The organism is Puniceibacterium sediminis (assembly GCF_900188035.1).
Taxonomy (GTDB): Bacteria; Pseudomonadota; Alphaproteobacteria; order Rhodobacterales; family Rhodobacteraceae; genus Puniceibacterium; species Puniceibacterium sediminis.
In genome coordinates, this window is the sequence record NZ_FZNN01000006.1 from 171,351 (window position 1) to 228,046 (window position 56,696).

Annotated in this window: 57 protein-coding genes (2 of these 57 cut by a window edge); 33 read left to right on the top strand and 24 right to left on the bottom strand. The window is 61.4% G+C overall.

The annotated features are described in order from the left end of the window. From gshB to rsmI, 3 genes are all read right to left on the bottom strand, one after another. Nucleotides 1–288, bottom strand: the start of a protein-coding gene (gene gshB / locus CHB75_RS08870) for a glutathione synthase (protein WP_089270176.1). 648 nt of this gene lie to the left of the window's left edge; only the first 288 of its 936 coding nucleotides appear in the window; its start codon is at nt 286–288; its stop codon lies beyond the left edge, outside the window. Between the two features lie 63 nt (nt 289–351). Then, complete coding sequence (locus CHB75_RS08875; RefSeq protein WP_245840831.1) at nt 352–747, bottom strand: YraN family protein; 396 nt, start codon at nt 745–747, stop codon at nt 352–354. A 26-nt stretch (nt 748–773) separates the two neighbouring features. Next, nucleotides 774–1,634 (bottom strand): 16S rRNA (cytidine(1402)-2'-O)-methyltransferase, encoded by an 861-nt coding sequence (rsmI, locus tag CHB75_RS08880; protein WP_089270177.1) that lies wholly within the window; start codon nt 1,632–1,634, stop codon nt 774–776. 85 nt (nt 1,635–1,719) lie between these two features. Between rsmI and CHB75_RS08885 the strand changes: the two genes are divergently transcribed. Next, nucleotides 1,720–2,910 (top strand): penicillin-binding protein activator, encoded by a 1,191-nt coding sequence (locus CHB75_RS08885; RefSeq protein ID WP_089270178.1) that lies wholly within the window; start codon nt 1,720–1,722, stop codon nt 2,908–2,910. Beyond that, nucleotides 2,870–5,677 carry a [protein-PII] uridylyltransferase gene (locus CHB75_RS08890; RefSeq protein WP_089270179.1) on the top strand — a complete coding sequence of 936 codons (2,808 nt, stop codon included), beginning with the start codon at nt 2,870–2,872 and terminating at the stop codon, nt 5,675–5,677. Before CHB75_RS08885 ends, CHB75_RS08890 begins: the two co-directional genes overlap by 41 nt. 208 nt (nt 5,678–5,885) lie before the next feature. On the opposite strand, the gene CHB75_RS08895 is transcribed toward CHB75_RS08890, so the two are convergent. Then, nucleotides 5,886–6,821 carry a collagen-binding domain-containing protein gene (locus CHB75_RS08895; RefSeq protein WP_089270246.1) on the bottom strand — a complete coding sequence of 312 codons (936 nt, stop codon included), beginning with the start codon at nt 6,819–6,821 and terminating at the stop codon, nt 5,886–5,888. Between the two features lie 321 nt (nt 6,822–7,142). Between CHB75_RS08895 and murJ the strand changes: the two genes are divergently transcribed. Further along, entirely contained in the window at nt 7,143–8,690 is a 1,548-nt protein-coding gene (gene murJ / locus CHB75_RS08900) for a murein biosynthesis integral membrane protein MurJ (protein WP_089270180.1), read from the top strand. 4 nt (nt 8,691–8,694) lie between these two features. Continuing rightward, nucleotides 8,695–10,179 carry a phospholipase D family protein gene (locus tag CHB75_RS08905; RefSeq protein ID WP_089270181.1) on the top strand — a complete coding sequence of 495 codons (1,485 nt, stop codon included), beginning with the start codon at nt 8,695–8,697 and terminating at the stop codon, nt 10,177–10,179. A gap of 4 nt (nt 10,180–10,183) precedes the next feature. On the opposite strand, the gene CHB75_RS08910 is transcribed toward CHB75_RS08905, so the two are convergent. Beyond that, nucleotides 10,184–10,870 carry a rhomboid family intramembrane serine protease gene (locus CHB75_RS08910; RefSeq protein ID WP_089270182.1) on the bottom strand — a complete coding sequence of 229 codons (687 nt, stop codon included), beginning with the start codon at nt 10,868–10,870 and terminating at the stop codon, nt 10,184–10,186. A gap of 102 nt (nt 10,871–10,972) precedes the next feature. Between CHB75_RS08910 and trpS the strand changes: the two genes are divergently transcribed. The 14 genes from trpS to CHB75_RS08980 all read left to right on the top strand — a co-directional run bounded on the left by trpS (nt 10,973) and on the right by CHB75_RS08980 (nt 23,572). After that, the gene (trpS, locus tag CHB75_RS08915) at nt 10,973–12,004 is read left to right on the top strand and encodes a tryptophan--tRNA ligase (RefSeq protein ID WP_089270183.1); all 1,032 of its coding nucleotides are present in this window, start codon (nt 10,973–10,975) and stop codon (nt 12,002–12,004) included. A 194-nt stretch (nt 12,005–12,198) separates the two neighbouring features. Continuing rightward, nucleotides 12,199–12,684, top strand: a complete 486-nt coding sequence (locus tag CHB75_RS08920; protein ID WP_089270184.1) for a VOC family protein — start codon at nt 12,199–12,201, stop codon at nt 12,682–12,684. Nucleotides 12,685–12,744: 60 nt separating this feature from the next. Continuing rightward, a complete protein-coding gene (locus CHB75_RS08925; protein WP_089270185.1) occupies nt 12,745–13,611 on the top strand; it encodes a branched-chain amino acid aminotransferase in 867 nt (288 codons plus the stop codon). A gap of 299 nt (nt 13,612–13,910) precedes the next feature. Beyond that, a complete protein-coding gene (locus CHB75_RS08930; protein ID WP_089270186.1) occupies nt 13,911–14,513 on the top strand; it encodes a hypothetical protein in 603 nt (200 codons plus the stop codon). 206 nt (nt 14,514–14,719) lie between these two features. Beyond that, nucleotides 14,720–15,175 (top strand): universal stress protein, encoded by a 456-nt coding sequence (locus tag CHB75_RS08935; RefSeq protein ID WP_089270187.1) that lies wholly within the window; start codon nt 14,720–14,722, stop codon nt 15,173–15,175. A 109-nt stretch (nt 15,176–15,284) separates the two neighbouring features. Next, nucleotides 15,285–15,851 (top strand): NifU family protein, encoded by a 567-nt coding sequence (locus CHB75_RS08940; protein WP_089270188.1) that lies wholly within the window; start codon nt 15,285–15,287, stop codon nt 15,849–15,851. 11 nt (nt 15,852–15,862) lie between these two features. Further along, nucleotides 15,863–16,321, top strand: coding sequence for a GNAT family N-acetyltransferase (locus CHB75_RS08945; protein WP_245840833.1), 459 nt, complete (start codon nt 15,863–15,865; stop codon nt 16,319–16,321). Nucleotides 16,322–16,457: 136 nt separating this feature from the next. Further along, entirely contained in the window at nt 16,458–17,462 is a 1,005-nt protein-coding gene (locus CHB75_RS08950; protein ID WP_089270189.1) for a BMP family lipoprotein, read from the top strand. 91 nt (nt 17,463–17,553) lie between these two features. After that, entirely contained in the window at nt 17,554–19,119 is a 1,566-nt protein-coding gene (locus CHB75_RS08955) for an ABC transporter ATP-binding protein (protein ID WP_089270190.1), read from the top strand. A gap of 29 nt (nt 19,120–19,148) precedes the next feature. Then, a complete protein-coding gene (locus tag CHB75_RS08960; protein ID WP_089270191.1) occupies nt 19,149–20,255 on the top strand; it encodes an ABC transporter permease in 1,107 nt (368 codons plus the stop codon). An 81-nt stretch (nt 20,256–20,336) separates the two neighbouring features. After that, complete coding sequence (locus CHB75_RS08965; RefSeq protein WP_089270192.1) at nt 20,337–21,302, top strand: ABC transporter permease; 966 nt, start codon at nt 20,337–20,339, stop codon at nt 21,300–21,302. A gap of 148 nt (nt 21,303–21,450) precedes the next feature. After that, nucleotides 21,451–22,362 carry a sulfite exporter TauE/SafE family protein gene (locus tag CHB75_RS08970; RefSeq protein WP_089270193.1) on the top strand — a complete coding sequence of 304 codons (912 nt, stop codon included), beginning with the start codon at nt 21,451–21,453 and terminating at the stop codon, nt 22,360–22,362. Next, on the top strand, nt 22,362–23,138 hold the full coding sequence (locus CHB75_RS08975) for a TIGR02186 family protein (protein WP_089270194.1): 777 nt from the start codon (nt 22,362–22,364) through the stop codon (nt 23,136–23,138). Before CHB75_RS08970 ends, CHB75_RS08975 begins: the two co-directional genes overlap by 1 nt. Further along, nucleotides 23,138–23,572 carry an acyl-CoA thioesterase gene (locus CHB75_RS08980; protein ID WP_089270195.1) on the top strand — a complete coding sequence of 145 codons (435 nt, stop codon included), beginning with the start codon at nt 23,138–23,140 and terminating at the stop codon, nt 23,570–23,572. The genes CHB75_RS08975 and CHB75_RS08980 overlap by 1 nt, the downstream gene beginning before the upstream one ends. Nucleotides 23,573–23,674: 102 nt before the next feature. Here CHB75_RS08980 and uvrC read toward each other — a convergent pair whose 3' ends face one another. The 6 genes from uvrC to CHB75_RS09005 form a co-directional block, all read right to left on the bottom strand. Continuing rightward, a complete protein-coding gene (uvrC, locus tag CHB75_RS08985; RefSeq protein WP_089270196.1) occupies nt 23,675–25,549 on the bottom strand; it encodes an excinuclease ABC subunit UvrC in 1,875 nt (624 codons plus the stop codon). Nucleotides 25,550–25,853: 304 nt separating this feature from the next. Continuing rightward, entirely contained in the window at nt 25,854–26,630 is a 777-nt protein-coding gene (locus CHB75_RS08990) for an SDR family oxidoreductase (protein WP_089270197.1), read from the bottom strand. A gap of 12 nt (nt 26,631–26,642) precedes the next feature. Next, nucleotides 26,643–27,590 carry a calcium/sodium antiporter gene (locus CHB75_RS08995; RefSeq protein ID WP_089270198.1) on the bottom strand — a complete coding sequence of 316 codons (948 nt, stop codon included), beginning with the start codon at nt 27,588–27,590 and terminating at the stop codon, nt 26,643–26,645. 1 nt (nt 27,591) lies between these two features. Beyond that, nucleotides 27,592–27,759 carry a hypothetical protein gene (locus CHB75_RS21645; RefSeq protein ID WP_176439095.1) on the bottom strand — a complete coding sequence of 56 codons (168 nt, stop codon included), beginning with the start codon at nt 27,757–27,759 and terminating at the stop codon, nt 27,592–27,594. Between the two features lies 1 nt (nt 27,760). Then, the gene (locus CHB75_RS09000; protein ID WP_089270199.1) at nt 27,761–28,558 is read right to left on the bottom strand and encodes a S49 family peptidase; all 798 of its coding nucleotides are present in this window, start codon (nt 28,556–28,558) and stop codon (nt 27,761–27,763) included. Nucleotides 28,559–28,737: 179 nt separating this feature from the next. After that, the gene (locus CHB75_RS09005; RefSeq protein ID WP_089270200.1) at nt 28,738–30,930 is read right to left on the bottom strand and encodes a primosomal protein N'; all 2,193 of its coding nucleotides are present in this window, start codon (nt 30,928–30,930) and stop codon (nt 28,738–28,740) included. 103 nt (nt 30,931–31,033) lie between these two features. On the opposite strand from CHB75_RS09005, the gene fsa reads away from it, so the two are divergent. From fsa to CHB75_RS09030, 5 genes are all read left to right on the top strand, one after another. Then, complete coding sequence (gene fsa, locus CHB75_RS09010) at nt 31,034–31,687, top strand: fructose-6-phosphate aldolase (RefSeq protein WP_089270201.1); 654 nt, start codon at nt 31,034–31,036, stop codon at nt 31,685–31,687. A gap of 271 nt (nt 31,688–31,958) precedes the next feature. Continuing rightward, nucleotides 31,959–32,669, top strand: a complete 711-nt coding sequence (locus CHB75_RS09015; protein ID WP_089270202.1) for a DUF484 family protein — start codon at nt 31,959–31,961, stop codon at nt 32,667–32,669. Further along, complete coding sequence (locus CHB75_RS09020) at nt 32,666–33,589, top strand: tyrosine recombinase XerC (protein WP_089270203.1); 924 nt, start codon at nt 32,666–32,668, stop codon at nt 33,587–33,589. Before CHB75_RS09015 ends, CHB75_RS09020 begins: the two co-directional genes overlap by 4 nt. Before the next feature lie 3 nt (nt 33,590–33,592). Continuing rightward, complete coding sequence (locus tag CHB75_RS09025; RefSeq protein WP_089270204.1) at nt 33,593–34,213, top strand: FMN-binding negative transcriptional regulator; 621 nt, start codon at nt 33,593–33,595, stop codon at nt 34,211–34,213. Between the two features lie 73 nt (nt 34,214–34,286). After that, nucleotides 34,287–34,892, top strand: coding sequence for a glutathione S-transferase (locus tag CHB75_RS09030; protein WP_089270248.1), 606 nt, complete (start codon nt 34,287–34,289; stop codon nt 34,890–34,892). 83 nt (nt 34,893–34,975) lie between these two features. On the opposite strand, the gene CHB75_RS09035 is transcribed toward CHB75_RS09030, so the two are convergent. Next, nucleotides 34,976–35,641, bottom strand: coding sequence for an outer membrane protein (locus CHB75_RS09035; protein WP_089270205.1), 666 nt, complete (start codon nt 35,639–35,641; stop codon nt 34,976–34,978). A 231-nt stretch (nt 35,642–35,872) separates the two neighbouring features. Between CHB75_RS09035 and petA the strand changes: the two genes are divergently transcribed. The 4 genes from petA to CHB75_RS09055 all read left to right on the top strand — a co-directional run bounded on the left by petA (nt 35,873) and on the right by CHB75_RS09055 (nt 40,050). After that, entirely contained in the window at nt 35,873–36,436 is a 564-nt protein-coding gene (gene petA, locus CHB75_RS09040) for a ubiquinol-cytochrome c reductase iron-sulfur subunit (protein ID WP_089270206.1), read from the top strand. Between the two features lie 11 nt (nt 36,437–36,447). Further along, entirely contained in the window at nt 36,448–37,782 is a 1,335-nt protein-coding gene (locus CHB75_RS09045; protein WP_089270207.1) for a cytochrome b, read from the top strand. A gap of 19 nt (nt 37,783–37,801) precedes the next feature. Further along, nucleotides 37,802–38,653, top strand: coding sequence for a cytochrome c1 (locus tag CHB75_RS09050; protein ID WP_089270208.1), 852 nt, complete (start codon nt 37,802–37,804; stop codon nt 38,651–38,653). 176 nt (nt 38,654–38,829) lie between these two features. Then, nucleotides 38,830–40,050: an MFS transporter gene (locus CHB75_RS09055; RefSeq protein ID WP_089270209.1), complete on the top strand. Its 1,221-nt coding sequence runs from the start codon at nt 38,830–38,832 to the stop codon at nt 40,048–40,050. 79 nt (nt 40,051–40,129) lie between these two features. Here the strand turns inward: CHB75_RS09055 and CHB75_RS09060 are convergent, their stop codons facing one another. The 3 genes from CHB75_RS09060 to CHB75_RS09070 are packed head-to-tail and all read right to left on the bottom strand — an operon-like array spanning nt 40,130 to nt 43,282. Continuing rightward, the gene (locus CHB75_RS09060; RefSeq protein WP_089270210.1) at nt 40,130–40,825 is read right to left on the bottom strand and encodes a thiamine ABC transporter ATP-binding protein; all 696 of its coding nucleotides are present in this window, start codon (nt 40,823–40,825) and stop codon (nt 40,130–40,132) included. Continuing rightward, nucleotides 40,812–42,326 (bottom strand): thiamine/thiamine pyrophosphate ABC transporter permease ThiP, encoded by a 1,515-nt coding sequence (locus CHB75_RS09065; protein ID WP_089270211.1) that lies wholly within the window; start codon nt 42,324–42,326, stop codon nt 40,812–40,814. The genes CHB75_RS09060 and CHB75_RS09065 overlap by 14 nt, the downstream gene beginning before the upstream one ends. Beyond that, the gene (locus CHB75_RS09070) at nt 42,302–43,282 is read right to left on the bottom strand and encodes a thiamine ABC transporter substrate-binding protein (protein ID WP_089270212.1); all 981 of its coding nucleotides are present in this window, start codon (nt 43,280–43,282) and stop codon (nt 42,302–42,304) included. The genes CHB75_RS09065 and CHB75_RS09070 overlap by 25 nt, the downstream gene beginning before the upstream one ends. Nucleotides 43,283–43,581: 299 nt before the next feature. Here CHB75_RS09070 and CHB75_RS09075 point away from each other — a divergent pair, with 299 nt between their 5' ends. Next, complete coding sequence (locus CHB75_RS09075; protein WP_089270213.1) at nt 43,582–44,031, top strand: GNAT family N-acetyltransferase; 450 nt, start codon at nt 43,582–43,584, stop codon at nt 44,029–44,031. A 67-nt stretch (nt 44,032–44,098) separates the two neighbouring features. Beyond that, a complete protein-coding gene (aroC, locus tag CHB75_RS09080; protein WP_089270214.1) occupies nt 44,099–45,199 on the top strand; it encodes a chorismate synthase in 1,101 nt (366 codons plus the stop codon). Nucleotides 45,200–45,277: 78 nt separating this feature from the next. Here the strand turns inward: aroC and CHB75_RS09085 are convergent, their stop codons facing one another. Together CHB75_RS09085 and CHB75_RS09090 are read right to left on the bottom strand one after the other, a co-directional pair. Further along, the gene (locus CHB75_RS09085) at nt 45,278–46,147 is read right to left on the bottom strand and encodes a DMT family transporter (RefSeq protein ID WP_089270215.1); all 870 of its coding nucleotides are present in this window, start codon (nt 46,145–46,147) and stop codon (nt 45,278–45,280) included. Nucleotides 46,148–46,208: 61 nt separating this feature from the next. Then, nucleotides 46,209–46,736, bottom strand: a complete 528-nt coding sequence (locus tag CHB75_RS09090) for a cytochrome B (RefSeq protein WP_176439096.1) — start codon at nt 46,734–46,736, stop codon at nt 46,209–46,211. A 128-nt stretch (nt 46,737–46,864) separates the two neighbouring features. Here CHB75_RS09090 and CHB75_RS09095 point away from each other — a divergent pair, with 128 nt between their 5' ends. After that, on the top strand, nt 46,865–47,152 hold the full coding sequence (locus tag CHB75_RS09095) for a pentapeptide repeat-containing protein (protein WP_089270216.1): 288 nt from the start codon (nt 46,865–46,867) through the stop codon (nt 47,150–47,152). Nucleotides 47,153–47,279: 127 nt separating this feature from the next. Here CHB75_RS09095 and CHB75_RS09100 read toward each other — a convergent pair whose 3' ends face one another. The 3 genes from CHB75_RS09100 to CHB75_RS09110 all read right to left on the bottom strand — a co-directional run bounded on the left by CHB75_RS09100 (nt 47,280) and on the right by CHB75_RS09110 (nt 49,910). After that, a complete protein-coding gene (locus tag CHB75_RS09100; RefSeq protein WP_281253189.1) occupies nt 47,280–48,395 on the bottom strand; it encodes a site-specific DNA-methyltransferase in 1,116 nt (371 codons plus the stop codon). 103 nt (nt 48,396–48,498) lie between these two features. Further along, on the bottom strand, nt 48,499–49,119 hold the full coding sequence (locus CHB75_RS09105) for a ribonuclease HII (protein ID WP_089270251.1): 621 nt from the start codon (nt 49,117–49,119) through the stop codon (nt 48,499–48,501). Between the two features lie 266 nt (nt 49,120–49,385). Then, nucleotides 49,386–49,910: a hypothetical protein gene (locus CHB75_RS09110; RefSeq protein WP_089270217.1), complete on the bottom strand. Its 525-nt coding sequence runs from the start codon at nt 49,908–49,910 to the stop codon at nt 49,386–49,388. 195 nt (nt 49,911–50,105) lie between these two features. On the opposite strand from CHB75_RS09110, the gene CHB75_RS09115 reads away from it, so the two are divergent. Continuing rightward, nucleotides 50,106–50,396 carry a hypothetical protein gene (locus tag CHB75_RS09115; protein ID WP_089270218.1) on the top strand — a complete coding sequence of 97 codons (291 nt, stop codon included), beginning with the start codon at nt 50,106–50,108 and terminating at the stop codon, nt 50,394–50,396. Further along, nucleotides 50,368–51,072, top strand: a complete 705-nt coding sequence (locus CHB75_RS09120) for a hypothetical protein (protein WP_089270219.1) — start codon at nt 50,368–50,370, stop codon at nt 51,070–51,072. The genes CHB75_RS09115 and CHB75_RS09120 overlap by 29 nt, the downstream gene beginning before the upstream one ends. Before the next feature lie 197 nt (nt 51,073–51,269). On the opposite strand, the gene CHB75_RS09125 is transcribed toward CHB75_RS09120, so the two are convergent. From CHB75_RS09125 to CHB75_RS09140, 4 genes are all read right to left on the bottom strand, one after another. Then, nucleotides 51,270–51,518, bottom strand: a complete 249-nt coding sequence (locus CHB75_RS09125; RefSeq protein ID WP_089270220.1) for a hypothetical protein — start codon at nt 51,516–51,518, stop codon at nt 51,270–51,272. A gap of 241 nt (nt 51,519–51,759) precedes the next feature. Continuing rightward, nucleotides 51,760–52,854 (bottom strand): AAA family ATPase, encoded by a 1,095-nt coding sequence (locus tag CHB75_RS09130; RefSeq protein ID WP_089270221.1) that lies wholly within the window; start codon nt 52,852–52,854, stop codon nt 51,760–51,762. A gap of 373 nt (nt 52,855–53,227) precedes the next feature. After that, nucleotides 53,228–54,268, bottom strand: a complete 1,041-nt coding sequence (locus CHB75_RS09135; RefSeq protein WP_141135095.1) for a tyrosine-type recombinase/integrase — start codon at nt 54,266–54,268, stop codon at nt 53,228–53,230. 216 nt (nt 54,269–54,484) lie between these two features. Continuing rightward, the gene (locus CHB75_RS09140; protein ID WP_141135096.1) at nt 54,485–55,846 is read right to left on the bottom strand and encodes a hypothetical protein; all 1,362 of its coding nucleotides are present in this window, start codon (nt 55,844–55,846) and stop codon (nt 54,485–54,487) included. A gap of 284 nt (nt 55,847–56,130) precedes the next feature. Here CHB75_RS09140 and CHB75_RS09145 point away from each other — a divergent pair, with 284 nt between their 5' ends. Next, on the top strand, nt 56,131–56,696 hold the 5' portion of the coding sequence (locus tag CHB75_RS09145; RefSeq protein WP_281253191.1) for a fused MFS/spermidine synthase. It continues 25 nt past the right edge of the window; the window shows 566 of its 591 coding nt (coding positions 1–566); its start codon is at nt 56,131–56,133; its stop codon lies off the right edge, out of view.

The window sequence follows — 56,696 nt, forward strand, 5'->3', positions numbered from 1 at the left end:
CGTGATGTAGTGCATGTCAAAGGGCGGATCCTGGCGCAGCCAGACCACGTCAAAGGTGGACAGATCCACCTTTTCCATTTCGCCCAGAATGGCATGATCGCCCACCACACGCTGAACCTTCAGCGACTGCCCGCGCGCGGTGATTTTCCCCTCTTCGTAGGCAAGCTGGTCGGGCGTATAGTAGAACAACTCATGCCCGCGTGCCTGTGCCTCTTCGGCAAGGCGGAACGTGCTGTCCGCATTGATGTTGATCGGACCGATCGGGTCCATCTGAAAAGCGATTTTCATCCCGCATCCCCTGCATTTGCGCCCCATTACATGGCGCAACCCGCAGGGCGGTGCAATGGTCCGCTAAAAATGCCCGAAGGCGTTTTCGATCAGCCGCACGGCACCCTGGCCATCCACCAGCGCTACGTCAAAGCGCACATCGGTCAGTTGTCCCTGCGGCTGGGTACCAAGATATTCTTCTGCCGAGGCATAGATCCGACGCATTTGCGCCTTTGACAGACGTTCTGCCGCCCGCGCGAATGTGCGGCTTTTCTTGACCTCTATAAAAATCAGACCGTCGCCATCCCGGGCGATCAGGTCGATCTCTCCTGTCTGGCCGCGCCAGCGTGTCTGAACGATGGGATAGCCGCGGCGTTCGTAATCCCGGGCAACGCACAGTTCTGCGGAAAGCCCTGCCTGATAACTGACAGCGCCGGTATCGCGCGCCTTTTGGATGTGTTCGTTAGGTACGGCTGGCAATCCCAAACCCAATCATTGCGTCCGAATCAGTCCTGCCGACCGATCTTCATCGCCTGCTGGTATATTGCACGACGGGGCAAGCTGAACATCTGAGACACGAAATCCGCCGCGTCCCGCACCGACATCGTCTGCAAGGCATTTTCCAGAGCTTCGGTAACATCCTGTTCACTAACATTCGGTGAATCGGCCCGTGCCACCAGTACCACGATTTCGCCTTTCACATTGGTGTCCGTCAGGGACTCGGACAGGGATGACAGCGTCCCGCGCAGGCATTCCTCGAATTTCTTTGTAAGTTCCCGGCAAACGACAGCCTCGCGATCGCCCAGCGTTTCGGCGGCGTCGCGCAGCATCGCCGCGACGCGTTTGGGCGATTCGTAAAAAACCAGCGTTGCGGGCACATCGGCCAATGCCTTGAGCTGTGATTTGCGCTGACCGCTCGCGTTGGGCAGGAATCCCGCGAACAGGAACCTGTCGGTCGGCAACCCCGCCAGCGTCAGTGCCGTCACCACCGCAGACACACCGGGCGCAGTGGTCGCAGGGACGCCCTCCTCGACACAGGCGCGCATCAAGTCAAAGCCGGGGTCCGATATCATCGGCGTTCCCGCCTCGGATGCATAGGCGACCGACAGGCCTGCAGTCATATCCGCCATAAGACGCGGGCGCACCCGGTCGCCGTTGTGGTCGTGATAGGCCACCAGCGGACGGTCCCCCAGCGGCACGCCGTGGATCTCCATCAGCCTGCGCAGGCTGCGGGTATCCTCGGCCGCCAGCACATCCGCGTTGCGCAGAATATCCAGCGCCCGCAGTGTGATGTCCCGCGCATTGCCGATTGGCACCGCCACAAGATACAAACCCGGCGCCAATCTGCCCGCTGCTAGATTCCCCATTGGACCCATCCCTCGCGTCGTTTATGGTTACAGGTAATATTCGGCGGGTCGAACCCGCGCCCAACCCCGAGGGAGTTCGTCCACCATGTTTGCCGTTTTGTCCACCGCCCGCAAGGCGATCAGTCGCGGGGTCGTCATCGCATCCTGCCTTTGGCTCGCTGCCTGCGACGCCACTTTGACGAATTCACTCGGCGGGTCGAGCAGTGCGGGTGGGCCGCAAATTGACACCAACGCCCCGGTGCAGATCGCACTTTTGGTCCCCAAATCCGACCCAGGCGCCGGCACGGTCGCCCGCAGCCTGGAAGATGCCGTACGGCTGGCTATTGCTGATTTGCACGGCGTTCGTATCGACCTGCGCGTCTATGACACCGCCGGTCAGGCCGGTATGGCCGCCTCTCAGGCTCAACTCGCTGTGGACGAAGGTGCCAAGATCATTCTGGGTCCGCTCTTTGGCGAAGCTGCAAATGCCGCTGCAGTCGCTGTGGCTGACGAAGGCATAAACGTCCTGAGTTTTTCCAACAACACATCCATCGCGGGCGGCAATCTGTTCGTTCTTGGCGCGACCTTCGAGAACACAGCCGATCGGCTGATGGGCTATACCAGCGCGCAAGGCAAAGGCAATGTGGCCGTGCTTTACACAGACAACGTCGCCGGGACGCTGGGCCGCGACGCCATCACTGCCGCCGCCGCACGCACTGGCGGATCGGTCGTGGGTTCCGTACCATATGCGCTTAACACAGAAAGCCTCAATTCCGCGTTGAACCGGGTCAAGGGCATGGTCGACAGCGGCGCCGCTAACGCCATGTTCATCACCGATGACTACACGGGTGGCTTGGCCGTCGTTCTGCAGCTGGGGCCAGAAAGCGGCATCAACCCGGCCACGACCCAGTATTTGGGCCTGACGCGCTGGGATGTACGTCCGGACGCGTTCCACCTGCCGGGCATCGAAGGAAGCTATTTCACAATGCCCGACATCACCAAGAACGCCAACTTCGAGGCGCGCTATGCCAACGCCTACGGCAAAGCTCCGCACCCGCTCGCCGGTCTTGGGTATGACGGCATTGCTGCCATCGGTGCACTGGTGCGCCAGGGCCGCAAAGATGCACTAACCGCGCCGGCCCTGACCCAAGCGTCTGGATTCCAAGGGACCGGCGGTGTATTCCGGCTGCTGTCGGACGGAACAAACCAGCGCGGCCTGGCAGTCGCGACCATACGCAACAGCCAGGTGGTGATACTTGACCCTGCCCCAAGAAGCTTCGGCGGCGCCGGTTTCTAGAACCGCGCCAACGCATCCTGTCCCGGACGATCTGATCGCACCGGCAGCCACAATCTTTGACCGTCCCACGGTGCGAACAGCACTGTGGGAGGCCATAGCCGATGCGCCCGACGAACGCGCCGTGCGCGCCACCACAGTCGAGATTTTGGGTCGCGCCCGTGACGCCGGGCGCGACGCCATCGCCTCGGCCCTAGCCTTGCATCCGTTCGAGGCGGCTGGCACCACCCGCGCCTATACCTGGATCACCGACTGCCTGATCACGCTGGTCTGGGAAGTGGCGACAGAACGGCTCCACCAAAACGCCAATCCGACCAAGGGCGAACAGATCGCAGTGATGGCCGTTGGCGGATACGGTCGCGGCGAAATGGCACCGTTTTCTGATGTCGACCTGCTTTTCCTCACCCCCTACAAGATCACCGGCTGGGCCGAGAGTGTCATTGAATCGATGCTCTACATGCTCTGGGATCTCAAGCTGAAGGTCGGTCATTCTTCGCGTACCGTGAAGGATTGTCTTCGCCTTGGAGCGGAGGATTTCACCATCCGCACCGCCATGCTTGAGCACCGTTTCCTGATCGGCCACGCGCCTCTGGCAAAGGAATTGGACACCCGGCTGTGGAAGGAGTTGTTCAACGGCACTGCCCGCGAGTTTGTCGAAGCCAAGCTTGCCGAGCGTGACGCCCGGCATGAAAAGCAGGGCGGCCAGCGCTATGTGGTCGAACCCAACGTGAAAGAGGGCAAGGGCGGGCTGCGTGATTTGCAGTCGCTGTTCTGGATCACGAAATACGTCTACCATACCGAGGATACCGGCAAACTGGTCGGGTTGGGCGTTTTCAGCCCTGAGGAATACGCTACATTCGTGAAGGCGGAAACTTTTCTCTGGGCCGTGCGCTGCCATCTGCACCTGCTGGCCGGTCGGCCCCTTGAGCTGCTGACCTTCGACATGCAGGTCCCCGTCGCAGAGGCCATGGGCTACACCGACAAGGGTGGGCGACGCGCTGTCGAAATCTTCATGCAGAATTACTTTCGCCATGCCACGGCTGTCGGCGATCTGACCCGGATACTGCTCACCTCGCTCGAAGCGGATCACACCAAGGACGCGCCATTGTTGATGCGGTTCTTCAAACGGCCGCCGCAGGTCAAGCGCGGCTTTGTGGTTATCAACAACCGCATTGCCATCAGCGACGACAAGGCGTTCCTGTTGGACAAGATGAACATCCTGAGGCTGTATGAGGAAGGCCTGCGTACCGGCCTGCTGATCCATCCCAACGCGATGCGCCTTGTCTCTGCGAACCTGCACCTGATTGACGACGACATGCGCAACAACAAAGAGGCGCAGCGCATCTTTCTCGACCTGCTGCTGAAGCACGGCAACCCGGACCGCGCATTGCGCCGGATGAACGAGCTTGGCGTGCTCTCTGCCTTCATCCCGGAGTTCGAACCCATAGTGGCAATGATGCAATACAATATGTACCATCATTACACAGTCGACGAACACATCATCCAGTGTATCTGGCACCTGTCAGAGATTGAGACCGGTGCCCTTATCGAAGAGCTGCCTGTCGCCACTTCTGTCCTGGAAGAAGGCATCAACCGCAAGGTGTTGTATATTGCGCTGCTGTTACATGACATCGGCAAAGGGCGGGACGAAGATCATTCAATTCTTGGCGCGCAGATCGCACGCAAGGTTGCGCCGCGTCTAGGTCTGAACGCAAAGGATTCTGCCACGGTCGAATGGCTGGTTCGGCATCACCTCCTGATGTCCGACATGGCGCAGAAACGCGATATCGCCGACCCGCGCACGGTGCGTGACTTTGCCAAGGCGGTACAGACCCGCGAACGGCTCGACCTGCTGCTGGTACTTACCGTCTGCGACATCCGCGGCGTTGGCCCCGGGACCTGGAACAACTGGAAAGCGGCCCTGTTGCGAGCACTTTACCGCCAAACGCGCAACGGGCTTGAAAACGGGATGGAGGCGCTCAACCGCGAACGCCGCGGGACAGAGGCAAAGCGGCTGCTTAGCGAGGCACTGTCTGACTGGGACGCCAAGGATCTGCGCGTCGAAAAGGCGCGGCATTATCCGACGTACTGGCAGGGGCTGCACGTCACCGCCCATGTCGTCTTTGCCAACCTTCTAAAGGATCTTGGCACCGATGAAATCCGTATCGACATTCATCCGGATGAAGACCGCGACGCGACGCGTGTCTGCTTTGCCCTTGTGGATCACCCCGGCATCTTCTCGCGCCTAGCCGGGGCGCTCGCACTTGTCGGGGCCAACGTTGTGGACGCCCGGACCTATACTTCCAAGGACGGCTTCGCCACGGCGGCTTTCTGGATCCAGGACGCGGACGGGTCCCCATACGAATCCTCGCGCATCCCCCGCCTACGCCAGATGATCGCCAAGATTGTGCGCGGCGAAATCGTGGCGCGCGAGGCGATCAAGGACAAGGACAAGATCAAGAAGCGCGAGCGCGCCTTTAAAGTGCCCACATCGATCACCTTCGACAATGAAGGATCCGAAATCTACACCCTGATCGAGGTTGATACACGCGATCGGCCCGGCCTGCTGTATGATCTCACCCGGACGTTGGCGGCACATAATGTCTATATCGCGTCGGCCGTTATCGCGACTTTTGGTGAGCAGGTGGTCGATACCTTTTATGTCAAGGATATGTTCGGGCTCAAATTCTACTCCAGTTCCAAACAGAAGGCGCTGGAACGAAAGCTGCGCGATGCCATCGAAGCCGGTGCCGAACGCGCGATCTCCTGAACACCCTCAGCCCCCTGGGGGATCGCGATAACGACCGTGGGAAGAAACCGGTGCCTGGGAAACAAACAGGTACCCCTGGAAGATTTGCCGCACAGGATTAGCCATCACAGCTAGATCCGACGATTCAGAATAAAGAAATAGAAAACGCCGAACAATTGATGCCCGGCGTTTCTATATTGGAACGGCAGAGACCGATCAGGGTCGCAAATCAGAATTTCCGGCGTAGTACAGCAAGCCCCCCAAGCGCAGCAAACAGCATCCAGATCGCCGCAGGCAAAGGAACCGATGACGCCAGGCCACCATCAGTCGACAGGGGAAGACTGCCCGCCCAGGCCTGCTGATGGACCTGACCGTTCTGGTTAAACTCGTTTGCCACCAGCGTCCCGAAAATATTGTTGCTGTTGGATACAGTCGCCAAGGGTGCCAGGACGCTACCCACAAAGCGGTTCCCCAGATGCAGCGTCTCCGCCTCGAAAAAATTCCAGATCACATTGGCACCGACGTTCTGATCCGTATTGAAGTTCTGGCTGAACGACAGGTTGGTGCCGGATACGTTGATGAAGATGGCGCTGGCGCCGTTCAAAACAATGTCCAGTTCGTTACCAATAAACGACGCGGCAGAGACGTCGAAAACAGTGACCGCGCCCGCAACGCCGGAAAATCGAGTGCCCTGATTTGTATTGATCGCAGTGGTCGTAGCATTGGACGCCATGTCGCGGATGCCGACGGAGGCGGCCGTCAGAGTAGCCTGGAACTCATCGCGCACTTGGGTCAGGTCGGCGACACCCGTGGTGACGCTGCTGGCGTTGTTGACGCGGCCGCTGATGATGCTGCCACCGATGTCTACGGTTGCGTGCCCACGCGTGTTGACGTCACCGCTGCGGACATCGCCAACCACCGTCACATCGGCAAAAGACGAAGCCGGCGGTGTGTAGTTCGACGTTGTCATTCCGCCTGAATTGCCCGTCAGGTCACCGCCCACAAAGGCACGCCCATGGACGTTCGACGACAGGGCATGGTCAGAAAAGGTAACGAGGTTGAACTGGTTGAGAATCTCGTTGGCATTCATTGTCGCAGCGCCGACGGTCCCCGCGCAAAACAAGGCAATGGCGGCGGAAACCGTGGCGATCAGGCGACATTTCATCTCTGGCAAACTCCATACAAAAGCATCTGCGCGGCGCTACTTTGGGAGTACCCCCACGTCAACTGTGACGTCGCGTCTAAAATTTTCAACAAAAATTTCGGCTGTTCGGCCACGAATTGCGATGCGCCCGACTTTCCCGAACCAGAGCTGAGCCGCCGACTCCAAATATGTGGTCAGCACCACAAGTCAGTCGGCGCATCAACTTCAGGCATTGCGCGGTTCGGCCGAGGCACAGGCACGAGTCATGGCAAGCTGCTTTCCCCGCGTTGCGCAATGCTCTACTCCTGCGACGCGATCCCTGACCGCCAGACCGGAGCCTTTATGAAACCTATTCGCCTGATGTCGGGCATCCTGACAGTCGGTTTCTGGACCCTGGCCAGCCGTATCCTCGGGGTCGCACGTGAAATCATCATCCTGGCCCTCATCGGCCCCGGGCCGCTTTTGGATGCCTTTGTCGCGGCATTCCGCCTGCCCAACATGTTCCGCCGCTTCTTTGCCGAAGGCGCCTTCAACGCCGCTTTTGTCCCGATGTTTTCAAAGAAGTACACAGCCGGTGAGGATCCCGTGACTTTTGCCCGGGACGCGATGAACGGCCTGGCCTTCGTGCTGATGCTGATCACCGCCGTCGCGTTGATTTTCATGCCCGCGCTGGTCTATGCCACGGCCTCGGGCTTTGCCGCGTCCGAACGTTTCGATCTGACCGTGGGCTTTGGCCGGGTCGTGTTTCCCTATATTTTCTTCATCTCGCTCGCGGCGCTCTTTTCAGGTGTACTCAACGCGACGGGACGCTTTGCCGTGGCGGCTGCGGCGCCGGTTCTGCTTAACATCTTTGTCATAAGCGCCATGGTGGCTGCGCATTTTGCCGGGCAAGACGTTATCATGGCGCTGGTCTGGACCGTTCCCTTTGCCGGTGTCGCGCAACTGGCGCTGACCTGGTATGCGGCCCAAAAGGCAGGTATTTCAGTACGCCCCGGCCTACCGCGGCTGACACCGGATATGCGCCGCCTCATGCGCATTGCCATTCCCGCAGCCCTTGCCGGTGGGGTCATGCAGATCAACCTGCTGGTCGGACAGCAGGTCGCGTCGAACTTCGATAAGGCTGTGGGCTGGCTCTATGCCGCTGACCGGCTGTACCAACTGCCGCTTGGTGTGGTCGGCATTGCCGTCGGCATCGTACTGCTGCCCGACCTGTCGCGTCGTCTCAAGGCCCGCGACGACACGGGCGGGCGCGAGGCGTTTTCCCGCGCGGGCGAGATTTCTCTTGCCCTGACCGTTCCCTGCGCCGTCGCGCTGGTGGTGGTTCCGCTGCCGATGGTGTCAGTGCTGTTCCAGCGCGGCGCAACGGGGCCGGACGACAGCGCCGCCATCGCGCTAGCCGTTGCGCTCTATGGCCTGGGCCTGCCGGCATTTGTGCTGCAGAAGGTGCTGCAACCATTGTTCTTTGCGCGCGAAGACACCTGCACACCATTTCGCTATGCAGTCTGGTCGATGATCGCCAACGCCGTCATCGCCATCGGCCTTGCCCCGTATATCGGCTGGATCGCGCCCGCCATCGCCACGACAACCGCTGGTTGGCTCATGGTCATCATGCTGTTGATCGGCGGTCGTAAACTCGGCGAAGTCGCCCGCTTCGACGCCCGCTTTCGCCGACGACTGTGGCGCATCTGCCTTGCCTCCTTGATCATGGGCGCTGCAATGTGGGGAACTTTGGTGCTGCTTGGGCCGTTGTTTGGTCAGGCGGGCTTGCGTTATCTGGCGCTGCTGGCTTTACTTGGCGTAGGAGCTGCATCCTATGCCATTGTGGGCCAGTCACTGGGTGCGTTCAAACTGTCCGAGTTCCGCAACTCCCTGCGCAGAAAGCCCCGATAGCCCCATGGCCCTGACCTCGCTGATCACCGCCGCAGAAGGTTTTCCCGCCCTCGAACGGCTGGCGCTGGGGGCCCGGGAGGAACTGTTCCTTTCCTTTCGGATCTTTGATCCGCGCACCCGGCTGCACAGTCCCGAGGCGCGCGATCAGGGGCTTGAAACCTGGGCGGATCTCCTCACCCTCGTGGCGCGGCGTGGTGTGCGCATCCGGATGGTTCTGTCAGATTTCGACCCTCAGTTCACCTCGGAGTTGCACCGGCTTGCCTGGGCCTCAGCCAGCGGCTTTGCCTCGGCCATTGACGGCGACGTACAGATCCTTTGTGCGCCGCACGGGCAGGATGTCGGGCCGTTGTGGCGCTGGCTTCTGCATTTCAAGATTCAGCGCAGCATCCAGACTCTGCGGGGTGAAGATCCTGCGGAACTGACCCCGATCCAACGCAAGGTGCTGGAGTCCGGCCCCATCCTGCGTCCGGTGACGCTGCACCAGAAATGCGCCGTCGCAGACAGCAAGGACTGCATCATCGGCGGTCTGGATGTGGACGAACGCCGGTACGACACTTCGGATCATAACCGCCCGGCAGAAGAGACGTGGCATGATGTCAGCATGCAGGTGACAGGGGATTTCGCCGCCACGCTGCGCGCGCACCTGGCCGACACCTGGAACACGGCGCTGGAGTGCGGTGCGGCCTCTGTCGCGCAGCCCGCCATGCCGATGGACGTGTCGGCCTCTTCGCGCCAGACCACGGATACGCGATTGGTGCGGACCCTATCATCGCCCTGTCAGGGTTTTCGCGTGATCGAACCAAAAGCCCGGATAAAGGAACACGAAGAGGTTCTGATCAAGGCATTCGACAGCGCCCGACACAGCATCTACATCGAAACACAGTTCCTACGCCATCGGCCCATCGCCAACGCGATGGCAGCAGCTGCCCGTCGTGTCCCCGACCTGCAGTGCATCCTCGTACTTCCGGCAGAGCCGGACCGGGTCATGTTCGATGGTGATCGCGGCTGGGATGCGCGACATGCACAGGCATTGCAGCTGCGTGCGCTGGAAATCATCCGCGACGCCTTTGGCGACCGCCTGTCACTGATTGCCCCTGCCCGTCCCGTCAGTGCCCCGCCCGGTAAGGCGAGGCTTTTTGATGCGAGCCCAGTCTATGTGCATGCCAAGGTCACGCTGATCGACGACAATTTCGGTATGGTCGGATCGGCCAACCTGAACGGACGATCCATGCGGGCGGATACAGAGGCCTCTGTCCTGTTCCGCGATACGGATACGATCAACGATCTGCGTCGGCGCCTAGCGGTCAAGTGGCTGGGGGATGCGGCACAGACCGGTGACATCACTCGCGCCAACCTCTGGGTAGAAACAGCCAGAGCAAACGCGAATAAAGCGCCGGAAGAGCGTGACAGCTTTGCCCTGCCGTTCCCGTTTCGGCGGCTGCGCCGTTTTTCGCGACCGCTTCCGATCCTGCCGTCAGATATCTTTTGAACCGTCAGTCGCGCCGCACCAGCGACAAGATCTTGCGCCACCCACCGGGCACAAGGAACAGCGACAGTACAAACCCCACGCAAAAGCCGCCCAGATCCGCCACCCAGTCATTGTTGCTGCCAAACAGCAGACCGAACAGCAGCTGTAACCCCATCAGCATCCCGATCAGCGAAAACGCCCGTACCTGTTGGGAACCCATCTGCCCAAGCCGCACCCACAGCAGGTAGGTGAACGCCCCGATCAATCCGTAGATCGGCGGAAAGGCCCCGATCAGCGGGACAGGGCTGTTCAGGATCAGTCCATAGGCCAGCGCACCGCCGATGGACGATGCAACAAAGATCGCCAAGGTCGCCACGTTGCCCATCACTTCGCCAACCATCTTGCCTAGGGCGAGCAGCATCACGCAGCCGATTATCGCATGGGTGAACCCGGCGTGGATGAACGGATAGGTCACGAACCGCATCAAATGTTCGGGCGGATACTGACCAGTGGCCAGCATCCAGTTCATTATCTCGCCGGAGAAGGCATAGCGTTCGATCGCCGCCAGCCGCCAGCCAACGGCCCCCGGACCGCCAAGGATGCCCCTTGAACCAAGCGCAAAAGCCACTTCGGCACCGACCATCATCAGGAACAGCGCCACCACCACGGGCGGCAGCGGGTTCACCGGGTTTTCGTTGTGTGGGCTGGTCATGGTATGGGCCTCATCTGTGGTGCGTCTGGGGTACTGCGTGTTGACGGCACCCAAGCGCATGGGTAAGCCAGCGGAACCCATAATTCCAGACGGAGAATTGCCATGTCCGAGGGGGTCCAAACCTCTCCCGCCTTCACGCCCCGGGTTTTTTCGGGGATCCAGCCTTCGGGCGATCTGCATCTGGGAAACTATCTCGGCGCGCTCAAGCGCTTTGCCGATGCGCAGAACCAGGGTGTGCAGTCGATCTATTGCATGGTCGACCAGCACGCGATCACCGTCTGGCAGGAGCCGGCCAAGCTGCGTCAGGCGACCCGTGAACTGGCAGCAGGTTTCATCGCGTCGGGCATTGATCCGAAAAAATCCATCCTGTTCAACCAGAGCCAGGTCGCCGAACATGCGCAGCTCGGCTGGGTGTTCAACTGCGTGGCCCGCATGGGCTGGATGAAACGGATGACCCAGTTCAAGGACAAGGCGGGCAAGAATGCCGAAAATGCCTCGCTGGGACTGTTTGGCTATCCGGCGCTGATGGCAGCGGACATTCTGATTTATCATGCGACGCATGTCCCCGTGGGCGAGGATCAGAAGCAGCATATCGAACTGACCCGCGACATCGCGGCCAAGTTCAACCACGATTACGGCGTGGATTTTTTCCCGATGACCGAACCGGTGATCGAAGGTGCGGCAACTCGCGTCATGTCCCTACGCGACGGCTCCAAGAAGATGTCGAAATCCGACCCTTCCGAGGCCAGCCGCATCAATATGACCGACGACGCCGACACGATCGCGTCGAAGATCCGTAAAGCCAAGACCGATCCCGACGCCCTTCCCTCCGAAGCCGAAGGCCTGAAGGATCGCCCCGAGGCGCGCAATCTGGTCAACATTTACGCAGGCCTTGCCGACATGACGGTAGCCGAGGTTCTGGCGGAAAACGGCGGACAGCAATTTTCGGCCTTCAAGCCACGGCTGTCGGATCTCGCGGTAGCGAAGCTCGCCCCGATCTCGACCGAGATGGCCCGCCTGATGACCCAGCCAGACGAAATCGATGCCATCCTGCGCCACGGCGCGTCCCAGGCACGCGAAATCGCCGCGCCGATCCTTGCCAAGACCTATGACATCGTCGGGATGGTGCGCTGACGGTCTGACCGTCGTTCCCTCAACACACCTCTGCCCGGAGCAAGGCCACAGGCCCCGGGCAGAGGATCTACTTCGGGTCCATTACGGACCGGGCGGGCGACAAACCACTGTGCGCAAAAGCACGAAGTACGTTCGATAGTGACTATATCCAGATCTTTTCGCACAGCATAAATTGCATGTCGAAAGGACATCCCATGTCACACAAAACACATCCCCAGACCAGCATTGGTCACGTTCACCTCAAGGTTTCCAACCTCGACCGCGCGATCGCCTTTTATCGCGACGTGATGGGCTTCGAACTTCAGGTGACCTATGGCACGCAGGCGGCATTTCTTTCGGCTGGCGGCTATCATCATCACATCGGTCTCAACACTTGGGACAGCCGTGGCGGCACGCCCCCCGCGCCGGGCACCACCGGGCTTTACCATGTCGCCTTTCTCTACCCGGACCGCGCCGCCCTTGCCGCAACCTTCAAGAGCGTGTTGAACGCTGGTGTCCATATCTCTGGCGCTGCCGACCATGGCGTGTCCGAGGCGATCTATTTCAATGACCCCGACGGCAACGGGATCGAGATCTACCGCGACCGCCCGCAGGAGGAATGGCCGCGCGACGCTTCGGGAACGATAAAGATGTCGAACACGTCCTTCGATCTCGACGCGCTTCTGGCCGAAGCTCTCTGACCCTCTGGACCTCTCCTCCCCCGACGCCTAGTTTGCGCCAACACAACAAGGAGAGCCCCCATGGCCACCGGCACCCAGATCCGCACCTATTTCGAAGGCCAGTGGCACGATGGTGATATACCGGTGATCCGGGGCGCGGATCACGGTGCCTGGCTTGGCTCCAACGTCTTTGATGGCGCGCGGTATGTACACGGGCTGGCACCGGACCTTCTTGCTCATTGCGCACGCGTCAACCGCTCGGCCGAGGCATTGATGGTCACCCCCACGGTCCAGCCCGAGGATATGGTGAAAATCGTCTGGGACGGCCTGGCCGCCCACCCCAAGGACGCCGCCGTCTATATCCGCCCGATGTACTGGGCGCTGGACGGGGACAGCACTGCGATCGTGCCGAAACCCGGCGGCGACACCGGATTTGCCATCTGCCTGGAAGCCATCCCCATGGCACCTGACAGCGCCTCGACCACGCTGACCCGCACCCGGTTTCGCCGTCCGGTGATGGAGGACGCCGTAGTCAACGCCAAGGCCGCCTGCCTCTATCCCAACAACGCCCGCATGCTGGCCGAGGCGCGCGCCAAGGGCTTCGGCAACGCGCTGGTCGCCGATGCGATGGGCAACGTCGCGGAATCCGCCACCGCGAACGTGTTCATGGTCAAGGACGGAACTGTACTGACCCCGATCCCGAATGGCACCTTCCTGTCCGGCATCACCCGGGCACGCCATATCAGCAACCTGCGCGCTGACGGGGCCGATGTGGTCGAAACAGTCCTCACCTTTGATGACTTTCATGCCGCCGACGAAATCTTTCTGTCCGGCAACATGAACAAGGTGACCCCGGTCACCGCTTTTGACGACACCCAGTACCAGGTCGGCCCGGTCACGCGACATGTGCGAGAGCTTTACTGGGAATGGGCGCGATCCGAAGGATGAGTACGGCGCTGCCCGCCTGACTAAATATCAGGCCCTATCAAGTACAAGATACGATCTGGCCCCCCGGGCATAAGCCACCTCATCAACCTCAAGACCCACCAATATGCTGATAAATCATAATAATAACAGGATAATGGCTACCTGCGGACAGTCAATTAAGGCGCAAATCGAGTGAAAATTCAGTTTGATTGATCCATGTCATAAACAAATCGTTTAGCTTTTCAGCCGTATCTTCCGACATCCCTGAGTTTCACGCAGGCCAAGGTTTTGAACCTTGGCAAAGTGGCGGAGAGTGTTTGATGAAAAGCTTTATCCTGACAATTTTGACATCGCTTATGTTCGCCACCAGTTCGGGGGCCGTTATTCTTTCATTCGATGATGTGCCCGGCGGCAGCATTCAGAATGGCGACGGAAATATGCCTACGTATCAGGGCTATGTTTTTTCCTATACACTCGACTGGGTCGATCTTGAGGGGAGCGTCTGGAAGTATGGCGCGCACAGCGGTGACTTTGCGATCCTTAACAACAACGCCGGCATCGGAAGCGTCATGGCCGATGACAACTCGGATTTTACCTTTGAAGGTCTTTGGGCAAAGATGTGGTATACCCCCAAGGAAAGCGGTGATTATGCAACGCTGTCTGGCACGCTGGAAGGCTATAACGACGGGAACTTGATCTGGTCCATCAGCACCGTTTTGAACGGCAGCTACCAATATTTCGTGGCACAGGAAGGTCCGATAGATGACCTTCGACTTGGGTTCGGGAATTATTTTCTTGTGGATGATCTGGAGCTGAAAGAATATTCACCGCCCGTGCCAGTGCCAGTGCCTGCGGGATTACCTCTTATGTTAGGCGGGCTTGGCATGATTGCGTTACTCAGGTTCAGACCGCGAACTTCATAGTTCTGCAGTGAGAAAAATATTTTCAGCGGCTTGAACGGCCCCGGTCACTGACGCTTGACCTGGGCAATTTGCCAGATCAACATCATTGCCCAACGCGAAGGGGTTTCTGCTTTCGCGGTATCAGGCTGTCACGGATTGCAGTACAATGCTCCGTGGTTGCCAGCAACATGCACCTGCGCCATGATCCCCTGCGAAGGAGACTCCCGATGCGCAAGTTCCTCGTCGTGCTGGATGACAGCCGCGAATGTCTTAACGCGATGCGGTTCGCCGCCATGCGCGCCGCCAAGACCGGCGGCGGGGTGGCGATCCTTTCCGTGATCCCGCCGGATGACTTCAATCACTGGATCGGCGTCGGCGACATCATGCGCGAAGAGGCGCGCGAACGCATCGTCGCGCATTTCGAGGTTTTCGCCAAATGGATGCGCGACAAGCAGGGCGTCGACCCCGAACTGGTCATCCGCGAAGGCGAGCCGGTGCAAGAGATCATTGAACAGGTCAAGGACGACCCAGATATCGGGGTCCTCGTCCTTGGTGCCGGAACCGACAAGAAGGGACCGGGCCCACTTGTCTCCCAGCTTAGCCGGAGCTCGGGCAGCCTGCCCATCCCGATCACCATCGTGCCCGGCGATATGTCCAAGGAACGGCTGGAAGCGATCACCTGATCCACCAGCCCAAACGCTCCGGCCGGTAATCAGTTTAGAATTGTTCCAAACCTTGACGCAGCCCCGCCGCAGGCGCATATAGTAGGCAATCCAGAAAGGAACGGCACAGATGTTCATTCAGACCGAATCCACACCGAATCCGGCAACTCTCAAATTCCTGCCCGGCCAGACCGTTCTGGACATGGGCACCGCTGATTTCCCAAGCGCCGAGGGCGCTGCCGCCTCCCCTCTTGCCACCCGCCTTTTCACTGTGACCGGGGTCAAGGGCGTGTTCTTTGGCAACGATTTCGTCACTGTGACCAAAGCCGAAGAGACTGACTGGGACCACGTCAAACCAGCGATCCTTGGTGCCATCATGGAGCATTTCCAGTCCGGTCAGCCGGTCATGGCAGATGATGCCCAGCAGGCAGGCAGCGGTCATGCCGCACATGACGGCGCGGATTCCGAAATTGTCGGCCAGATCAAGGAACTGCTCGACAGCCGTGTCCGTCCGGCCGTTGCTCAGGATGGCGGCGACATCACCTTCCACGGCTTTGACCGCGGTGTGGTCTATCTGCACATGCAGGGCGCTTGCGCCGGCTGCCCCTCTTCGACCCTGACGCTGAAGATGGGGATTGAAAATCTGCTGCGCCACTACATCCCCGAGGTCACCGAAGTGCGCCCTGTCGCCGTCTGAGGCCGCCAGTTGTGAATGATAGCTTGGGCGCGCGGGGCAATCCCGCCGCCTTGGCCGCGCTGCAATCGCGCGCCTATCGCGACATGTCCCCATGGTCGGCCCGTGATTTCGCCGACCTGCTGGACCATCCCACCGCTCTCCTGACCGCTCAGCCCCATGCATTTTGTTTGGGACGTATAATCGTGGACGAAGCAGAGATCCTTGCGCTGGCCACCGACCCGGCCCATCAGCGCCAAGGACTGGCCTCGGGCATCCTCCTCTCCTTTCTGCAAGCGGCCGCCGGGCGCGGTGCGGTGACTGTCTTTCTTGAAGTCGCCGCCACCAACGTCGCCGCACTGGCTTTTTATCGAAAACACGGGTTTGATCAGTCCGGGCTGCGCAAGGGCTACTACCCACAGCCAGACGGCAGCCGCACCGACGCCCTGCTCATGTCGCGCGCACTGACCCAAGGTCACGGCCCCAACTCCTGACATCGCCCCTTGCTGCAATGCAAAAAGCTGTTGACCCTCCCGTGCGGAAACGGCCTTAATTGTACCTGATCTGCTTTGATCCACCGAACGCGGCCCGGGTGCGCCCGCCGCGTCATTAACCATCTGGGAGCGACCTATGACCCTCATGCAGAAATTCCTCGGCGCGGCCGCAACGCTGGCCCTGACGTCCGGGGCTGCCCTTGCCGACCCCGCGCTCATCTACGACCTTGGCGGGAAGTTCGACAAATCCTTTAACGAGGCCGCGTTCAACGGTGCCACCAAATGGGCCGAAGAAACCGGCGGTTCCTTCAAGGATATCGAACTTCAGTCCGAAGCGCAGCGCGAGCAGGCCCTGCGCCGCTTTGCCGAAGCCGGCTTCAATCCGGTTGTGACCACCGGCTTTTCCATGTCCACACCGATCGCATCCGTCGCCGCAGATTATCCCGACACCAAGTTCGTGACCATCGACGGCTATGTTGATCCGGCTGAGCACCCGAACGTCCTGTCGATCCTCTTTGCCGAACATGAGGGCAGCTACCTTGTCGGTATGCTGGCCGCGATGGCGTCGAAATCAGGCACAGTCAGCTTTGTTGGCGGCATGGACATTCCGCTGATCCGCAAATTCGCCTGTGGCTATGCCCAGGGCGTGAAGGCCGTGAACCCCGACGCCACCGTGATTTCCAACATGACCGGCACGACGCCTGCCGCCTGGAACGACCCCGTCAAGGGTTCGGAGCTGACCAAGGCACAGATTTCGCAAGGCTCTGACGTCGTGTTCGCAGCTGCCGGCGGAACCGGGCTTGGCGTGCTTCAGACCGCTGCTGACGAAGGCATCCTGTCCATCGGCGTCGATTCCAACCAGAACTACCTGTTTCCGGGCAAGGTCCTGACTTCGATGCTTAAGCGCGTCGATGTCGCCACAGCCGAGGCGATGGCCGCCGGTGCGGATCTGGAAACCGGCGTCAAGGCGCTGGGACTTGCAGAGGATGGCGTCGGCTATGCGCTTGACGACAACAATGCTTCGCTGATCTCTGACGACATGAAAGCCGCGGTCGAAGACGCCAAGGCCAAGATCATCGCAGGTGAAATCTCGGTTCACGACTACTCCTCCGACGACAGCTGCCCGGCGATCAGCTTCTGATCTTACGTACCCCTTCGGGGTGACAGACACAGACAGGGCCGCGCACCCACAGCGCGGCCCTGTCCCCTTCCGACACACAGGTAAGCACCGCATGACCGACCCCGTCCCCGCGATCGAGCTCAAAGGCATATCCAAGGCCTTCGGCCCGGTGCAGGCAAACAAAGATATCTCGATCCGCGTAATGCCCGGCACGATCCACGGCATCATCGGGGAAAACGGCGCGGGCAAGTCGACCCTGATGTCGATCCTTTACGGCTTCTACAAGGCCGACGCGGGCGAAGTGTTCATCTCTGGCAAAAAGACCGAGATCCCCGACAGTCAGGCCGCCATCAGCGCCGGTATCGGCATGGTCTTTCAGCACTTCAAGCTGGTGCAGAATTTCACAGTTCTGGAAAACGTCATCCTTGGGGCCGAGGACGGTGGCCTGCTGCGCCCCAGTCTGGCCAAGGCGCGTGGCACACTGAAGAAACTGGCCGAAGAATACGAACTTTCGGTTGACCCTGATGCGCTGGTTGAAAACCTGTCCGTTGGCCACCAGCAGCGGGTCGAGATCCTCAAGGCGCTGTACCGGCAGGCCGATATCCTGATCCTGGACGAACCGACAGGCGTGCTGACTCCGGCCGAGGCCGACCACCTGTTCCGCATCCTTGACAACCTGCGGGCCGAGGGTAAGACGATCATCCTGATCACCCACAAACTGCGCGAAATCATGGAGATTACCGACACGGTTTCGGTGATGCGCCGCGGCAAAATGACGGCGACGGTCAAGACGTCAGAAACATCCCCCGAGGATCTTGCCGAACTGATGGTAGGCCGCAAGGTCCTGCTCCGGGTCGACAAGACGCCCGCTAAACCCGGTGCCAAGCTGCTCGAAGTCACCGACCTCCACCTCTGGGACGAAAACGGAGTTGAGCGCCTCAAGGGCGTATCACTTGACCTGCGGGCGGGCGAGGTGCTTGGCCTTGCCGGGGTCTCGGGCAACGGCCAGTCCGAACTGCTCGAAGTGCTGGGCGGTTACGCCACCGCAACCGGCAGCGTCCGCGTCAATGGCAAGGAGATTGCTCTATCCGGCAGGGACTGCACAGGTCAGGCCCGTCGCGCCATCGGCATCGGCCATGTCCCCGAAGACCGCCAGCACGAGGGGCTGATCCTGCCCTACACCGCCTGGGAGAACGCCTGTTTCGGCTACCACCGCGACCCGTCCTACCAGTCCGGCATCCTGATGAACAACGCCGCAATCCGCGAAGATGCCAAGGGCAAGATGGAGCGGTTCGACGTCCGCCCTCCTAACCCGAACCTCGCTGCCCGCAACTTTTCCGGCGGCAACCAGCAGAAGATCGTCCTCGCCCGCGAGATCGAGCGCAATCCCGACATCCTGCTGATTGGCCAGCCCACCCGGGGCGTGGACATCGGCGCCATCGAATTCATCCATCAGCAAATCATCCGCCTGCGCGACGAAGGCAAGGCTATCCTCCTCGTCTCGGTAGAACTGGACGAGATCTTTTCGCTTTCGGACCGTATCGCAGTCATGTTTGACGGTCAGATCATGGGGGTCCGCGACGCCGCCAAGACGGATCAGCGCGAGTTGGGTCTGATGATGGCCGGGATCACCGGTGACGGCACCACGGACGCCGCCAAGGCTGCACAGCATGGCTGATACCCCACACCACAAAAGGCCCACCCTGCATGGATAAGATGCCCGCCTGGGCCGACGCATTCCTCGTCCCCCTGATATCACTTATACTGGCCGCGCTGCTGTCGGCGCTGGTGATCCTCGCCATCGGCGAAAGCCCGACCGAGGCGCTCAAGCTGATGGTCGAGGGCGCGCTCATGCGATCGGCAGGCTGGGGTTACACGCTCTATTACGCGACGAATTTCATCTTCACCGGCCTTGCCGTATCGGTCGCCTTCCACGCCCGCATGTTCAACATCGGCGGCGAAGGGCAGGCCACGCTGGGTGGCCTTGGCGTTGCACTGGTGTGCCTTTACCTGCCCTGGCCGCACTGGTCTCTGGCGCTGATAGGTGCGTCTCTTGGCGCTGCGGCCTTTGGCGCGCTCTGGGCGCTGATCCCGGCCTGGCTTCAGGCCAAGCGCGGCAGCCATATCGTGATCACCACGATCATGTTCAACTTCATCGCGGCGGCCTTGCTGAACTATGTCCTCGTGAACCTGCTCAAACCCGCAGGCGCCATGGACCCCGCTAGTGCGACCTTCCCTGACGCAACGCACCTTCCCACCTTCCAGCAGATGTTCTCGACTGCAGATAACCCACTCTTCCGCGGCGCCCCGGCGAATATCTCATTCTTTCTTGCGCTGATCGCCTGCGTCGCCGTCTGGCTGCTGATCTGGCGCACCCGGCTGGGATACGAGATCCGCGCCCTCGGCCATTCCGAATCCGCCGCGCGCTATGCCGGCATTTCGCCGGTTCGCATCATCGTCATCGCCATGCTGATTTCCGGCGGTCTGTCGGGTTTGATGGCGGTCAACACCACGATGGGTGAATCCGAACGCCTGCTGATGAACGCCACAGAAGGCGCGGGCTTTATCGGCATCGCCGTCGCGCTGATGGGACGCAACCACCCCTTTGGCGTCTTGCTCGCTGCCCTTCTGTTCGGCTTTCTGTACCAAGGCGGCGCGGAATTGGCGCTCTGGACCAGCATCCCGCGGGAGTTGATCGTGGTCATCCAGGCGCTGGTGATCCTGTTCACCGGCGCGCTCGACAACATGGTGCGGATGCCGCTGGAACGGTTGTTCCTTTTGTTGCGCCGCACACCAAAAGGCCCGGCTGAATGACAAACCATCTTCGTGCCTTTCTTCCGGGTGCCATCTTCACCCTCACCGCCTTCCGCCTCGCAACTGAACGGAGCTGAGACCATGGACTACCTCACCCTCCTTCAGGTTCTCGACTCGACCGTGCGACTAGCCACCCCACTGCTGCTCGCCTGCCTTGCCGGGCTGTTCTCTGAACGCGCCGGGATTTTCGACATCGGGCTCGAAGGCAAGATGCTGATGGCGGCCTTCTTCTCGGCGGCTGTCGCGTCTGTCACCGGGTCGGTCTGGCTGGGCCTGCTGGCCGGGATCGCCAGTTCGATGGTGCTATCGGGGATCCACGGCCTTGCCTCGATCACCTTCCGGGGCAACCAGTTGATTTCGGGTGTGGCGATCAACTTCCTTGCCGCCGGCCTGACCGTTCTGATCGCACAGCATTGGTTTTCCCAAGGCGGTCGCACCCCGTCGCTGATGGGCGGCGGAAGGTTCACCGACATCACCCTGCCCTTTGCAGATGCGCTGTCCGGCGTGCCGATCCTGGGACCAACCTATGCCGAGCTGATTTCCGGCCACTCGATCCTGGTTTACGTTGCCTTTGCCTGTGTTCCGCTGACCTGGTGGATGCTCTACCGCACCCGTTTCGGCCTGCGCCTGCGCGCAGTGGGCGAAGCCCCCGAAGCCGTCGACACAGCCGGCGTGTCTGTCATTGGCCTGCGCTACGCCGCCGTGGCAATCTGCGGCCTGCTCTGCGGTATCGCCGGGGCCTACCTCGCCACTGGCCTGCAGGCCGGGTTCGTCAAGGATATGACGGCCGGACGTGGCTATATCGCCCTTGCCGCACTGATCTTTGCCAAGTGGCGGCCATGGTACGCGCTTTCCGCCTGTCTGTTGTTCGGCCTGCTTCAAGCAGTGGCGCTGCGCTACCAGAACATCGATCTTGGCGGTTTCATCATTCCAGTGCAGGTCATGGACGCCCTGCCCTATATCCTGACCGTGGTCATCCTCGCCGGTTTTGTCGGCAAGGCGATCCCGCCCCGTGCGGGCGGGGAGCCTTATGTGAAAGAACGCTGAGCTCCCATTCCGGCATCCGGTGGCGTCACCTGCCAGGGCGACGCCACCGTGCAAAAACCGCGCGTGTCCAAAGCACAGCGCCCACGAAACTGCACTAAATCCAAGCTGTGTAGTTGCCAATCGTCACCCCCCCGCGCAATGTGGTTCCATGCAGATCTACCTCCCCATCGCCGAGGTGTCGGTCAATCTCTTCGTCCTTCTCGGTCTGGGAACGATTGTGGGGATGTTGTCCGGAATGTTCGGTGTGGGCGGCGGCTTTCTGATTACCCCGCTGCTGTTTTTCCTTGGCATTCCCCCGGCGGTCGCCGTGGCCACCGGCGCCAACCAGATTGTCGCCTCATCGATCTCGGCGGTTCTCGCCCACCTCAAACGCAAGACGGTCGATCTGCGCATGGGTGTTGTCCTGCTGATCGGCGGGTTGTTCGGATCGGGCTTCGGCGTCTACGTCTTCAACATCCTGCGCGAACTCGGCCAGGTCGATCTGCTCGTGCGGCTCTGTTACGTGCTGTTCCTTGGCATCATTGGCGCGCTGATGTTCGTCGAATCCCTGCGTGCCCTGCGCAGTTCCAAACGTGGCGCTCCGCCCAAGCGGCGACAGCACGGCTGGGTCCATGGCCTGCCGTTCAAGGTGCGGTTCCGCACTTCGGGTCTCTATATCTCGGCTATTCCGCCGCTGGCCGTCGGGTTTTCCGTCGGCATCCTTGCCGCGATCATGGGCGTCGGCGGCGGCTTCATCATGGTTCCGGCAATGATTTACCTGCTGGGCATGCCGACCAAGGTGGTCATCGGCACATCCTTGTTCCAGATTATCTTTGTCACCGCATTCACCACGCTGCTGCACGCCACCACCAGCATGACTGTCGACATTGTCCTCGCGCTTGCGCTGATCGTCGGCGGGGTGATCGGAGCGCAGTTCGGCACCGTGATCGGAATGCGCATGAAAGCCGAACAGCTGCGCATCCTGCTGGCGGTGCTTGTCCTTGCAGTGTGTGGCAAGATTGCACTCGAACTCCTGCTGCGCCCGGCCGAAATCTACTCCCTCTCCGCAGGGGGCTTCTGATGCGTGGGCTTGCCGTTCTCCTGCTGATGCTCTGCGCTCCTGCGCTGGCGCAGGAAGGTGCCCCACCGCAGGAAGAAGTGGTTTTGGGCCTGAGCCAGAACGAAGTTTCGATCAGTACCGACTTCGACGGTTCAGACATCCTGATCTTTGGCGCGATCAAGCGCGAAACCCCGATCCCCGATGGCCCGCCAATCCAGGTGTTGATCACTGTTTCGGGACCCTCGGTGCCGATCACCGTGCGGCGCAAGGAACGCCGCTTCGGGATCTGGGTCAATACCGACGCGGTTGATGTCGACTCCGCCCCTTCGTTCTATGCCGTCGCCACCTCGGCGTCCTGGTCGCAGACCATCTCGGATATCGAAGATTTGCGCCACCGCGTTTCAATCCCGCGCGCCATACGATCGGTCGGCGCGCCGATGACCGTTCAGGACAGCCAGAGCTTTACCGCCGCCATCATCCGGATACGCAAGGAAAACGGCCTTTATCAGCGCGCCGAAGATACCGTGGACGTCAGCCAGCAAACCCTGTTCAACACCGCTATTAGGATGCCGGCCAACCTTACCGAAGGTGCTTATCGCACTCGGATCCTGCTCACCCGGGGTGGCAAGGTTATATCCCAACGCGAGGCAGTGATCGAAGTACGCAAGGTCGGGCTTGAACGCTGGCTGTTCAACCTGTCGCGCGAACAGCCTCTGGCCTATGGACTGCTCTCCATCGCAATCGCAATCGCGGCCGGCTGGGGTGCCTCTGCCGCCTTCCGCATGATCCGGTCCTGATGGCCAGGCCCCTCCTCCCTCCGACCCGCGCCGCCTTTGGCGCCTTTCGTGCCCTGCCGACTCGCTGGGCAGACAATGACGCCTACGGCCACATGAACAACGCCACCTATTTCGCGCTTTTCGACACGGCGGTCAGCCTTTGGCAGATGGAACAGGGGATGGTGATCGACGGCCCTGACCCGACACGGTTCCTGGTGGTCGAAAACGGCTGCACCTATTTTGCCGAGGTCGGCTTTCCTGAAATCTTGCACGCGGGCCTGCGGCTCGCCCATCTGGGCAACTCATCCTTTCGCACAGAAATCGCCCTGTTCCGCAACGACGCGGATACCGCCGCCGCCATGGGCTTTTTCGCGCAGGTGCATGTGGATGCGTCGGGACGCCCAAGTCCGCTGCCGGACAGCGTACGTGCAGCCCTCTCAACCCTCGCCACCTGACCACCCTCCGGTCAATGCGTCAGGGTGTAACCCGCGCCGAGCTACGCGCCCGCAAACGCGCGGGGCGCGATATCTGCGCGGCCGCAAGGCTGCACAACCGGATCAGCCGCCCTCGTGGAAATATCCGTAGATCCGTTCCGCCAACGCCTCGGACACCCCCTCGACCGCAGTAAGGTCCGACAGATTGGCCCGGCTCACCGCTTTGGCCGATCCAAAGTGCGCCAGCAGCGCCCGCTTGCGTGCAGCACCCACGCCTGGCACATCGTCCAGCGGGGTCGCCCCAACCGCCTTGGCACGCTTGGCCCGGTGGGTGCCGATGGCAAAGCGGTGCACCTCATCACGCATCCGCTGCACAAAATACAGCACCGGATCGTTGTGGCGCAGCGCGAATGGCCGCTGCCCGACCCGGTGAAACTCTTCCTTGCCGGCGTCCCGGTCCACCCCCTTGGCCACGCCGACCATCGGAATGTCCTGCACGCCATGCAGTGCCATGATCGACGCGACGGCCGATACCTGTCCCGCCCCGCCATCGATCAGCAGAAGGTCCGGCCACATGCCCAGGCTCCGGTCCGGGTCTTCCTTCAGCAAGCGGCGGAACCTGCGCTCCAACACCTCTTTCATCATACCAAAGTCATCGCCGGGCGTCAGTGCCTCGCCCTTGATATTGAACTTGCGGTACTGGTTCTTCAGGAACCCTTCAGGCCCCGCCACGATCATCCCACCCACCGCATTGGTGCCCTGAATGTGCGAGTTGTCGTAGACCTCGATCCGCTGCGGCGGCGCGTCCAGCCCGAATGCCTCGGCCAGCCCACGCAGAAGCTTGCCCTGCGTCGCCGTCTCGACCATTTTACGCGCCAGAGATTCACGGGCATTGCGCGCGGCTCCTTCGACCAGTTCGACCTTTTCACCGCGCAGGGGCACTGCCACCTCGACCCGGCGGCCCAGCTTGCCCGACAGCGCCTCTTCCATCAGGTCCGTATTCTCGATGGCATGGGACAGCAGGATCAGGCGCGGCGGATCCTTGCTGTCATAGAACTGGCCCAGGAATGCCTCCAGCACCTCGGCCTCGTCCACATCGGGGCCGACCCGGGGATAGAAATCCCGGTTCCCCCAATTCTGGTTGGCACGGATAAAGAACACCTGAACACAGGCCTGCCCGCCCTCAAGGTGCAGCGCCACCACATCCGCTTCGGTCACGCCACGCGGATTGATACCTTGCGCCGTCTGCACCTGCGTCAGGGCGCGGATCCGGTCACGCAGCGCTCCTGCACGTTCGAACTCCATCGCATCGGACGCCTCGGCCATCTGGCGCGCCAGCGCCTCCTGCACGCCGGTGGATTTGCCCGACAGGAACTGCGCGGCGTCGTGCACGCTGGCGCGATAATCCTCAGCCGAAATCTTGCCCACGCAGGGTGCCGAACACCGCCGGATCTGATGCTGGAGGCAAGGTCGGGTCCGGCTCTGGAACATGGAATCCGAACAGTTCCGCAGCAGGAATACCTTCTGCAACTGGTTCAGCGTCCGGTTCACTGCGCCCGCGCTCGCGAAGGGGCCAAAATACTGGCCCTTGTCCTTCTTCGCGCCGCGATGCTTGGTGATCTGTGGAAAGTCATGATCGGTCACGAGGATATTCGGAAACGACTTGTCGTCGCGCAGCAGCACGTTGTAGCGCGGCTTGAGTTGCTTGATCAGGTTCTGTTCAAGCAGCAGCGCCTCGGTCTCGGTCCGGGTCGTCAGGAACATCATCGAGGCCGTCTCGCGGATCATCCGCGCGATCCGTCCCGAATGGCCTGTGGGGCGTGTATAGTTGCTGACCCGGGCGCGCAGATTACGCGCCTTACCGACGTAAAGAACCCGGCTTTCAGCATCCAGCATGCGGTATACCCCCGGACTGCTGTCCAGAGTTTTCAGATAGGACTGGATGCAGGCATGGCCCGTCAGCGTCGTGTCAGTCGAAGTGTCAGGTTTTTCGGTCATGATCCCTGTAAAGCTGGCATGGCAACAGTGATTCTCAAGAGGTGCTGCACTGGTAAATCACCCGTTGCAAGGTGGAAGGCATCCACCGTTCCTGTGGATAAGTCTGCGTGTAACTTTCCGTGGTCGCGAAATTTCCTTTGTTTTTTGGTCCCTTCCCTGAATTGCCTAATTTTTAGTCAACAAAACAACTTACTGATTTAAAGGGATATTTTTATTAACGACACGCAAACACATGATTTTGCTAACTCTTTTGTAACGATTGGATGACGCCGCCCGACCCGGTGCACAACTTCACCTAGGGTCGTCACTCCACCCCGAGCACGTCCGGAGTCTGCCATGCGAGATGCTGTCCCCCATCCGTACAAAGCAATTGTCCTGTGACCGAAGGTGAATCGAGGAAATATGACAGCGCACCAACGATATCCGACGTGTTCGATCCACGTTTCAGAACCGTCGCTGCGCGCTGTCGGGCAAAATGATCCTCGCTCTGGCGTCCACCGCGCAGCGTCGGCCCCGGCCCGATCCCGTTGACCCGCACGCGTGGCGCCAGCGCCTGCGCCGCCGTCTGCGTCAGGGTCCACAAACCGGCCTTGGCCAGCGTGTAGGTCATGAATTCCGGCGTCAGCTTGCGCACACGCTGATCGATCATGTTCACCACCAGCCCCTGCGCCACCGGTTCGTCCATCTCGTCCATCACCGGATCGGGCACCTGCGCCGCCAGCGCCTGGATCAGCACAAAGGGGGCGCGAAGATTGCTCTCAAGATGCCTGTCCCAACCTTCGCGGGTGGCCATGCGGATATTGTCATACTCAAAGATCGACGCATTGTTGACCAGACAGGTCAGCGGCCCGCCCAGGGCCTCGACGCTGCGCGGCACAAGGCGCTGTACTGCATCCTCATAGGTCAGGTCGGCCTGCAGGGCCACTGCCTGCCGCCCCATCCCGCGGATCAGCTCTACGACCTCGTCAGCGGCCTCGGACGAGGTTGCATAATGCACCGCGACGTCATGGCCTCGCTCGGCCAGAAACAGCGCCATTGCGCGGCCCAGACGTTTGCCTGCCCCTGTCACCAATGCTTTCACGCAGGTTACCTCTCAAGACTGAAGGACGATCACCACGTAACCGATATAGAGCGCCGTCAGCACAATGCCCCAGACACGCCCGATATTCTGCCGCAAAAAGACAAAGGGGATCAACAGCAGGCTTGCCGCCAGCATGACCCACAGATCAAAGGTCAGAAACGCGCGGTCCACCGGCATCGGTGCGATCAGCGATGCAATTCCAATGATCGCCAACAGGTTGAACATGTTCGACCCGATCACATTGCCAAGCGCAACGTCCGCCTGCCGCCGCAGCGTCGCCATGACCGTCGTCGCAAGCTCCGGCAAGGATGTGCCCACAGCCACCAGCGTCAGGCCGATCACCGTGTCGCTCACGCCAAACCGCTGCGCGATAACGGTCGCAGAATCCACCAGAAGATCCGCGCCCAGAGGCAGGCCCACAAGACCGAGACACAGAAAAAGGGCGATCTTCCACCAGGGCATGTCGGGATCCGCGCCCTCGACTTCTTCTTCGGGCTCTGCTTGGTCTGCACGCCGATGCGCCAGCGATTCCCGCACGGCATCGCCCAGGATAACAGCCAGTACCGCCAGCATGCCAAGGCCCGCGATCCAGTCGAATACCCCGCGGAACGCCAGCGCAATGAACAGCACCGAAGCCCCCAGCATGATGAGATAGGCTTTGCGGGTGTCATGCTCGGACGTGTGCATGACCGCCAGAATACCCGGGATTCCCAGCACAAGCAGCACGTTGGCCGTATTTGATCCCACCACGTTGCCCAGGGCGATCCCCGGCACCCCGTCGAGCGCTGCCTTGATCGAAATCAGAAGCTCTGGTGCCGAGGTGCCGAAGGCCACGATCGTCAGACTGACGATCAGCGCCGGAATACCGACCCTCAGGCTCAGGTTCACCGCGCCCTTGACCAGCGCATCGCCGGCCAAAAGCAGGATCACCAGCCCCAGCACCACTGTCAGCCAGATCATTTCAGGATTTTCCCTCGCCGCAGGGGCATTTGCCGCGTCCGATCCTGTACCGACCGCAGTGGCGACACTTGGCCGAGGCCAGACGCTTAGCGCCCGGCACCTTCAGCTTGCCGAACATTGCAAGCACGCCCATGCCGATCAGGAATAGGGTGACAATCTTGAAAATCACGTCAAAGCCCGAACCGCGCGAACTGCGCCCGTTCCTCGATCCCGCTCAGTGCATCCTGCGCGAGGCTGACGCCAAAGCGCTGGAACAAGGAGCGCTTTGTCTCGTACCGGCGGAACTTCACCTTGTCGCCAAATCGCGCCTTCATGAACGGCACCAGATGACCGACGCCATCGGCCAGCCCGACGCGCACGGCACCCTGCCCGACCCAGACTTCGCCGGTGAACAGATCCGGATCTTTGGACAGCTTGTCACCGCGACGACCCTGCACCTGCGCGATGAAATTATCGTGCAGCTGGCTCAGCAAGCGATCCAGCCGCGCCACGTCCTCTTCGGTTTCCGGCTTGAACGGATCGTTCATGCTCTTGGACTTGCCAGCCGTGTGCACACGGCGTTCCAGCCCCTGCCGGGCCAGAAAGACATGCGCACCGAACCCGGCCGAAATGACGCCGATAGACCCCAGAATGGAACTCTCGTCAGCAATGATCTCATCGGCGGCAGAGGCCAGCCAGTAACCACCCGACGCCGCGACATCCTCGACAAAGGCAAAAACCGGCACCCCGGCCTCATCCGCCAGCCGCCGGATCCGCGCCGCGATCAGCGAGGATTGCACCGGCGATCCGCCGGGTGAATTGATCTCAAGCGCAACAGCCTTCGGCTTGCCGCGCTTGAAGGCTTTTTCGAGCATCTCGCGCAGGCTCTGATCACTCAGCGCTCCGCGTCCGCCCATGCCAATCGCACCTTGCAGCCGTACAACGGCGACAAGTGGACGGGATTTCAGAAAGGGGATCCAGCGTTTCATGTCATGGCATGTAAATGGGCCACCCCCGACAAACAAGTCGCGACCGGGAAACTTGGCTGTTTCTGTGACCTTTGGACCTGCCCGACCACGCGCGACGCCCGCAGTGAAGGCCAGAAAAACTCATATTTCCAGCAGCAATAGTTCGAACGACCTAACGCCGCACTGCCGCGATACAGCGTTCAATAAAAGCTCTGCGGATCGATATCTATCGCCAACCGCAACTGTCCGCGCAGCCGGAACTGACCGGTCCACTCTAAAAGTGCCGCTTGCAGCGCGACACCCTTTGGGGCCTTGACCAGCAGCCGCACCCGATGCCGCCCCCGGACCCGGGCAATCGGCGCAGGCGCAGGGCCGAACACCTGCGCGCCAATCCGGCGTAATGCGCCGTCCTGACGCGCCATCGCATTACCCAGATCGAACACCTCCTGCACCTCGGTAGAACTCAGGATGATCCCCGCCATCCGCCCATAGGGCGGCACCCCGGCGGCGCGGCGCTCTTCCGCCTCGGCCCGCCAGAAACCTTCTTCATCCCCCGAAAGGATCGCCCGGATCACCGGATGTTCCGGCTGATAGGTCTGCATCACCGCCTCGCCCGGTTTTTCCGCCCGCCCCGCGCGCCCCGCCACCTGCCGCATCAACTGAAAAGTCCGCTCTGCCGCGCGCAGGTCGGACCCCTGCAAACCCAGATCCGCGTCGATCACCCCCACCAGCGTCAGCAAGGGAAAGTTGTGTCCCTTGGCCACCAGCTGCGTGCCGATGATGATGTCCGCCGTACCTTTGGCAATCGCCCCGATCTCGGCCTTCAGGGCGCGGGCCGATCCATACATGTCCGACGACAGCACCGCCACGCGGGCATCGGGAAAGAGCGCCGCCGCCTCCTCACCCAGCCGTTCGACACCGGGGCCGACAGCGGCCAGCTTGTCCTCGGCCTCGCAGGATGGGCAGGCCTCGGGCACCGGTTTGCTTTCGCCGCACTGATGGCAGACCAGACGTTTCAGGAATCGGTGTTCGACCATCCGCGCATCGCAGTGATCACATCCGATCTGAAACCCACAGGCCCGGCATATTGTCACCGGGGCATAGCCGCGCCGGTTCAGGAACAGCAGCGATTGTTCGCCCTTTTCCAGCCGCTTCTCCACCGCGCGCTGCAACGTTGGTGAAACCCACCGGTCACGCGGCAGGTCCTCTGCGCGCATGTCGATCGTGCGCATGACCGGCATCACCGCCGCGCCAAACCGCGCCGTCAGCTCGATCCGGTCATACTTGCCCGCCTCGGCATTGGCCCAGCTTTCCAACGAAGGCGTGGCCGAGGCCAGCACAACCCGCGCACCGCAGATCGCCGCGCGCAGCACCGCCATGTCCCGGGCGTTGTACAGCACACCTTCTTCCTGCTTGTAGGATGTGTCGTGTTCCTCATCGACCACGATCAGCCCAAGGTGCTGAAACGGCAGGAAAAGCGCAGACCGCGCGCCCACCACCAGTTGCGCCTGACCTTCGCCCACCATCTTCCAGACGCGGCGACGTTCGGTCACTGTGACGCCGGAATGCCATTCGGCCGGGCGCGCGCCGAACCGCGCCTCGACCCGGGTCAGGAATTCGGCTGACAGCGCAATTTCCGGCAGCAAGACCAGCGCTTGGCGACCCTGCCGCAGACATTCCGCCACCGCCTCAAGATACACTTCGGTCTTGCCCGATCCGGTGACACCGCGCAGCAAAGTCGTGCCATAGACGCCCGAACGCACACCCGCCATCAGCGCCTCGGCACCTGCGGCCTGATCCCCGGTCAGCGCCTTGCCGCCCAGACCAGGATCGAGGTGCGGAAAGGCCGTGTCGCGCGGGCTTTCCTCCTCGGTCACTGCCCCCAGCTTTACCAGACCCTTGACGACCGAAGTCGTCACGCCCGCAGTCTCGGCCAACTCCCCCAAGGTCAGCGACAGCCCGCCCATGTCCCGCAGAACCTCAAGCACGCGCCTGCGGGCGTCGGTCATCCGCTCCGGTTCGGACAGGCCCAGCCGGTAGACCTTGCGCATCGACGGCGGATCGCCCAGCCCCGGCGCGCGGGTGCATAGCCGCAGCATCGCAGGCAGCGGCGTCAGCGTGTATTCACCCGCCCGTTCCAGAAAGCTGCACAGCTCGTCGCGCATCGGCACGGCGTCCAGCACGCGGATGACGGCGCGTATTTTGTTCAGGTCGAAATCCCCGACGCCCGCCCCCCAGACTACACCCAGCACCTTGCGCGGCCCCAGCGGCACCTCGACAAAGGCACCAAGGTGACAGCCGCCCTCAGGCGCGCGATAGTCCAGTGTACTGGCGAACGGCTGGGTCGTCAGGACCGCAATCAGATCGCCTTCTTTGAAAAAACCGGGGGACATCCACTCATTTCATGTTAGCGCTGCCGGGAACAGGCTTTCTGCTCCCGTCTCTCTGGGGTAAGACAGCCGCAAGGAATTGCCAAGCGACACAGAGGAAACCAAAATGAAATTCTTCGTAGATACCGCCGACATCGATGCCATCTCCGAACTCAATGACCTCGGGATGGTGGACGGGGTCACCACAAACCCCTCGCTGATCCTGAAATCGGGGCGTGACATCCTCGAAGTGACAAAAGAAATCTGCGAACTGGTCTCGGGCCCGGTCTCGGCCGAAGTCATCGCGCTCGAAGCGGACGACATGATCGCCGAAGGCCGCAAGCTGGCCGAGATCGCGACGAACATCGCGGTAAAGGTGCCGCTGACATGGGCCGGTCTCAAGGCCTGCAAGACGCTGTCTGACGATGGCCTCATGGTCAACGTGACGCTCTGCTTCTCGGCCAATCAGGCGCTTCTCGCAGCCAAGGCCGGTGCGACATTCATCTCACCCTTCGTCGGGCGACTGGATGACATCAACATCGACGGGCTGGACCTGATCGCGGACATCCGCACGATCTATGACAACTACGGCTTTGAAACGCAGATCCTCGCGGCGTCGATGCGCTCGGCCAACCACATGTCGGAATGCGCCAAGATCGGCGCCGATGTGGCAACCGCCCCGCCCGCAGTGATCAAGGCGATGGCGAACCACGTCCTGACCGACAAGGGTCTCGCCCAGTTCGTCAAGGACGCGGCCGAAGCCAGTATCAAGATCCTCTGATCCCTCTGTGGGCGCTGCCTCTTTGGAACGCAGCGCCCGCCCCCCCACGTTGCGACCCCGCCGTGGAAATTTCACCATCGGCAAACATGATGGCTTCGATACCGATTTCTGGCGCGGCAAGACAATAACCCGCCGGCCCATCGTCCGGCCCTATCCGGCCCGTTGACACATCGGCCACACCCCGGCAAAGAGCGTGAAACGTCTGGATTAAACAGGCGAAAATTCGGGTGCCCTCTGATAGGGTCCGGGCAACAAACAGGCAGAAATCTACATGAGCAGCAGCCCACGCATCGATGAATCCCTGCGCGACACCATCATTTCGCGCCCCGACGTTATCCTTGAAGATCAGGACGTTATGCGTGCGCTCATCGCCGCCAACGAACGGTCCATGGGCGGAAATATCGTCGATCTGCGCGGCATCGCCATGGACCGGCTCGAAGCACGGCTTGACCGGCTTGAGGACACCCACCGCTCCGTCATCGCCGCCGCCTACGACAATCTTGCCGGGACAAATCAGGTCCACCGCGCCATCCTGCGGATGCTTGATCCGATCGAATTCGAACCCTTCCTCAGGGATCTTGGCGGTGATGTGGCCGACATCCTCCGGGTTGCCTGCATCCGTCTCGTGCTCGAATCATCAGAGAACGACTCCGAGCCGGAAATGGCCCGCCTTGGCGATATCCTGTCCATGGCCGAACCCGGCTTTGTCGAAGCCTATCTTGCCGAGGGCCGCTCTTCTGCACCGCTGCGTCAGGTCACTCTGCGTCAGGTGCACAATGCGGAACCGCAGATCTACGGTAATGCCGCCAAGGACATCCGCTCCGAGGCCTGCCTGAAGCTCGACTTCGGTCCGGGTCGGCTGCCCGGGCTACTGATCCTTGGGGCCGAGGATCAGAACCAGTTCTCACGGCAGCAGGGCACCGATCTTCTGGCCTTCTTCGCCGGGGTGTTTGAACGCACAATGCGGCGCTGGCTGTCGTGACACTCGCCATTTCTCCTCAGGCGCGTGACGCGCTGGAGAACTGGCTTGCCGCCGCGCGCGCCCTCAAGGGTGCCGCGGACAACACGCTGACCGCCTACCGCGCCGACGTGCTCGACTTCATCGCCTTCATGACACTGCACCACGGCGGGACCGAGGGGCTTGGCCCGCTGTCCCGTCTTACCGTCACCGACATGCGGGCCTGGATGGCACATCTGCGCGGCGGTGGTGCCGGGTCGCGGTCGATGGCGCGCAAACTCTCGGCGGTCAAATCCTTCTACCGCTGGCTGGCCGAGCGGGAGGGCTATGAACCCACCGCCGTCCTTTCAACCCGCACGCCCAAATTCCAGAAGAAACTGCCCCGCCCGCTGTCGCAGGACGCCGCCCGCGCGATGATCGACACGGTCGAGATACAAAACGTCAAAGACTGGATCGGTGCCCGCGACGCCGCTGTCATCACATTGCTATACGGCTGCGGGCTGCGGATATCCGAGGCGCTCGGCCTGCGGGGACGTGACCTTCCGCTGGGCGACTCGCTGCGGATCATCGGCAAGGGCGGCAAGGAACGTATCGTGCCGGTGCTGCCGGTCGCCCGTGCCGCCGTGGCGCGCTATGTTGCCGCCTGCCCCTATCCGCCGGAACCGGACGCGCCGCTGTTTCGTGGATCTCGCGGCGGCGCGCTCAGCCCGCGCCTGATCCAGAAGGTCACCGAAAACGCCCGGATGCAACTGGGCCTGCCCGCCACCGCCACGCCCCATGCCATGCGGCATAGCTTTGCCACGCACCTGCTGTCGGCCGGGGGCGATCTGCGCACGATTCAGGAACTTCTGGGCCATGCCTCACTCTCGACCACCCAGGCCTATACTGCCGTTGACACCCTGCACCTGATGAAGGTCTATGAGGCGGCACACCCCAAGGCCTGACCTATGCATCCCAATCCGATCTTCCATTCCGCCAGCCATACCAAGGACATCGCCCTTGCCCGCGCGCGCGGTTTCGGCGTGCTGGCCATCAGCACCGATGGCGTGCCGCTGCTGTCGCATATCCCCTTTCTGCTTTCCGAGGATGGCAGTCACGCCGATCTGCACCTCGTGCGTTCAAACCCGATCGCCCGGCTGAAGGGTGAACAAACTGCCGTGATCGCCGTCAGCGGGCCGGATGGCTATGTCTCGCCCGACTGGTACGGCCTGCCTGATCAGGTGCCCACCTGGAACTATGTTGCCGTGCATCTAACCGGCACCCTGGAACGGCTGCCCGAGACCGAAATGCGCGCCATGCTTGATCGCCAATCCGAGGCTTACGAGGCACGACTGGCACCCAAACCCATCTGGCAGACGCCCAAGATGACGCCGGATGTGCTGGAGCGCATGATGCGGATGATCCTGCCGTTCCGACTGCACATCACCCGGATCGACGCCACCTGGAAGCTTGGCCAGAACAAACCCGACACCGCGCGCCTTGGCGCGGCGGATGCAATTGCGGATTCGGGCATCGGCGTCCAGACAGACGCGCTGGCCGACCTCATGCGCCAGCCGCCCGATCTTTAGTCGACGGACTTTCAAAGCCCGTTCAAACGGCCTGACTTTCGGGAAAGGCGCCCGGTCGAAAGGACCAAAGATGATGAAGCTGCTCAGCTCCCCCACCTCGCCCTTTGTACGCAAAGTCCTGATCGTGCTGCACGAAACCGGGCAGCTTGACGATGTCGAACTGGTTGCGGTCGCAAACACCCCGACCGGCCCGGATGCGACCGTCGCCGCCGCCAACCCGGTGGGCAAGATCCCCGCCCTGATCCGCGATGATGGCCCCGCGCTATATGACAGCCGCGTCATTTGCCGTTTTCTGGATCACCGCGCCAAGGCTGGTCTTTATCCGGAAAATCGCCTTTGGGATGTACTGACGCTTGAGGCGACAGCCGACGGCGTCATGGAAGCCGCGCTCCTGATGACATACGAAGCGCGCCTGCGCCCCGAGGACAAGCAATTCCCCGACTGGGTCGAGGCGCAGTGGACCAAGATCGACCGCAGTCTGACGGCGCTCAATTCCATGTGGATGAGCCACCTGCACGGTCGGCTCGACATGAGCCACATCGCCATCGCCGCGGCCCTGTCCTATGTCGACCTGCGCCATGATGCGCGCAACTGGCGCGCGGGACGCGACGCGCTTGCCGCCTGGCACAAAGGCTTTTCCGAACGGCCGTCGATGCTCGCAACCCAGCCCCAACCCTGAACCCAAACGGACCCGAACCGGTATTCACGTTCCAAAAAAGAGGCCCCTGAATCAGGGGCCTCTCTTGTTACATCGAGCAGAGGTCAGAACTTCAGCGACAGACCGACGTTCAGTGCGTTGGTCTTCACGACGGTTTCAAAGGTGCCGCCACCGTCAAGATCACCCTCGTTCGAGGAAAAGACGAACTGATATTCGCCAAAAACCGCAACCCGGTCGCTGATATCATAGCTCGCCCCGGCGATCAGGCGCACAGCGGGGCCTGTCAGCTGATAACCATAGGTCTTGTCCCCGGCGGTCGTTTCGGCATCCACATGCGGCACCGCGATACCCAGTCCACCACCGACATAAGGCGTCAACCCCTGCCATTGATCCGGCCAGCGCCGCAACGCGTTCACAGTCAGGATGTTGTGGCCGTCGGTGAATTCAAAGTTCTTGAACCCGATTCCCGCCGCCTCATCATCCGGCGCGTAGACCTTGGTATGGGTAAATTCCATGCCAAAACCGATTCGCTCGTCTCTCCACCAGGTGCCACGCACACCATAATAGGGCGGCATCTCAAAGGATTTCCCGTCCCAGCCGATCAGGGCGTTGTAGTCACCGCCCCCCGGATAATCCCCCTTCAGACGGCTGTGCGGCGCAGTCTGCCAGCCGGAATAAAAGGAAAGCTCCATTTCCGCTGCTGCCGGACCGGCCAGAAGCGCAATAGCAGTGGCACCCAAGGCGCATTTTACGAAAGTTGCCTGTTTCATAGTCTCATTCCTTACGGGCATGACCTTGCGGTCTTCGACTCTTCCGGTGTCATATAAGCACATACCGTGCCTCACAACCGCGACACATCCGCGCTTTTCACGAACACGCGATTTTGAGTTCTGGACGGAACCCGGGGACCCCGTTAAATACCCCGACGATAAGGCCATGAAATGTCATGGCAGATATTTTAGTCTCGGCCAGATCAACGGCCCAGGAATGGAGTAAACCTCGTGTCACACGCAGACGATCACGCAGGCACCCGGAGAGATTTTCTCTACTACGCGACCGCGGCTACCGGAGCCGTCGCCACAGGCGCAGCAGTCTGGCCACTGGTAAACCAGATGAACCCCTCGGCCGATGTTCTGGCTCTTTCGTCCATCCGCGTCGATGTTTCGGGCGTTTCCGAAGGCACCCAGCTAACGGTCAAATGGCTCGGCAAGCCAGTTTTCATCCGTTCGCGCACCGCGAAAGAGATCGACGAAGGCCGCGCCGTCCAGCTCACTGAACTGGTCGACCCGATTGCCCGAAACGAAAACATCGTGGGCGAGGCAGATGCCACCGACGAGAACCGCACCCTTGACGCAGAAGGCAAGTGGCTGGTGATGATGGGTGTCTGCACCCACCTCGGCTGTGTGCCGCTGGGCGATGGAGCTGGCGACTACGACGGCTGGTTCTGCCCCTGCCACGGCTCGCACTACGACACGGCTGGCCGTATCCGCAAAGGCCCCGCACCGCGCAACCTCCCGGTACCACCGGCCGAGTTCGCTGACGAAACCACGATCGTTCTCGGGTAAGGGAGAGAGAAATGGCTGGAATTCCACACGACCATTACGAACCGAAATCCGGTGCCGAAAAGTGGGTGCATCGTCGCCTGCCGGTGATCGGTCTGCTTTACGATACCATCATGATGCCCACACCCAAGAACCTGAACTGGATGTGGATCTGGGGTATCGTTCTCACTTTCACCCTGGTGTTGCAGATCGCGACCGGCATTTCGCTGGTGATGCACTACACACCCGACACCACCCTGGCCTTTGCCTCTGTCGAACACATCATGCGTGACGTGAACGGCGGCTGGGCGCTGCGCTACATGCATGCCAACGGCGCATCGCTGTTCTTTGTTGCCGTCTATGCGCACCTGTTCCGCGGCCTTTACTATGGCTCGTACAAGGAACCGCGCGAGATCACCTGGATCATCGGCATCCTGATCTACCTGCTGATGATGGGCACCGCGTTCATGGGCTACGTTCTGCCCTGGGGCCAGATGTCTTTCTGGGGCGCAACCGTCATCACCGGCTTGTTCGGCGCGATTCCCTTTATCGGTGAATCGATCCAGACCTGGTTGCTGGGCGGACCGGCTGTCGACAACTACACGCTGACACGCTTCTTCTCGCTGCACTACCTGTTCCCGTTCGTGATTGCAGGGCTCGTGATCGTCCACATCTGGGCCTTCCACAGCACCGGCAACAACAACCCCACGGGTGTAGAAGTGCGCCGTACCTCCAAGGCGGAAGCCGAGAAGGACACCGTGCCGTTCTGGCCCTACTTCGTGATCAAGGACCTCTTCGCCCTCGCGGTGATCCTGGCGGTCTATTTCGCGATCGTGGGTTTCATGCCGAACTTCCTCGGCCACCCCGACAACTACATCGAAGCGAACGCCCTCTCGACCCCGGCGCACATCGTTCCGGAATGGTACTTCCTGCCGTTCTACGCGATCCTGCGGGCCTTTACCGCTGACGTCTGGGTGGTTCAGATCGCATCCTTCGTCACCGGCGGCATCGTCGATGCCAAATTCTTTGGTGTGATCGCGATGTTCGGCGCTATCGCCGTGATGGCTCTCGCCCCCTGGCTCGACACCTCGTCGATCCGCTCGGGCAAGTACCGTCCGATGTTCAAATGGTGGTTCGCGCTGCTGGTTATCGACTTCATCGTTCTGATGTGGGTCGGTGCCCGCCCGGCTGAATTCCCGTATGACTGGATCTCGCTGATCGCTTCGGCCTACTGGTTCGGCTACTTCCTGATCATCCTGCCGCTTCTGGGTGTGATCGAAAAGCCAATGCCACGGCCCGAAACCATCGAGGAAGATTTCGCCAGCCACTACGGCAAATCCTCCGACACAGCCACGACTCCGGCAGAGTAAGAAGAAGGACCCTGAACCCATGTTCAAGAAACTTGCCCTGACCGCCGCAATGGCATTGGCGCTGACGACTGCGGGTGCCAATGCCGCAGAGGTCGAAAGCCACGTCGAAGACTTCGCCTTCTCCTTTGAGGGCCCCTTCGGCAGCTACGACCAGCACCAGCTGCAGCGCGGCCTGCAGGTCTATACCGAGGTCTGCTCGGCCTGCCACGGTCTGCGTTACGTACCACTGCGCGACCTGTCGTCGGAATCCGGCCCCGGCCTGCCCGAAGATCAGGTTCGTGCCTACGCCGCACAGAACTTCGAGGTGTTCGACGCCGAACTGGATGATTTCCGCCCGGCGACCCCGGCGGACCACTTCCCGGCAAATACCGGCGTCGGCGCGCCGGACCTGTCGCTGATGGCGAAATCCCGTGCGGGCTTCCACGGCCCCTACGGTACCGGCATCAACCAGCTGCTTAAGGGCATCGGCGGCCCGGAATACATCGCCTCCTTGCTGAACGGCTATGAAGAAGCGCCGTCTTGCGCGCCCGAGGATTTCGACGGCCACTACAACACGGTTTTTGCGGCGGGCGGCTATCCCGACTCCTGCAAGGATGAAGACGGTCACCACATGTACCCCGGCAGCTGGATCGCCATGGGTCAGCCGCTCTACGGAGATGACGTGGAATATGCAGATGGTCACGAATCCGACGTCCACCACGAAGCAATGGATGTCTCGGCCTTCCTGATGTGGGCAGCTGAACCCAAGATGATGGCACGCAAGCAGGCCGGTTTTGTCGGTGTGCTGTTCCTGACGCTGCTGTCGGTTCTGCTGTACCTCACCAACAAACGCATCTGGGCACCGATCAAAGGCAAGAAGAAACACGCCTGATCCGGCAACCACTTCGCAAGATCTCAAAGCCCCGCCTCCGGCGGGGCTTTTTGCTGTCTGGCCCACTTGGGTCCACAAATACCCGCAGTGTCGCTTTGCGACATTTGCGTCGCGCCCCGTCCAGATCACCGCCGCGCAAACGCTTAGATGGATCGGGCAACCCAAAGGCCTACCCCATGCTAGAACGCCGCATCCCCGAGTGGCTGCGCCACGCGCCCGCCCCCTCGATCCGAGGGTTCGCCACGCTTGCCGCCTGCGAAGCCGCCGCCCGCGGTATGCTCATCTCGGTCTTCCCGGTGGCGCTCTACAACGCGCTGCAGGACGCCGCCCTCGTCTCGCGGATCTACTTCCTGATCGGGCTTGCCTCGCTCTGCACCGGCCTGCTGGTGCCCTGGATCAATCGGCATATGCCGCGTCGCTGGATCTACGGCCTTGGCGCGTCCCTGTTCACCATCGGCACCGCCTGCGCGCTGACCGGCAGCGCGGCGGGCGTAATCGCGGCGCTGGCCTGCACCACGCTATCGACCGTGATCACCTTCGTCTGCTTCAACGCCTACGTGCTCGATTATATCGACAAGATCGAACTCGGCGCCTGCGAAACCCAGCGCCTGTTCTATTCCGCCCTTGGCTGGACCATTGGCCCGGTGGCGGGCGTCACGCTGATGACGCTCTGGCCCCCGGCGCCGTTCCTGATTTCGGGCGCTGCGTCCATCGCCATGCTGATCACCTTCCTGATCATGCGCCTTGGCAATGGCAAACTGCTCACCCGGGCGCGCCGCGCCGCACCCAACCCGCTGACCTATCTGGGCCGCTTCTTCGCGCAGCCCCGGCTTGTTGCAGGCTGGCTGTTTGCGGTGATCCGCTCCTGCGGCTGGTGGGCCTATGTGATCTATCTGCCGATCTATGCCCTGCACGCCGGTCTGCCTGATACGGTCGGCGGCACGATGCTGTCGCTCACCAATGCGACGCTGTTCCTGACACCGCTGATGCTGCGGCTGATGCGCAGGCTGTCCATCCGCGGCACCGTGCGGCTTGGATTTGCCGGTGCCACACTGGCCTTTACCGCAGCGGCGATCCTGTCACCCTGGCCGATCGCCGCCACAAGCGCGCTGTACGCCGGTTCGGTCTGTCTGATCCTGCTGGATGTCAGCGCCGGCCTGCCCTTTCTCATGGCCGTGAAACCCTCCGAGCGGACCGAGATGTCGGCCGTCTACTCCAGCTACCGTGACGTGTCGGGGATTTTCACGCCGGGGGCGGCCTGGCTCGTGCTGCTGGTTGCGCCGGTCTGGGGCATCTTCGCCGCCACGGCTGGCGCGCTTGGCCTTGCCTGGGGCATCGCCGCATCCCTGCACCCACGCCTTGGCACACAGCGGATCAGACTCACTCCGGCGGAATAGGCGACGTCGCTACGGCAAGAATGCGCCTCGCTCAGATCAGAGGACCCGCCCGACGGCAACGTCGGGCCGCGCCGTAGCCCTACCCCAGATAAGCCCGCAACGCTTCGGGCGGATCGGCGAACAGCGCCTCCGTCTCGACCGGCGCTGCCGCGACCCCATCGGCCACCAGAACCACCCTTTGCGCAAAGCGCCGCGCATCTTCGGGGTCATGGGTCACCAGAACGACCAAAGCGCCGACCGCCCCGGCGACCTCGGCCACCAGATCCAGCATCCCGGCCTTCAGCGCCGGACCCAGCGCTGCAAAAGGTTCGTCCAGAAGCATCACGGGCCGATCCTGCACCAGCACCCGTGCCAGTGCCGCCCGGCTCTGCTGTCCGCCAGACAGCGCACCGGGCCGCCGCGCGCCCAGACCTTCCAGCCCGACCCTGCTCAGCGCCTCGGCCACCCGCGCATCCTCGGCGGGTGACAACCGCCCGCCGCCGGGCCGCAGGGCCAGCCCCAGATTCCGCTCAACGCTCAGATGCGGAAACAGGTTGTTGTCCTGAAACAGCATCCCCACGGGCCGCCGCCCCGGCACAACAGCTGTCAGGTCCTGACCACCCCACAGCACGCGCCCCGCCTCAGGCACCCGGAACCCGGCGATCACGTCCAGCAGCGTCGACTTGCCTGCCCCGGACGGCCCGATCACCGCAATCCTTTCGCCCGGGCGCAATTCGAAATCCGCCGACAGGGTGAAATCACCCTCGATCACCTGCACGCCCTCAAGCCTTAGCATCCACGCGCCCCCCGCGATCAAACAGCCAGAACAGCCCCAGACTAAGCGCCAGCAACAACAGTGCCGCCCCCGAGGCTGCCTCCATCCGGTAGGCCCCCATCAATTGATAAACCTTGAGCGGCAGCGTCGCATGGTCAGGGTCCGCGAACAGCGCGATCACGCCCAGATCGCCCATCGACAGCGCTGCCGTCAGCCCCCCGGCAAAGCCCAGTGGTCGGCGCAGCCGGGGCACCAGCACCCAGCGCAGCCAGGCCCAGCCCGACAGCCCCAGCGCAGCCCCAAGCCGCGCATAATCCGTACGCACCGCCTCTGCCTCGGGCCGCAGAATTCGCAGCGCAAAGGGCAGGGAGATCAGCGCATTGACCACCCCCGTCACCACCAGCGCATAATCCAGCGGGTTCACAAAGGGGCGCAGGATCAGGAACAGCCCCGTCCCCAGAACCAGCGGCGACACGGCAATCCCCGCAAGGCCCACCAACTCTCCGCGCCGCGTGGCCAGCGGCAGCGCCCACAGCAGGCACAGAAAGGTCGACCCCAGCGCCACCAGCACCGAATGCCCCGCCGCCTGCCAGACGGACGGCCCCAGCAGGAACAACCCCGGCACACCGCGCAGCACCACCATCGCCAGCGGCGTCAGCAGGAACGCCGCAACCATCGCGATCCAGATCACATCCAGCCCCCGCGCCAGCCCGCCGCCATCCCAGCGCATCACCACCCGGTCGCGCCCCACGCCGAACCCGGCAACGGACGACACGCGCAGCGCGAACACCCCCGCCGCCAGCGCAAGCGCCAGTTGGATCACGGCAAGCATGGATGCGCGCGCGAGGTCAAAGTCGAACCGCATCGCCTGATAAATCGCCAGCTCCACCGTCGTCGCCCGTGGCCCGCCGCCCAACGTCAGGGCAATGGCAAAGGACGAAAGACAAATCACAAAGATCACCGCAAAAGCCCCCGGCGCGATGCGCAGCAGCATCGGCGCCTCCAGCACCCGGAACACCTGCCCCCCGGGCAGGCCAAGCGTGGCGGCAAGCCGGAAACGCTCGGCCGGGATCGCCAGCCAGCCTTGCAGGATCATCCGCACCGCCAGCGGCAGGTTGAAAAACACATGCGCGATGATCACCCCGTGCATCCCATAGATCGTGACTTCGGGCAGACCGGCCCAACGCAGCGCGGCATTCACCAGCCCCGATTGGCCAAACACCGCGAGTAATCCCAGCACCGCAACGATCACCGGCAGGATGAACGGCGCGCCCAGCAGGGCCACCAACAAACCCCGCCCAACAAACTGCCGCCGCGCCAGCGCCCGCGCCACCGGCACCGCGAACAGCACCGACAGCGCCGCCGACAGCACCGCCTGCACCAGCGTGAACCGGATCGCGAGCCAATCGCCGGGGGCCAGCGCAGACCACGCCGCCCCCCGCCAGATTACTGCCGCCACGGGGCCAAGCGTCAGCCCCGCGACCAGCAGTCCCGCGATTACTGTGACAGTGCGGCGCGCCATGCTTCGATCGCCTTGTCCCGCAGATCGGCGGCCTCATCCTCGGAATAGAACAGCACCTTTTCCGGCAGATCGAGTTCCTTGAACCCTTCGGGCCATTCGTCCTGCGGCAGCGCCGCCGGAAAGGACCAGTTGCCGGTCGCGATCATGGTCTGGAACTCATGGCTGAGGATGAAACCCATGAACTGATCCGCCAGTTCTGGCTGATCCGTCCCCGCCACCTTGGCCGCCAATTCGACCATGAAATAATGCCCCTCAGGGAAGATCGCCGCCTTCTTGGTCCGGTCCTCCTCGGCAATGATGTGGTACGCGGGCGAGCTGGTGTAGGACAGCACCATGTCGGCCTCACCATCGGTGAACAACCCGTAGGATTCCGACCAGCCCTTGGTCACCGTCAGGATCTTTGGCGCCAGCTTCTCCCAGGCCGCCTGCGCCCCGTCGCCATAAACCGCCTGCACCCACAGAACCAGCGCAAGGCCAGTGATCGACGTGCGCGGGTCCTGAATCACGATCTTCAGATCATCGGGCGCATCCAGCAGCGCATCGAACGACGCAGGTGCCTCGGCCATCCGCTCGGTGTTGTAGATGAACGCGGTGTGACCATAGTTGAAGGGCAGGAAAATCTCATCCGTCCATTCGATCGGCAATGTCAGCGCATCCAGCGGCTGCCCATGCGGCGCAAACAGCCCGCTTTCGCGCGCCTTTTTCGTCACATCGGTGTTCAGACCAAATACGATATCCGCCTCGGTCCGCGAGCCCTCAAGCAGGATCCGGGGCAGCAGATCGCCCGGCTTGAACTGCAGATCGCAGGCACACTGCGCCTCGAACATCTCTTCGATCCTGGGGCCGGGGCCCCATTCCGACGTGATGTAATCGCCTGCATAGACGGTAAGAACAGGGGTTTGCGCCAGCGCGGAACTGGCCGTCATCAAAGCCGCTGCAACTGTAAGTGCCTTCATGGCATCCTCCAAAATTGCGACGGATGGGCAAAGTTGGAGCGTGCGTTCCAGACCTTCCCTCCGCCGGTGTTAACCGGTTCAGGTTCAACGGGTTCGCTTGCGCATCTCAGCTAGCGTGTTGGTCGCCTCATCCGGGCGGGAAACCGGTTCCCACTTTCCCTGATGAGGCACACGAAAGCACCCCGAGGTGGGCGCCACACTAACCAAAGCCCCCCCAAGCGCAAGCAGTATGCCTCTTGCCCCCCGATAAATCCCACAATAGCGTCAGTGACGAAATTTGATCAAATTATGGAAACCCGATGCCAGACCTACATATCGTCTCGATGGCGGACGCGCCGCGCGTCGCCGAAGCGGTCGCCGCACTGCTTCAGGAACTTGATCCAACCGGCCACCGCACCGCCACGACCCTTTTTCCAGTCGTAACCGAAACGCTTTCCCTGCAAAGCGTGACCGGCATCCTCGCCACCGATGAAAAGGGCACCGCAGGCCTTGTGATGCTGAACGACTGTGCCGCGATCTACGCGGGTGGCCGGTTCGGCGAAATCACCGAACTCTGGATCCGCCCGGACCTCCGCTCGCAGGGGCTGGCGTCACGGATGCTCCACAAGGTGCGAGAAATCGGCGCGACACGCGGCTGGCACCGGATCGAAGTCGGCGCGCCAAACCGCGCAACCTGGGCCCGCACGCTGGCCTTTTACCAGCGCGAAGGCTTTGCCGAGGTCGGACCGCGCCTGCGCTGCCTGCTCTGATCCCCGCAACGCTTGAGCCTGCCGCGCCGCTTCGCTATGCCCTCTGCAACAGACGGAGTTTCCTGACATGAGCCTCAATACCTTCGGCCACCTCTTCCGCGTCACCACCTGGGGCGAAAGCCACGGGCCTGCGCTTGGCGCAACCGTCGATGGCGTGCCGCCCGGCGTCGCGATTGACGAAGAGATGATTCAGGTCTGGCTCGACAAGCGTAAACCCGGCACCAGCAAATACACCACACAGCGCAAGGAACCCGATCAGGTCCGCATCCTGTCCGGCGTGTTTGAGGGCCAGACCACCGGGACCCCCGTCCAGCTGATGATCGAAAACACCGATCAGAGATCCAAGGACTATGGCGACATCGCCGAGAAATTCCGCCCCGGCCATGCCGATATCACCTATTGGCAGAAATACGGCATCCGCGATTATCGCGGCGGCGGGCGGTCGTCTGCCCGTGAAACCGCCGCGCGCGTGGCGGCCGGCGGGCTTGCCCGTGCCGCGCTGAACACCCTTGCACCGGGGATCGAAATTCAGGGCTACATGACCCAGATGGGGCCGCACGCCATCACCGGCGAACGCGACATGTCCCAGATCGACCAGAACCCGTTCTGGGTGCCCTCGGCTGAAACCGCAGACACCTGGGCCAACTACCTTGAATCCCTGCGTAAATCCGGCAATTCCGTCGGCGCGATCATCGAGGTCGTGGCCCGCAATGTTCCCCCCGGCCTTGGCGCGCCGGTCTATGGCAAGCTCGACACCGACCTTGCCGCCGCGATGATGTCGATCAACGCCGTCAAAGGCGTGGAAATCGGGGAAGGCATGGCCGCGGCGATGCTGACAGGCGAAGACAACGCGGATGAGATTTTCATGGGCAACGATGGCAAACCGGTGTTCAGCTCGAACCACGCGGGCGGCATCCTTGGCGGCATCTCGACCGGGCAGGATGTTGTCGTGCGCTTCGCCGTCAAACCCACCTCGTCGATCCTGAAACCGCGCCAGACCATCACCAAATCCGGTGAATCCGCCGAAATCATCACCAAGGGCCGCCACGACCCCTGCGTCGGCATCCGCGCGGTACCAGTGGGCGAGGCGATGATGGCCAGCGTGATCCTTGACCACCTGCTGCTGCACCGTGGCCAGATCGGTGCAAACCGCGGCAAGATCGGCTAAAACCTTCCCGTATCATCGGACCCAAAAGAAACTTGGAAACAACGCAGGCCGAGGGGCAGCGCGCCCCCCGGCGACGCCTCAGATAACCCGCTGCTTTGACAGTTGCACCGCAAGAATCCCCAGCGCGATCACCACGACCCCGACCACATCCCAGATCCCCAGCGCCTCGCCCAGCAGGGCCGCCGCGATGGCGACGCCGAAAAACGGGTTGAGGAAATGGAAGGTCGCCGCCTTGACCGCGCCGATCCGTTCGACCAGCAGGAACCAGACCAGCGTCGCCACAACCCCCGGCACCAGCGTCGTGTACCAGAAGGCCCAGAATAACGTCCAGGACCACTGCACGTCAAAACTCTCAAACGCCACCGCCGGCCCGATCAACGCCGCAGACCCCACCAGCATCTGCAATCCCACCACCATCATCACATTGCCTTTGGAGGTGGTCCCGCGCAGCGTCAGCGTCGCCGTGGCCAGCGCAACGCCACCCAGAATGCACAGGGACAGGCCATAGAGGTCCACACCGCCGCTGATCCGCGCGCCCATGATCAGGACAACGCCCAGCACCCCAACACACAGGCCCACGATCCCCAGCGGCCCCAGCCGGTCGCGGAACAGCACCCAGCCCGCCAGCGCCACCATCAGCGGCATAGTCGATGCGATGATCGCCGCCAGTGACGCCTGCACCGTCTGCATCGCGACAAAATTCAGACCAAGGTAAAGCGCGTTCTGGCAAATGCCAAAGATCACCACGGACCGCCACTGCTTGCCGCTCAGGTGCCAGCTTTGCCCCATCGCCTTGGCGATCAGCACCGCAATAATCCCCGAAAACAGAAACCGCAGCGCCAGTGCATAAAGCGGCGGCGCTGCCACCACGATGATCCGCGCCGAGGTAAAGGCCGAGGACCACATCGCCGCAAAGGCCAGCCCCATGAGTATCGCGCGCAGGTCCATCGTGTCTCCCGGTTTGCCTGCGCGCACATGACCCGCTCCGGGGGAAAGGGTCAAGCGCGGCTCAGAGAAACCGATGTAACTTGCGCGGTGCCATGATGTGCAATGCCTTGTCCCGCAAAGCAAAGTGGCGCCAGACATGAAAGCCAACATGCAGCCCGACGATCATGATCAGCAGATCCAACTCGATTGCATACACCTGCGCCACCAACCGGTCCGAGCTTGGCATGCCCAGCGATGTCGCACCTGCCTCGAACCCATTCGTCCAAAGCTGTGCAACTAGGCTCAGACCTAACATGAACCCGGTGCCAGCCACCGCGAACAGCCCCCAGATCAGCGCTCTGTGCAATGTACGATGCAACACCCTGCCCCAGTCTGGCAGTTTCGGCCCCGGAGGCCCGGCAAACCCGCGCCGCAGATAATCCGCAGTCCAGCCAAGCGCGAGGGTGACAACGACGAAGCCCAGCACGAAATGCAGCTTCACAGCCCAGCTCCCGACCCGCGCCACGTCCGAGGGGCGCACCAGCAGAAACCACACCAGCAGTGGCACGATGCTCCAGTGAACCCATTTCAGTGCCTGTCGCCGTGTCATGCTGCCTCTATTCGGTCCTTCCCCATAGCCAACGCACACCCCTTCCGAAAGTTTCAGCTGAAAGTTTCAGCAACCGCAATTTCCGTCTCCATGCTATGCTTTTACGGTTTTCAGCCAGCGAGCGTCCCATGAATGACATCCCCTCAAACCGCCCCGACCTTCAGGACAGCAGATTTTCCCGCGCCGACATGGCCCGCAGCCGTTTTACCGACATCAACCTGTCCGAAGCCGTCTTTGATGACGTCAATCTTTCGCGGATCACCATCACCGACGCGAGCCTGGAAGACGCCCGAATTTCGGACGCCTCGCTGCGCAACTTGGCGATCAGCGATGTGGACATGACCGGCATGACCATCGACGGCCTGCTGGTCACCGACCTTCTGGCCGCGCATGCGAAGCTGACTTCACAAAGCTAAGCCTTCGCGTCAAAAGACAAAAAACCCCGCCTGCGAACAGGCGGGGCCAGTCAGCACCTCAGCACAAGGCGAGGCGCGGCGGTGTTCGGGTTGTGTTTTGAAACTTCGGAACTGCGGCCTCTCAGGCTCAGTTCGGGCGCTCTTCCATCTCGGCGCGGATCTGCTGGCGCAACACGTCGATCGGAACCACCTTTCCGTCACGCTTGAAATGCCAGTAGGTCCAGCCATTGCAGGACGGCGCATTTTCAAGATGCGCGCCAACCTGATGGATCGATCCCTTGACGTCATTGCCAATCAGCGTGCCATCGGCCCGCACCTTGGCCTTGTGCCGGTTCCCGATCGAGAAAAGCTCTTCTCCCGGACGCAGCATCCCGCGCTCGACCAACTGGCCGAACGGCACACGCGGCTCGCTCCGCTTGGCGCGGGTAACTTCCAGCGCGGCCTTGTCGAACTTGCGCACATCGGCGATGCGGCGCGTCGCAACCTCGCGATAGGCGGCCTCGCGTTCGATCCCGATCCAGTCTCGTCCCAGCATCTTGGCCACGGCGCCCGTGGTCCCGGTGCCAAAGAACGGATCCAGCACAACGTCGCCGGGATTGGTCGACCCGACCAGCACCCGGTGCAGCAGCCCCTCGGGCTTTTGCGTCGGGTGTGCCTTGTCGCCGTTGGCATCCTTCAGACGCTCACCGCCATTGCAGATCGGCAGCACCCAGTCGCTGCGCATCTGGATGCCTTCGTTCAGCGACTTCAGCGCCTCGTAGTTGAAGGTGTATTTGCCGCCCTCGCCCTTGGATGCCCAGATCATCGTCTCATGCGCATTGGTGAACCGCTTGCCGCGAAAATTCGGCATCGGGTTCGCCTTGCGCCAGACCACATCGTTCAGGATCCAGTAGCCTTCGTCCTGCAACGCAGACCCGACGCGGAAAATGTTGTGATAGGATCCGATCACCCAGATCGCGCCATTCGGCTTCAGCAGACGACGCGCCGCCTTGAGCCAGGCCTTGGTGAACTTGTCATAGACTGCAAAGCTCGAAAACTGGTCCCAGTGATCGTCCACCGCATCGACAAGCGAATTGTCCGGCCGGTGCAGATCACCCTTCAATTGCAGGTTATAGGGCGGGTCGGCAAAGATCAGATCCACCGATGCCTCCGGCAGACTGTTCATCACTTCGATGCAGTCACCATCCAGAATGGTGTTCAGTGGTAGCACGGGTGCCTTGGTGATCTTGGTCATTTTCGTCATGTCTCTGCCTCTATACCCGGCGCATTGTTGCGCTCATTTGGTTGGGTAAAGGATGATTCATTGGCGAATCGGCGTCAATTTGTTTTTTGAATCAGTGGGTTAACTATTCCCCTTGATACAAGATATTGTGGACCGGCTTGAACGAACGTCTATGATGAGGGGTCACCCCCATATCTCGGAGCGCATCTCTGTGCTTTTTCGACGGATATCCCATGTTCGTTTCCCATCCATAGCCCGGATAGTGTTGCGCCAAATCCCACATCAGCCGGTCGCGTGCTGTTTTTGCCACGATCGACGCTGCCGCAATCGAAACCGACCGCCCGTCGCCCCCGATCACCGCCGTCGCAGGCAGCGTCAGGCCCCGGGGAATAAGATTGCCATCGACAAGCACATGATCCGGCTGGGCACCCAGCGCGGCAATCGCCCGTTCCATCGCAAGGTGACTGGCCCGCAGGATGTTTATCTCGTCGATCTCCTCGACGCTCGCCTCGCCCATCCCGACCTCTGCCATCTCAAGGATCTGCGCACAGAGCGCCTCGCGCCGCCGGGCTGTCAGTTTCTTTGAATCGTTCAGCCCCTCGGGAATACGGGCCGGGTCCAGCCAGACCGCACAAGCCAGCACCGGGCCAGCCAGCGGCCCGCGCCCCACCTCGTCCACACCAACGACACGCAGCGCGCCGCCAGCGCGCAATTCTTCTTCAAAGCTGTAATCAGGTCCAATCATCCCCTCTTGAAACCGCAGGCGGCACAACTTGCAAGCGCCGCCCTGCCCGGCATCGCGCAGAAACGAATATTTCCGGTCTCCCCCGCCCACATTCGGCAGGACCACACTCGCAAAAGGCCCCCGCTTCACCTGCCCATGAATCTCCCGGCGGAGTCGCCGGAAAGGCAGCGCGCCCAAACCCCATAGGCAAAAAAGACGCGCGGGCCTTTTGCAGGTCCCGCGCGCCTCCGGTGCGACCTTCGCGCACCTCTGCTCGACCCTGAAACTCAGCGGCGGGCGATCTCGTATCCGCTGCGACGCAGGCAGCTTGGCTCATATACCGACACATTGCCTTGGCGGGTGCGCGCCGTGGTACGGCAGTAGTCCGGCAGGCTGCGGCTCTGGTCATAGCGTTGCTGCAGGCAGCGCGCCTCGAACACCTGCGCACCGCCCCGTGGACTGATCAGGCAGCTTGACGGCAGCGGCGCGCGACCGCGTCCGAAATCCTGACGGCCATGCTTTCCGAACCGACCACGGTTTTCGTAACGGTTGCGGTCATTGTAAAAGTCGCGGTCGACATACCCATATTCATGACGCGGCTCCGGTTCGACTTGGCGGGCCTTCTTTTTCTTCTTTTTGTCGTCATCGTGGTCCTTCGCATTCTTGATCGCCGCACCAACGATCAGCAGGGTCGTTCCTATGCCCAGCGCGCGCAGCAGCGCTTCATTGGTCTCGGCGCGGGCGGGTGCGGCAGTCAGCCCTGTCAGGGCGACAGCGGCGGCCAGGACGGTGATGATGAATTTGCGGGACATGGGGATCTCCTGTCTGATACTTGTCCGCCTCGCGACGGCTTTATGGTCACGCACCGATCATTGGTCCGCGTCGATGCACCAACCCTGTCCCGCCCCTGCAAAGTCAGGCAATAACGCCCCCTTGTTATCGAATATCAGCGTGCAGAACCCCCGTGGTTATTGAATATCCACCAGTTTCCCGTCAGCGTGGCCCACATGAAAACCCTTGCCCTCCTCCTTGCCCTTTTGGTCCCGGTGCTTGTCACTGCCGGACCCGCGCAGGCGGCCTGCTATGCCGATTACAAGGCCAAGCAGGACGGCCCCCTGCGCCTGCACTATGGTGTCGCGGAAATTCGCGGCGCCTGCACGGTCCAGGCCGCAAAGGCCGATCTGGCCCCCCGTCTTGACAGTCAGGGCTGGACCCTGCTCAGCGTGGTTTCGGTCTTTGACGAGACCGGGTTGAACAAAAGGAAAGCCAGTGCCGGACAATACTTCCTCCGCTTCTGAGGCGCGCCGCACCGGCACCCGCATCGTCTCCCTTGGGATTGGCACCATCGTCGCGCTGCTGCTGGCGGCGGGCATCGTGCTGCTGCTGACCCTTCCGGACGCCGACGCTTTCAACACCCGTGTCGAACGGCTGTTCGTGGAAAACAACGATCTCACCGCTCAGGCCGAAATCAAGCTGCTCGAAATCCTCGCGCAAAGCGGCACCGCCTTTGCCGAAACGCTGGCAAGCTACCGCATGGTGATCTTCGTGCTGCTGGTCTTTGCCACGGCGCTGATGGTTGCCGCACTGGTCTTTCTGGTGATGCTGGTCACGATGAACCGCCGCATGGCCCAGATCGAACGCTCGGGCATTCAGGTCAGTTCGCTGATCATCAACCGCGAAGAAAACACCGTCTATCTCAACACCATGGGGTTCAAGCTGACGGAGGCGATGATGGAAACCATATCCGTTCTGGCCGAGGCGCGGATGGACGACGAAATGCTGACCGGCGCCCAGATCGAGGCGGTGATTTCCGGCCGCCCCGAACCCGATTGCGACGAATCCGCCGGCGCAACCCGGATCAAACGCCTGCGCGACGGTCTGGGCAATCAGCTAGTGACCGAACTTCTGGTCAAGAACATCACGCGCAAGGGCTATATGCTCGCCATCGACAAGGGCGTGATCGAAGTCATGTGAGGCCGACAGGATAAGCCTCAGCACCCCGACATCCACGCGATCCATGGCGGCGTGGACACAAAAACTGCCAACGACAGCCAATGTCTGCGCAAAGTTTTTTTTGATCTTTTTCATCGTCGCGCGTCTGGCTTCGCGCACGAAAAAGCCCACCTCAAAGAGGCGGGCCATGAAGTCTTGGTCATCGGATACGACCGGTATCAGTCGTCGAGGGCTTTCATGAACGGATCATCTTTTCGGTACAGCGTCCTGTAATCACTATGGCTGAACGGCGTAGCCACCCGGGAAACCATGGTCTTGCCCACCCACCAGTCCGTGAAGTGATCCCGGATCAGGGTGTCCGCGCCGGCGTCTTGGGATGCCGCGACCGCGCCCTTCGTGACCACAATCAACAGACCCCACCGCGAAGCCGCAGCCGCGACCAGCCGGTTGAAGAAATCCTGAGTCATCAGGTCAGCGTCAACGTCGACACCGGCCCGAAGGGCATGCCCGTGCCGTTGTGCGGTGTGTACCGGAGGTATACTTTCTTTGCTTTCTAACCACTTTCCCCCAGATATTGTAATGTCGGCTGGGAACGGTCTGACAGCTGGGCTTTTGAAATATTTCGAAGCACTGAAAGATGGCCATGAAGCGCCAAGCGGGAGGGCTTCCAGCCATGAACACCATGGCGCAGCTTGTGCTCAGCTGGCATCATTGTAGCAGCTGCCGGTGCGTTTGAAGTTCGACGTGATCCAACATTCGACTGACCGTCCGCAAGCTCGGCGTGCGACCTGCAGCTATCGCCCGCTGGATTGCGTCCGACGTGGCGTCGATGGCTACTCGTGGCAGGCCCCGTCCAGTGCCCTGCGCCTCGACAAAGATCCGCAGCTGCGATCCTGTAAGATCCGGCAGATCGAGCACGATGCAGCGACTGATCAGAGGCGCGGGCAACCCCCACCGGCTGTTGGCAGTCATCACCCAGTTCACCCAGGACATGCCGCAACGGATTTGATAGTAAGGACATTCCCAGGTTTCGGCTGTCATACGCTCCAGAAGCGGTAGCAAGGCATCGGTCAGCGTATGACGCGATCCCTGGTTCGACTGGACATCTCCGGATTTCTCCACCTCGTCGATGATCACGATGGGCCCGGCATGCCGCTCGCGCAGGGCGGTCTGCATCAGCTTGCCGGGGCTCGCACTACCCCAGCCACGTTGCGCGCCGCCCAGGGAGAAGGCCGCCGACTCACCCGTGGCATCGATGGAGGTGGTGGGCACCTCGAGATGATGCGCAAGGCGGCGCGCCCAGTAGCTCTTGCCGATCCCAGGGGATCCGACCAGCACAAGTGGATCGAAACGTAGGCCGAGCAGCCCTCTACGGGCGGAAGCTCTCAGGCCATGCCAGACGACTTCCGTTGCCGGGGCCATCCAGGGCATCTCTGCGTGCAGCGCGGCCGCGATCTCGTCCGCCTCATGTTCGGTCACGATCCGGGCAACCGGCAGACCACCGCGCAAAGGCGTCAATAACGCCTCGTCGCGCTGAGGCAGATGCTGAGTACCTGTCGAGTTGTGCAGGCGCTCAAGATACCGCATGGCCCTACGCTTGATCCTGATGGTATCGACGTCGGTGATTAGATCATATCTGCTCTGCGCTCTTCCCGCGGTCATCCTGTCAGGTTCACGCTGGTTCAGCTCCATTCGGATCTCGCGGAGCTTCTGCGTGAGCCGTTCGGTCAGATCAGACAGGCGCGGGATGTTGTCGATGAATTTGATTGTGCTGAACGGGATCGTGGAGGTCGCACGAGTCATGGCGGAGTCCTTTCAAGGCGCCGGACCAACGCCGCGGCGGTGCTCTCGGGCCGGCCAGGCCTGAAAGACGAGGGATGAAAGGTTCCGGAACCTTGGTGCCACTCAGTGAAAGGAAATCGATCTGCCTGTCAAATCGGCGCAAAAGAGGCCGGTACAGGCAAAGTCTTCGACCGGCTGAAACAAACCTCAAATGCCTGAAATAAAAAGATAAAACTCGATTCTTCTGGCATCTTGGGCATTGCCTTGCGCAGGCTATTGCTTGCTTTTGCGCAGACATTGGCTTTCTTTGGCAGAATGTCTGACTGGTGATCCCGGCAGGATTCGAACCTGCAACCTGCCCCTTAGGAGCGAGATGGTGTTTTTACTTATACGTTTAAAAACAAGGCTTTGAGGTTCTTATATTGTCATCATTTTGTGTCATTTTGCGGTATTTTGTTCCGTTTCGTTCCGGGCGCTTGCCAAGCTGAGCAATCTTTGCCAACGCGTCCTCTTGGAAGTCCGGGTGCAAATGGAGGTAGTTCGCTTTGATGGTCTCGTATGTCGTGCTAAAATACTCAGCCGCAAGCATGGGGTCACCGCCGCCTGAAATGTAGAGAGTGATCGCAGTGTGTTTCAGCCCGTGCGGAGTGATCCGCTCAATCCCCAAGCGCTTGCATGCTCCATCGAGCGCTTGGCCTATATCGCCAACTGGATGGCCCGGCCTTCTCGGATGCTCGACAAGATAAACCTGACCAGGAAAGAGGCGATTCCATCGTTTGAGCGCCGACATAATCTTGTCAGGGACCCTATGTGGCTCGCGCCTCTTTTTGGTAATCTGCTCACGCGAACCACGCCGATACCAAATTTCATTTTGCATATCGACCCATGGGTTATCTTCACGCTTTTTCCTCGTCGTCTTCGCTACGGTTGCAAATCGAGATCCAGTGTAGAGCAGCAGAAGAAACAACCTCGCTGCATGCTTCGTCCTACCGGGAGATCGGTGCTTGGTTCCATCCCGGGCCGTACTTGGCGCGCCTCGCCACAGTTCCCGCAAGATTTTCGCTGCTTCATCTCGCGTCAGTGACCTGTCTTTCGGAGGTGTTTCGTTTGGGAGCACAACGGTTGGCATTGAGCCGAGCAGAATGCCGTCGGCCTGGGCGAACTTTACTGCAGCTCTAAGTGTCGTCAGGTCGCGACGCGCCGTCGACTGTGAAATAATTGCCTTCGACATGGATGTGGCGCGTGTTTTTAGGTGTTGCTTTCGCAAACCTCCGTTCATCCGCCACTTAGTGTATTCTGCACATGAGATACGATTGATTTGCGCTGCCGTCTTACCCGTCCAAAACGGCGACAGCGCCTCTATAGCATCGGCCAGGAGCTGCGGTTTCGCTACGGAGTCTGCCTTGGCCTCAGCGTAGCGATAGACCAGATCCATGACTGGCGTCGAATCCGTTGGGCGCGGCGCGGCTGATCCGAGCCTCTCGAGGATCAGTTCATCTGCAAGCGCTTGGTTCGCAGCTTCGAGATCAGCTTGGCCTCGTAGCCCGAGACGGCGGCGGGTGCCATCGGATTTGAAGATGCGCCAGTCGCCTGATTTGGGGTCCATGAGGACGCGGGTCGGCTTCCTTGGTCTGGGCATTTCAGATACTCGTCAATCATGTCTCGGTGAATACGGTATGCCTTGCGCGCAGGTGTTTGGACAGGCGGGCAGCGTGCCGGCTTTGCGGCGCCGAAAATAGGTGGCGCGCGAAAATCCGTACGCCCTCCAGGGCGCAGATCTTTCCAGGGAGTTTTCCTCGTACTCCGCGCGCGGTTTTGCCCCGGCAACCCGGCGCTTTGCGCATTGCGCGGCAAGCTTGCGACGGCGGCGCTCCACATCGGAAATCGCCTGCTCCAGGTTGAGCGCTTGCGCCATCTGATCGGTTACGCCCAGCATGTCGGCGATTGTGGAGCCGCGATAGTAATATCGACGTTCCTGTCCCGGGCGGTTTTGCCGAACGGCATGGCGGGCGACAGACAGGACCTCGCGCTGCGACAGGCCGGGCGTCGATTGCCGGGCGAGATCAAGCAGTTCGGCCTCCAGATCAACGTCGGGACGACTATGCGCCAGGGCCGTCGCGCAGAGGTGCAGCCAGTTGTTGCGCATACCGACGGGGATTGAGCCATAATAATGGTCGCGGATTTTTTGCAGGTCCTGGAAGATCAAACCGAAACGTTGCCGCGCAGAGAGACCTTGCGGCATTGCCTGGCCAGACGCGTTGCGACGCGGCTGCTTGTTCTTTTTCCTGGACAGAAGCTCTTTTCGCGTTGGTCTCCCGACGGCACCAAAGATCTGATCAGCGAGGGGACTAAAGGCAACCCTAAGGCCCGTCCCGCCGATGACGCGGACCTCTCGCCCTGATTTTTCGTTTAATGTTCCAGGCAGGCGAAACACGCGCACGGCGTCCCGACAAGCAGCGTCAGCTCCAAAAGGCCGACCAAACTCGATGAGCGCATCCATAGCCGCTTGCCACCGCGGCAGAGCTTTTGCTGGCATCTCATCGATGAGCCAGATCAGGGCGAGTCCGCGCCCTGTGCTGATGCAGATTGACGGCAAGACAATGCCTTGCATTTGCAGCCTGGCGGAAATGGCGTCGCGCACGTCCTCTGCGGATTGACCTCGCCAGCTTGAGTGTGTGTGAAAGTCGAGATCGAGGTAAAGCGCATTGAGAGCGGCCAGCTTGTCGCCACGGCGTCGTCCCCAAAACCTGTTGAGCGTCACATAGCTTGAGCAGTCGAGCCAGCTGGGGAGATGCAGGCAAAATTCTTCGGCGCTGCCGACTCTCGTCGCGGTTGGGTCGGTGGATTCCGGGCAGCCATCTCCTGAGCCCCCAGGGCAGAGGTCTTTTACAAAGAGGTTCGGCAATCCACGCGCGTCGGCGGGGTGCAGCAGCCTCAGGAATGCTTCGGGAGCCAAACCGGCAAGCTGGCAAGGAGTGATCGTATCTGATCGGACATGTCTCATCTCGAGCAATTGCGCTCGTCGAGATGCAGTCCAAAATTTTCAGGGAAAAATACTTCAGGCTGGAAGAGGTCGCTTCCGCCGTCAATCGGCCTCGGTCAATAGAAACTGCAATGTACATGGCGGGCGAACCTTTGCAACGCCAAGGCGAACGACCGCGAAGCGCAGATAGCACCCTTTGTAAACTCAGCCTTATGACTTGATCCGGCGACGTTTCATGCTGCGATGCCGCGCGGAGAAGCGGATGGGGTGGATGGCTCCTGCTCCCACCGGCGTCGGAATGCGCCATCACCGGGCTGACGGCGCTGGTGTTCTTCCTGCCTTCCTTCTTTGCCGGGGTGCCTGCACCGGTACTTGCGCAGATCGCTGTCACGACCGCGCACAGAACCGGCCCCGCGCTTGGCGCGATGTTCGCCTCTGGCGCCATAGGCGCAATCGCGGGCACGTTGCTCGCTGGCTTTGTGTTCATCTCCTGGCTCGGATCGTCCGCGACACTGGGTGTGGTCACGGGTGTGTACGTCGCTACGGGGTTCCTTTTCCTCTGGCTGGGGCGCGCACGGGGGCGAGCTATCGCCATGGCCACAGGACTTGTGGCGATGGTCCTTGCCGGGCTGGCGTTGACCGCACCAAAGACCTGCGACCGCGAAAGCCGCTATTTCTGTCTGCGCATGGAGGATGTTTCAGCCGATCCAGCCCGGCCCGTACACCTGATGGTGATCGATCACCTCGCGCATGGCATCAGCGCGCGCCGCACCCGGATTTCACGAGTTATCAGAGTTGCGCAAAGATCAGAGCAAGACCGTATGTTGTCGTTCCGGATTTGGCCCCGCAGGGCTTGCCCTGCCTTGGGGATCCTTGGCGT

What these genes read in the sequence shown, in the direction of transcription:
- CHB75_RS09065 (WP_089270211.1), bottom strand. Translation starts at nt 42,326, where the DNA reads ATGGCGCGCCGCACTGTCACAGTAATCGCGGGACTGCTGGTCGCGGGG.
- CHB75_RS09095 (WP_089270216.1), top strand. Translation starts at nt 46,865, where the DNA reads ATGAATGACATCCCCTCAAACCGCCCCGACCTTCAGGACAGCAGATTT.
- CHB75_RS09035 (WP_089270205.1), bottom strand. Translation starts at nt 35,641, where the DNA reads ATGAAACAGGCAACTTTCGTAAAATGCGCCTTGGGTGCCACTGCTATT.
- CHB75_RS09110 (WP_089270217.1), bottom strand. Translation starts at nt 49,910, where the DNA reads ATGTCCCGCAAATTCATCATCACCGTCCTGGCCGCCGCTGTCGCCCTG.
- CHB75_RS09070 (WP_089270212.1), bottom strand. Translation starts at nt 43,282, where the DNA reads ATGAAGGCACTTACAGTTGCAGCGGCTTTGATGACGGCCAGTTCCGCG.
- CHB75_RS08910 (WP_089270182.1), bottom strand. Translation starts at nt 10,870, where the DNA reads ATGACCAGCCCACACAACGAAAACCCGGTGAACCCGCTGCCGCCCGTG.
- CHB75_RS08980 (WP_089270195.1), top strand. Translation starts at nt 23,138, where the DNA reads ATGGCCAGGCCCCTCCTCCCTCCGACCCGCGCCGCCTTTGGCGCCTTT.
- CHB75_RS09075 (WP_089270213.1), top strand. Translation starts at nt 43,582, where the DNA reads ATGCCAGACCTACATATCGTCTCGATGGCGGACGCGCCGCGCGTCGCC.
- CHB75_RS08950 (WP_089270189.1), top strand. Translation starts at nt 16,458, where the DNA reads ATGACCCTCATGCAGAAATTCCTCGGCGCGGCCGCAACGCTGGCCCTG.
- CHB75_RS09000 (WP_089270199.1), bottom strand. Translation starts at nt 28,558, where the DNA reads ATGAAACGCTGGATCCCCTTTCTGAAATCCCGTCCACTTGTCGCCGTT.
- CHB75_RS09050 (WP_089270208.1), top strand. Translation starts at nt 37,802, where the DNA reads ATGTTCAAGAAACTTGCCCTGACCGCCGCAATGGCATTGGCGCTGACG.
- CHB75_RS09055 (WP_089270209.1), top strand. Translation starts at nt 38,830, where the DNA reads ATGCTAGAACGCCGCATCCCCGAGTGGCTGCGCCACGCGCCCGCCCCC.
- CHB75_RS09105 (WP_089270251.1), bottom strand. Translation starts at nt 49,119, where the DNA reads ATGATTGGACCTGATTACAGCTTTGAAGAAGAATTGCGCGCTGGCGGC.
- CHB75_RS08955 (WP_089270190.1), top strand. Translation starts at nt 17,554, where the DNA reads ATGACCGACCCCGTCCCCGCGATCGAGCTCAAAGGCATATCCAAGGCC.
- CHB75_RS08930 (WP_089270186.1), top strand. Translation starts at nt 13,911, where the DNA reads ATGAAAAGCTTTATCCTGACAATTTTGACATCGCTTATGTTCGCCACC.
- CHB75_RS09130 (WP_089270221.1), bottom strand. Translation starts at nt 52,854, where the DNA reads ATGACTCGTGCGACCTCCACGATCCCGTTCAGCACAATCAAATTCATC.
- CHB75_RS09135 (WP_141135095.1), bottom strand. Translation starts at nt 54,268, where the DNA reads ATGGATCTGGTCTATCGCTACGCTGAGGCCAAGGCAGACTCCGTAGCG.
- murJ (WP_089270180.1), top strand. Translation starts at nt 7,143, where the DNA reads ATGAAACCTATTCGCCTGATGTCGGGCATCCTGACAGTCGGTTTCTGG.
- CHB75_RS09060 (WP_089270210.1), bottom strand. Translation starts at nt 40,825, where the DNA reads ATGCTAAGGCTTGAGGGCGTGCAGGTGATCGAGGGTGATTTCACCCTG.
- CHB75_RS08895 (WP_089270246.1), bottom strand. Translation starts at nt 6,821, where the DNA reads ATGAAATGTCGCCTGATCGCCACGGTTTCCGCCGCCATTGCCTTGTTT.
- CHB75_RS09025 (WP_089270204.1), top strand. Translation starts at nt 33,593, where the DNA reads ATGCATCCCAATCCGATCTTCCATTCCGCCAGCCATACCAAGGACATC.
- CHB75_RS09045 (WP_089270207.1), top strand. Translation starts at nt 36,448, where the DNA reads ATGGCTGGAATTCCACACGACCATTACGAACCGAAATCCGGTGCCGAA.
- CHB75_RS08960 (WP_089270191.1), top strand. Translation starts at nt 19,149, where the DNA reads ATGGATAAGATGCCCGCCTGGGCCGACGCATTCCTCGTCCCCCTGATA.
- CHB75_RS09115 (WP_089270218.1), top strand. Translation starts at nt 50,106, where the DNA reads ATGAAAACCCTTGCCCTCCTCCTTGCCCTTTTGGTCCCGGTGCTTGTC.
- rsmI (WP_089270177.1), bottom strand. Translation starts at nt 1,634, where the DNA reads ATGGGGAATCTAGCAGCGGGCAGATTGGCGCCGGGTTTGTATCTTGTG.
- CHB75_RS08965 (WP_089270192.1), top strand. Translation starts at nt 20,337, where the DNA reads ATGGACTACCTCACCCTCCTTCAGGTTCTCGACTCGACCGTGCGACTA.
- CHB75_RS08920 (WP_089270184.1), top strand. Translation starts at nt 12,199, where the DNA reads ATGTCACACAAAACACATCCCCAGACCAGCATTGGTCACGTTCACCTC.
- fsa (WP_089270201.1), top strand. Translation starts at nt 31,034, where the DNA reads ATGAAATTCTTCGTAGATACCGCCGACATCGATGCCATCTCCGAACTC.
- CHB75_RS08925 (WP_089270185.1), top strand. Translation starts at nt 12,745, where the DNA reads ATGGCCACCGGCACCCAGATCCGCACCTATTTCGAAGGCCAGTGGCAC.
- CHB75_RS09015 (WP_089270202.1), top strand. Translation starts at nt 31,959, where the DNA reads ATGAGCAGCAGCCCACGCATCGATGAATCCCTGCGCGACACCATCATT.
- CHB75_RS09125 (WP_089270220.1), bottom strand. Translation starts at nt 51,518, where the DNA reads ATGACTCAGGATTTCTTCAACCGGCTGGTCGCGGCTGCGGCTTCGCGG.
- aroC (WP_089270214.1), top strand. Translation starts at nt 44,099, where the DNA reads ATGAGCCTCAATACCTTCGGCCACCTCTTCCGCGTCACCACCTGGGGC.
- CHB75_RS09090 (WP_176439096.1), bottom strand. Translation starts at nt 46,736, where the DNA reads ATGACACGGCGACAGGCACTGAAATGGGTTCACTGGAGCATCGTGCCA.
- CHB75_RS08885 (WP_089270178.1), top strand. Translation starts at nt 1,720, where the DNA reads ATGTTTGCCGTTTTGTCCACCGCCCGCAAGGCGATCAGTCGCGGGGTC.
- CHB75_RS08975 (WP_089270194.1), top strand. Translation starts at nt 22,362, where the DNA reads ATGCGTGGGCTTGCCGTTCTCCTGCTGATGCTCTGCGCTCCTGCGCTG.
- CHB75_RS08935 (WP_089270187.1), top strand. Translation starts at nt 14,720, where the DNA reads ATGCGCAAGTTCCTCGTCGTGCTGGATGACAGCCGCGAATGTCTTAAC.
- CHB75_RS08905 (WP_089270181.1), top strand. Translation starts at nt 8,695, where the DNA reads ATGGCCCTGACCTCGCTGATCACCGCCGCAGAAGGTTTTCCCGCCCTC.
- CHB75_RS09005 (WP_089270200.1), bottom strand. Translation starts at nt 30,930, where the DNA reads ATGTCCCCCGGTTTTTTCAAAGAAGGCGATCTGATTGCGGTCCTGACG.
- CHB75_RS08995 (WP_089270198.1), bottom strand. Translation starts at nt 27,590, where the DNA reads ATGATCTGGCTGACAGTGGTGCTGGGGCTGGTGATCCTGCTTTTGGCC.
- uvrC (WP_089270196.1), bottom strand. Translation starts at nt 25,549, where the DNA reads ATGACCGAAAAACCTGACACTTCGACTGACACGACGCTGACGGGCCAT.
- CHB75_RS09085 (WP_089270215.1), bottom strand. Translation starts at nt 46,147, where the DNA reads ATGGACCTGCGCGCGATACTCATGGGGCTGGCCTTTGCGGCGATGTGG.
- CHB75_RS08970 (WP_089270193.1), top strand. Translation starts at nt 21,451, where the DNA reads ATGCAGATCTACCTCCCCATCGCCGAGGTGTCGGTCAATCTCTTCGTC.
- CHB75_RS08940 (WP_089270188.1), top strand. Translation starts at nt 15,285, where the DNA reads ATGTTCATTCAGACCGAATCCACACCGAATCCGGCAACTCTCAAATTC.
- CHB75_RS09100 (WP_281253189.1), bottom strand. Translation starts at nt 48,395, where the DNA reads ATGACGAAAATGACCAAGATCACCAAGGCACCCGTGCTACCACTGAAC.
- CHB75_RS09030 (WP_089270248.1), top strand. Translation starts at nt 34,287, where the DNA reads ATGAAGCTGCTCAGCTCCCCCACCTCGCCCTTTGTACGCAAAGTCCTG.
- trpS (WP_089270183.1), top strand. Translation starts at nt 10,973, where the DNA reads ATGTCCGAGGGGGTCCAAACCTCTCCCGCCTTCACGCCCCGGGTTTTT.